Source organism: Carboxylicivirga mesophila (assembly GCF_018271975.1).
Taxonomy (GTDB): domain Bacteria; phylum Bacteroidota; class Bacteroidia; order Bacteroidales; family Marinilabiliaceae; genus Carboxylicivirga; species Carboxylicivirga mesophila.
On the sequence record NZ_JAGUCN010000009.1, the window covers coordinates 115,344 to 173,014 of the forward strand.

General features: G+C 41.4%; 49 protein-coding genes (2 of these 49 cut by a window edge). 18 read left to right on the forward strand and 31 right to left on the reverse strand.

Annotated elements, in window-relative coordinates:
* The 9 genes from KEM09_RS09575 to KEM09_RS09615 form a co-directional block, all read left to right on the forward strand.
* On the forward strand, positions 1 to 539 hold the 3' portion of the coding sequence (locus tag KEM09_RS09575; protein WP_212227883.1) for a CHAD domain-containing protein. It extends 361 nt beyond the left edge of the window; 539 of the gene's 900 nt are visible here — the last part of the coding sequence; its start codon lies beyond the left edge, outside the window; it ends in the stop codon at positions 537 to 539.
* A 148-nt stretch (positions 540 to 687) separates the two neighbouring features.
* Positions 688 to 1,071, forward strand: coding sequence for a hypothetical protein (locus KEM09_RS09580; RefSeq protein WP_212227884.1), 384 nt, complete (start codon positions 688 to 690; stop codon positions 1,069 to 1,071).
* A 75-nt stretch (positions 1,072 to 1,146) separates the two neighbouring features.
* On the forward strand, positions 1,147 to 2,082 hold the full coding sequence (locus KEM09_RS09585) for an ABC transporter ATP-binding protein (RefSeq protein ID WP_212227886.1): 936 nt from the start codon (positions 1,147 to 1,149) through the stop codon (positions 2,080 to 2,082).
* Between the two features lie 6 nt (positions 2,083 to 2,088).
* Positions 2,089 to 3,435 (forward strand): ABC transporter permease, encoded by a 1,347-nt coding sequence (locus KEM09_RS09590; protein ID WP_212227888.1) that lies wholly within the window; start codon positions 2,089 to 2,091, stop codon positions 3,433 to 3,435.
* Positions 3,436 to 3,548: 113 nt separating this feature from the next.
* The gene (locus KEM09_RS09595; RefSeq protein ID WP_212227890.1) at positions 3,549 to 4,478 is read left to right on the forward strand and encodes a Ppx/GppA phosphatase family protein; all 930 of its coding nucleotides are present in this window, start codon (positions 3,549 to 3,551) and stop codon (positions 4,476 to 4,478) included.
* Positions 4,479 to 4,489: 11 nt separating this feature from the next.
* Positions 4,490 to 5,653 (forward strand): sigma-54-dependent transcriptional regulator, encoded by a 1,164-nt coding sequence (locus KEM09_RS09600; RefSeq protein ID WP_212227892.1) that lies wholly within the window; start codon positions 4,490 to 4,492, stop codon positions 5,651 to 5,653.
* 4 nt (positions 5,654 to 5,657) lie between these two features.
* A complete protein-coding gene (locus KEM09_RS09605) occupies positions 5,658 to 7,100 on the forward strand; it encodes a lyase family protein (protein WP_212227894.1) in 1,443 nt (480 codons plus the stop codon).
* 106 nt (positions 7,101 to 7,206) lie between these two features.
* A complete protein-coding gene (locus tag KEM09_RS09610; protein ID WP_212227896.1) occupies positions 7,207 to 7,806 on the forward strand; it encodes a hypothetical protein in 600 nt (199 codons plus the stop codon).
* A 93-nt stretch (positions 7,807 to 7,899) separates the two neighbouring features.
* On the forward strand, positions 7,900 to 9,441 hold the full coding sequence (locus tag KEM09_RS09615) for a PAS domain S-box protein (protein ID WP_212227898.1): 1,542 nt from the start codon (positions 7,900 to 7,902) through the stop codon (positions 9,439 to 9,441).
* Here KEM09_RS09615 and KEM09_RS09620 read toward each other — a convergent pair.
* From KEM09_RS09620 to KEM09_RS09670, 11 genes are all read right to left on the reverse strand, one after another.
* Positions 9,438 to 11,912: an AMP-binding protein gene (locus KEM09_RS09620; protein WP_212227899.1), complete on the reverse strand. Its 2,475-nt coding sequence runs from the start codon at positions 11,910 to 11,912 to the stop codon at positions 9,438 to 9,440. The genes KEM09_RS09615 and KEM09_RS09620 overlap by 4 nt on opposite strands.
* A gap of 99 nt (positions 11,913 to 12,011) precedes the next feature.
* On the reverse strand, positions 12,012 to 13,235 hold the full coding sequence (gene hydF / locus KEM09_RS09625; protein ID WP_212227900.1) for a [FeFe] hydrogenase H-cluster maturation GTPase HydF: 1,224 nt from the start codon (positions 13,233 to 13,235) through the stop codon (positions 12,012 to 12,014).
* Between the two features lie 383 nt (positions 13,236 to 13,618).
* Positions 13,619 to 13,966 carry a hypothetical protein gene (locus KEM09_RS09630; protein WP_212227901.1) on the reverse strand — a complete coding sequence of 116 codons (348 nt, stop codon included), beginning with the start codon at positions 13,964 to 13,966 and terminating at the stop codon, positions 13,619 to 13,621.
* A 137-nt stretch (positions 13,967 to 14,103) separates the two neighbouring features.
* Positions 14,104 to 17,307, reverse strand: coding sequence for a two-component regulator propeller domain-containing protein (locus KEM09_RS09635; protein ID WP_212227902.1), 3,204 nt, complete (start codon positions 17,305 to 17,307; stop codon positions 14,104 to 14,106).
* 86 nt (positions 17,308 to 17,393) lie between these two features.
* Positions 17,394 to 18,362, reverse strand: coding sequence for a hypothetical protein (locus KEM09_RS09640; RefSeq protein ID WP_212227903.1), 969 nt, complete (start codon positions 18,360 to 18,362; stop codon positions 17,394 to 17,396).
* A 2-nt stretch (positions 18,363 to 18,364) separates the two neighbouring features.
* Entirely contained in the window at positions 18,365 to 19,768 is a 1,404-nt protein-coding gene (locus KEM09_RS09645; RefSeq protein ID WP_212227904.1) for a PKD domain-containing protein, read from the reverse strand.
* 9 nt (positions 19,769 to 19,777) lie between these two features.
* Positions 19,778 to 20,713, reverse strand: coding sequence for a PorP/SprF family type IX secretion system membrane protein (locus KEM09_RS09650; protein WP_212227905.1), 936 nt, complete (start codon positions 20,711 to 20,713; stop codon positions 19,778 to 19,780).
* Positions 20,710 to 22,446 carry a T9SS type B sorting domain-containing protein gene (locus KEM09_RS09655; protein ID WP_212227906.1) on the reverse strand — a complete coding sequence of 579 codons (1,737 nt, stop codon included), beginning with the start codon at positions 22,444 to 22,446 and terminating at the stop codon, positions 20,710 to 20,712. Before KEM09_RS09655 ends, KEM09_RS09650 begins: the two co-directional genes overlap by 4 nt.
* Before the next feature lie 362 nt (positions 22,447 to 22,808).
* Entirely contained in the window at positions 22,809 to 23,207 is a 399-nt protein-coding gene (locus KEM09_RS09660) for an HIT family protein (RefSeq protein ID WP_212227907.1), read from the reverse strand.
* Between the two features lie 11 nt (positions 23,208 to 23,218).
* On the reverse strand, positions 23,219 to 23,683 hold the full coding sequence (greA, locus tag KEM09_RS09665) for a transcription elongation factor GreA (RefSeq protein WP_212191615.1): 465 nt from the start codon (positions 23,681 to 23,683) through the stop codon (positions 23,219 to 23,221).
* 317 nt (positions 23,684 to 24,000) lie between these two features.
* Positions 24,001 to 24,411, reverse strand: coding sequence for a hypothetical protein (locus KEM09_RS09670; protein WP_212227908.1), 411 nt, complete (start codon positions 24,409 to 24,411; stop codon positions 24,001 to 24,003).
* A 176-nt stretch (positions 24,412 to 24,587) separates the two neighbouring features.
* Between KEM09_RS09670 and KEM09_RS09675 the strand changes: the two genes are divergently transcribed.
* Positions 24,588 to 25,019 (forward strand): Rieske (2Fe-2S) protein, encoded by a 432-nt coding sequence (locus KEM09_RS09675; protein ID WP_212227909.1) that lies wholly within the window; start codon positions 24,588 to 24,590, stop codon positions 25,017 to 25,019.
* Positions 25,020 to 25,153: 134 nt separating this feature from the next.
* Here the strand turns inward: KEM09_RS09675 and KEM09_RS09680 are convergent, their stop codons facing one another.
* The 18 genes from KEM09_RS09680 to argR all read right to left on the reverse strand — a co-directional run bounded on the left by KEM09_RS09680 (position 25,154) and on the right by argR (position 44,638).
* The gene (locus KEM09_RS09680; RefSeq protein WP_212227910.1) at positions 25,154 to 26,098 is read right to left on the reverse strand and encodes a pyridoxal-phosphate dependent enzyme; all 945 of its coding nucleotides are present in this window, start codon (positions 26,096 to 26,098) and stop codon (positions 25,154 to 25,156) included.
* 3 nt (positions 26,099 to 26,101) lie between these two features.
* Positions 26,102 to 26,332, reverse strand: a complete 231-nt coding sequence (locus tag KEM09_RS09685) for a putative signal transducing protein (RefSeq protein WP_212227911.1) — start codon at positions 26,330 to 26,332, stop codon at positions 26,102 to 26,104.
* Positions 26,333 to 26,786: 454 nt separating this feature from the next.
* Entirely contained in the window at positions 26,787 to 28,700 is a 1,914-nt protein-coding gene (locus KEM09_RS09690) for a TonB family protein (RefSeq protein WP_212227912.1), read from the reverse strand.
* Positions 28,701 to 28,781: 81 nt separating this feature from the next.
* The gene (gene carA / locus KEM09_RS09695) at positions 28,782 to 29,861 is read right to left on the reverse strand and encodes a glutamine-hydrolyzing carbamoyl-phosphate synthase small subunit (RefSeq protein ID WP_212227913.1); all 1,080 of its coding nucleotides are present in this window, start codon (positions 29,859 to 29,861) and stop codon (positions 28,782 to 28,784) included.
* A gap of 258 nt (positions 29,862 to 30,119) precedes the next feature.
* Positions 30,120 to 31,460: a citrate/2-methylcitrate synthase gene (locus tag KEM09_RS09700; RefSeq protein WP_212227914.1), complete on the reverse strand. Its 1,341-nt coding sequence runs from the start codon at positions 31,458 to 31,460 to the stop codon at positions 30,120 to 30,122.
* Positions 31,461 to 31,468: 8 nt separating this feature from the next.
* On the reverse strand, positions 31,469 to 32,800 hold the full coding sequence (gene argH / locus KEM09_RS09705) for an argininosuccinate lyase (protein WP_212227915.1): 1,332 nt from the start codon (positions 32,798 to 32,800) through the stop codon (positions 31,469 to 31,471).
* Positions 32,801 to 32,958: 158 nt separating this feature from the next.
* Positions 32,959 to 34,053 (reverse strand): M20 family metallo-hydrolase, encoded by a 1,095-nt coding sequence (locus tag KEM09_RS09710; RefSeq protein ID WP_212227916.1) that lies wholly within the window; start codon positions 34,051 to 34,053, stop codon positions 32,959 to 32,961.
* A 1-nt stretch (position 34,054) separates the two neighbouring features.
* The gene (gene argB / locus KEM09_RS09715; protein ID WP_212227917.1) at positions 34,055 to 34,840 is read right to left on the reverse strand and encodes an acetylglutamate kinase; all 786 of its coding nucleotides are present in this window, start codon (positions 34,838 to 34,840) and stop codon (positions 34,055 to 34,057) included.
* A gap of 4 nt (positions 34,841 to 34,844) precedes the next feature.
* Positions 34,845 to 35,795 (reverse strand): N-acetylornithine carbamoyltransferase, encoded by a 951-nt coding sequence (locus KEM09_RS09720; RefSeq protein WP_212227918.1) that lies wholly within the window; start codon positions 35,793 to 35,795, stop codon positions 34,845 to 34,847.
* 180 nt (positions 35,796 to 35,975) lie between these two features.
* Complete coding sequence (locus KEM09_RS09725) at positions 35,976 to 37,223, reverse strand: glutamate-5-semialdehyde dehydrogenase (RefSeq protein ID WP_212227919.1); 1,248 nt, start codon at positions 37,221 to 37,223, stop codon at positions 35,976 to 35,978.
* A gap of 18 nt (positions 37,224 to 37,241) precedes the next feature.
* Positions 37,242 to 38,330 (reverse strand): glutamate 5-kinase, encoded by a 1,089-nt coding sequence (proB, locus tag KEM09_RS09730; protein ID WP_212227920.1) that lies wholly within the window; start codon positions 38,328 to 38,330, stop codon positions 37,242 to 37,244.
* Positions 38,331 to 38,333: 3 nt separating this feature from the next.
* Positions 38,334 to 39,134, reverse strand: coding sequence for a pyrroline-5-carboxylate reductase (gene proC / locus KEM09_RS09735; protein WP_212227921.1), 801 nt, complete (start codon positions 39,132 to 39,134; stop codon positions 38,334 to 38,336).
* A gap of 98 nt (positions 39,135 to 39,232) precedes the next feature.
* Positions 39,233 to 39,823, reverse strand: a complete 591-nt coding sequence (locus tag KEM09_RS09740) for an NUMOD4 domain-containing protein (protein ID WP_212227922.1) — start codon at positions 39,821 to 39,823, stop codon at positions 39,233 to 39,235.
* Between the two features lie 11 nt (positions 39,824 to 39,834).
* The gene (locus KEM09_RS09745) at positions 39,835 to 40,965 is read right to left on the reverse strand and encodes an aspartate aminotransferase family protein (protein WP_212227923.1); all 1,131 of its coding nucleotides are present in this window, start codon (positions 40,963 to 40,965) and stop codon (positions 39,835 to 39,837) included.
* 173 nt (positions 40,966 to 41,138) lie between these two features.
* On the reverse strand, positions 41,139 to 42,101 hold the full coding sequence (argC, locus tag KEM09_RS09750) for an N-acetyl-gamma-glutamyl-phosphate reductase (RefSeq protein WP_212227924.1): 963 nt from the start codon (positions 42,099 to 42,101) through the stop codon (positions 41,139 to 41,141).
* A complete protein-coding gene (locus KEM09_RS09755; protein WP_244824938.1) occupies positions 42,094 to 43,314 on the reverse strand; it encodes an argininosuccinate synthase in 1,221 nt (406 codons plus the stop codon). Before KEM09_RS09755 ends, argC begins: the two co-directional genes overlap by 8 nt.
* 29 nt (positions 43,315 to 43,343) lie before the next feature.
* Positions 43,344 to 43,991 carry a GNAT family N-acetyltransferase gene (locus tag KEM09_RS09760; RefSeq protein WP_212227925.1) on the reverse strand — a complete coding sequence of 216 codons (648 nt, stop codon included), beginning with the start codon at positions 43,989 to 43,991 and terminating at the stop codon, positions 43,344 to 43,346.
* Between the two features lie 167 nt (positions 43,992 to 44,158).
* Positions 44,159 to 44,638 (reverse strand): arginine repressor, encoded by a 480-nt coding sequence (gene argR / locus KEM09_RS09765; protein ID WP_212191596.1) that lies wholly within the window; start codon positions 44,636 to 44,638, stop codon positions 44,159 to 44,161.
* Positions 44,639 to 45,120: 482 nt separating this feature from the next.
* On the opposite strand from argR, the gene carB reads away from it, so the two are divergent.
* On the forward strand, positions 45,121 to 48,336 hold the full coding sequence (gene carB / locus KEM09_RS09770; RefSeq protein WP_212227927.1) for a carbamoyl-phosphate synthase (glutamine-hydrolyzing) large subunit: 3,216 nt from the start codon (positions 45,121 to 45,123) through the stop codon (positions 48,334 to 48,336).
* A gap of 484 nt (positions 48,337 to 48,820) precedes the next feature.
* Here carB and KEM09_RS09775 read toward each other — a convergent pair whose 3' ends face one another.
* On the reverse strand, positions 48,821 to 50,689 hold the full coding sequence (locus KEM09_RS09775) for a glycoside hydrolase family 13 protein (protein ID WP_212227929.1): 1,869 nt from the start codon (positions 50,687 to 50,689) through the stop codon (positions 48,821 to 48,823).
* A gap of 318 nt (positions 50,690 to 51,007) precedes the next feature.
* Between KEM09_RS09775 and KEM09_RS09780 the strand changes: the two genes are divergently transcribed.
* Positions 51,008 to 52,078, forward strand: coding sequence for a sensor histidine kinase (locus KEM09_RS09780; RefSeq protein ID WP_212227930.1), 1,071 nt, complete (start codon positions 51,008 to 51,010; stop codon positions 52,076 to 52,078).
* Positions 52,075 to 52,800, forward strand: coding sequence for a LytR/AlgR family response regulator transcription factor (locus tag KEM09_RS09785; protein ID WP_212227931.1), 726 nt, complete (start codon positions 52,075 to 52,077; stop codon positions 52,798 to 52,800). The genes KEM09_RS09780 and KEM09_RS09785 overlap by 4 nt, the downstream gene beginning before the upstream one ends.
* Before the next feature lie 10 nt (positions 52,801 to 52,810).
* On the opposite strand, the gene KEM09_RS09790 is transcribed toward KEM09_RS09785, so the two are convergent.
* A complete protein-coding gene (locus KEM09_RS09790) occupies positions 52,811 to 53,380 on the reverse strand; it encodes a FecR family protein (RefSeq protein WP_212227932.1) in 570 nt (189 codons plus the stop codon).
* A 187-nt stretch (positions 53,381 to 53,567) separates the two neighbouring features.
* On the opposite strand from KEM09_RS09790, the gene KEM09_RS09795 reads away from it, so the two are divergent.
* The 5 genes from KEM09_RS09795 to KEM09_RS09815 form a co-directional block, all read left to right on the forward strand.
* A complete protein-coding gene (locus KEM09_RS09795) occupies positions 53,568 to 54,566 on the forward strand; it encodes a bifunctional heptose 7-phosphate kinase/heptose 1-phosphate adenyltransferase (protein ID WP_212227933.1) in 999 nt (332 codons plus the stop codon).
* A 135-nt stretch (positions 54,567 to 54,701) separates the two neighbouring features.
* Positions 54,702 to 55,481, forward strand: a complete 780-nt coding sequence (locus KEM09_RS09800; protein WP_212227934.1) for a ParA family protein — start codon at positions 54,702 to 54,704, stop codon at positions 55,479 to 55,481.
* 50 nt (positions 55,482 to 55,531) lie between these two features.
* Entirely contained in the window at positions 55,532 to 56,416 is an 885-nt protein-coding gene (locus KEM09_RS09805) for a ParB/RepB/Spo0J family partition protein (RefSeq protein WP_212227936.1), read from the forward strand.
* 28 nt (positions 56,417 to 56,444) lie between these two features.
* Positions 56,445 to 57,101, forward strand: a complete 657-nt coding sequence (locus tag KEM09_RS09810) for a DUF5683 domain-containing protein (RefSeq protein WP_212227938.1) — start codon at positions 56,445 to 56,447, stop codon at positions 57,099 to 57,101.
* A gap of 7 nt (positions 57,102 to 57,108) precedes the next feature.
* Positions 57,109 to 57,671, forward strand: partial view of a lytic transglycosylase domain-containing protein gene (locus KEM09_RS09815; protein WP_212227940.1) — the 5' portion only. 982 nt of this gene lie beyond the right edge of the window; the window shows 563 of its 1,545 coding nt (coding positions 1-563); the start codon lies at positions 57,109 to 57,111; the stop codon falls past the right edge of the window.

The window sequence follows — 57,671 nt, forward strand, 5'->3', positions numbered from 1 at the left end:
AAGAAACGGAGCTAAGGCATATCATCGAGAAGCAGACATTAGAAACTATTAAAGAACACATGGCCATTGCCAAAGAGGAATTATCCGGTTACCCCTTTGACTTTTTAGGACCAAACACTATACGCCAGGGAGTTACAAACACCTATAGTCAGTGCCTTGATAAGATAGCTGAATCACAATTGAAACTAGAAGACTTACCACTGCACGAACTGCGCAAACGCGTTAAATACCTGCTTAACCAGATGAGTCTTATCCAGGAAGTGTGGCCCGACTTCTTCAAGCACTATGCTACATCATTAAAGCGGGCATCTGACCTACTGGGCGATGATCACAATATTGCTGAAACAGTTACAATGGTAAATAAACTGTCTGAAGCTATTCTCTCAGTTTCTGACAGAGCGAGTTTGATTAAATCGATGGAGGCCGAACGGGAACATATACATCGTGAGGTTTGGCCGCTACTGGGTAAGCTCTTCACCGAAGATGCCGACACCTTTGTGAAACGCATAACCTCCTACTGGCTCATTAGTCGGGAGTAAAAACAACCAAGCATTTCTTTTGCATAAGAAGCTGATAGTCTATCCGAACAAATGGTGCTGTACTATGTTTATCTACTAAAAAAATAAACATATGTACAACGGATTATTACACGCACACAGTGGCATAAGGTATATTGCTCTAGTTTTAATGCTTATTGTAATTTTACAAGGACTGATTGGCTGGCTGACCAACAAACAGTTTGGCAAGGTCCATAAACGAATCATTAATCTCAATATGGGCGTTTTCATTACCCAACTGATCATTGGGATCACTCTTTATATAATTAGTAGTAAAGTCCTGTTCGATCCTGCCATGTTAAAAAGCACACTGCTTCGGTTCTACACGCTTGAGCACCCGCTACTTATGCTAATAGCCAGCTTAATAGTCATACATTACTCATGCAAAACCAAAGTAAACAGCAGCTACCACACTCATAAAAAGCTATTTATCTCGCATACCATCGCTTTAATTATAATTGTTGCCTCCATTCCCTGGCCATTCAGAGAGCAACTGGGAGCAGGCTGGTTTTAAGCATTTTAACCGGCACTTTTAAAGTCGCTTCAAAAAGCTTATCTTCACTGCTCAAATAAAAACAACAACTAACCTATGATGTTTCTTGAAGCAAAGCGTGTGGTGAAGAAATACGCTAACCACCTGGCATTAAACGAAGTTGACTTACAAGTGCCGGCCAACAGTATTTACGGTCTTCTAGGACCAAATGGCGCAGGGAAAACAACCCTAATTCGAATTATCAACCAGATTACAGGCCCTGATTCAGGCGAAATTATTTTCAACGGCCGAACATTACAATCCAATGACGTACAGCGTATAGGCTACCTGCCCGAAGAACGTGGATTGTATAAGAAGATGAAAGTGGGCGAACAAGCTATTTACCTTGCCCGCATGAAAGGCCTGTCACGCCACGATGCCATTAAAAAGCTAAAGTACTGGTTCGAAAAATTCGAAATACAACCCTGGTGGGATAAAAAAGTTGAAGAGCTCTCTAAAGGGATGCAGCAGAAGATTCAGTTTGTTGTGACGGTTTTACATGAACCCGAACTACTCATTTTTGATGAACCCTTCAGTGGCTTTGACCCCATAAATGCCAATTTATTAAAACAGGAAATCTTGCAACTCAAAGAGAATGGGGCCACCATCTTATTCTCAACACATAACATGGGCTCAGTGGAGGAATTGTGCGACCACATTACCCTCATTAATCAGTCCAAAACCATTCTAAACGGACAGATAGACCAAATCAGGCAAAACTATAAGGACAACCTTATTAAACTTGATTTCATTGGCGATGCTAATGTTATTTCTGCAAAGCTAAAGGATAACTTCGCAATTGAGAACTTCGAAAAGGTGAACGGCCACCAAACAGCTTTTGTGAAGATGCTTCACGATTCAACCATCAACTCCTTAATAAACGAGGTTATTAATGACATTGAGATAGTTGGCTTGCAAGAAGTGCTACCAACAATGAATGACATTTTTATTAAAGTAGTTGAGCAAAGTAACCTTTCTAAAACCCAAAAATAATTGGCCATGAGTAAAATTTCATTGATAATACAACGTGAATACATCACCCGTGTAAAGAAGAAGAGCTTTATTGTAATGACCATTATCGGGCCCATACTTTTTGCGGCTATGATGGTATTGCCAGGTTGGTTTGCTTCCATGGAAGATACCGAATCAAAGAACATTGCTGTGATTGACCAAACCGGCAAATATAACAAGCGCATTAAAGATACTGAGTACTTAAAGTTTTCGTGGCTAAATCAGCAGGATGCCGGAACCATTGCACAGGACTACCAGGACAAAGGCTACACAGCCTATCTGGTCATTGAAGATGATTTACTGCAAAAACCAGATGCTGCCAAAATTTATTCGGAATCCCAAATAACCATTGATGTCAAAGACCACATTGCCAGAAACCTGGAAAAATACCTGGAAAATGAGAAGCTCAACAGCTATCAGATCGATGGCTTAGATGCCATAATAAAAGACATTCACAGTGTAGACATCAAGCTCAAAACCATCAAACTATCTGAGGATGGTTCCGAGAAAGAAAGCTCTACTGAACTGGTTATGATAGCCGCTATCATTTTTGCCATGATGATTTACATGTTTGTACTGATCTATGGCATGCAGGTAATGCGCGGTATTATGGAAGAAAAAGTCAGCCGCATTGTAGAAGTCATTGTCTCGTCAGTTAAGCCTTTCCAGCTTATGATGGGTAAAATAATTGGTATTGCCCTGGTAGCACTTACTCAGTTTATGCTTTGGGTGATATTAACTGTATCTATTGTAAGCGTATTGCACGCAGTATTTGCCAGTGATGCATCAACATTTACCGCCAACAATCAGGTTGAAATGTTAGGAGCTACAGGCGGACAACCAACAGATGCACAAGTGAGCGAATTTGCAGCAGGCTTCAATAACATCATTGATAAGGTGCTGTCTTTAGACCTCATTGGAAGCCTTGTTTTGTTCGTCTTTTACTTCCTGGGTGGTTATCTTTTGTACGCCAGTTTGTTTGCTGCCATCGGGGCTGCACTGGATAATGAAGCAGATAGCCAGCAGTTTGTGATGCCCGTCATGATGCCGCTGATACTTTCAATATATGTAGCCATGGCAGCTTTTCGAAATCCAACAGGCGACATTGCCGTTTGGTTTTCAATGATACCTTTCACCTCACCGGTTGTAATGATGGCACGTATCCCATTCCAGCCACCAATTTGGCAGATCATCGTTTCCATGCTGCTATTGATAGGCACTTTTATCTTAACCACATGGTTTGCAGGCCGTATTTATCGTACAGGCATTCTAATGTATGGCAAAAAAGTTTCCTACAAAGAGCTATGGAAATGGTTTAAGTACTCAGGCCGATAAATTAGATAACAAAAAAAATAGCTATATGAGGTTGTTTCAGGCATTTTGAAACAGCCTCTTTTCTTTTCTACAGCCTAATTATGTATTTTAGTCGGTCCAATTTATAGCATCGTATGAGAATAGCAATTATAGACCTGGGAACCAACACCTTTAACTTATTAATAGCTGAACAAACCGAAGACAGCTACTCGATACTGTTGGAAAAGAAGTATCCGGCCAAGCTTGGAAAAGGAGGCATCAACGATAAACGCATCCTGCCTGATGCTATGGAAAGAGGGATAGCAGCTCTCCAATCGCATCTAAGCACAATGGAACCATTTAAAGTTGATAAGGTGGTATGCATGGCTACTGCCGCTATTCGAAGTGCAGCCAATGGTCAGGATTTTGTAGACCGGGTTAAAAAAGAACTTGGCCTTACCATTCATGTTATTGACGGCCAAAAAGAGGCAGAATTAATATTCGACGGTGTGAAGCAGGTAGTGCCAATTGGCGATGAACGTGTCATGATATTAGATATTGGCGGAGGTTCCAATGAGTTCATTATTGCCAACAAAGATGGTGTTGTATGGAAGCACAGTTTTGATTTAGGTATAGCTCGCCTGCTGGACCGCTTTGCCCCTTCTGATCCAATTACTGATGCAGAAATTACAGCAGTGGAGGAGTTTATTGGAAAAGAACTGGAACTCCTCTATAAAGCAATGGAACAATTCCCTACTTCCACATTAATTGGTTCTTCGGGTTCGTTCGACACGATTGCCGGTATGCTGGCAGCTATTCATCATCCGCATTTAGATATGAGCAAAACGATGACTTACCAAATACCATTACCTCATGCCCACCAGTTACACGAGCTTTTCTTAAAGTCGACAGCAGAAGAACGTAAAAACATGAAGCGCATGGACTTACACCGTGTTGAAATGATTGTTTTGGCCAGTATTTTTATTAACTTCATCGTTAAAGAATTTGATATAAAAGAGATGTGGCAATGTGGCTTTGCTTTAAAAGAGGGCACCATTTTTCAACTAATAAACAATCAACTATAACTCCATAAAATATGGCAAAAATACTAGTAATAGACGATCAACGCAGCATTAGAAATACACTTAAAGATATACTTGAATACGAAAGTCACTCGGTAGATTTGGCTGAAGATGGAGAACAAGGACTCGAGCAGTTCAAGGCCGAAAAATACGACGTAGTGCTTTGCGATATTAAAATGCCGAATATGGATGGCATGGAGGCACTCGACAAACTACATGAATTAAACCCTGACACACCGGTTATTATGATTTCGGGGCATGGTAATATTGATACAGCCGTGGAAGCCATTAAAAAAGGTGCATACGACTTTATTGAAAAGCCCCTTGACCTTAATCGCATGCTGGTGACCATTCGCAACGCCATTGAAAAGAAAGACCTGGTGACCGAAACAAAGGTATTGAAGCGTAAAGTAAGCAAGACCTATGACATGATAGGGGAATCGGAGCCTATTGCCCGCGTTAAAGAAATGATTGATAAAGTAGCTCCTACAGATGCCCGCGTGCTGATTACAGGAGAAAACGGAACCGGTAAAGAGCTGGTAGCACGCTGGCTGCACGAGAAGAGCAACCGTGCAGGTCAACCATTTATCGAGGTCAACTGTGCTGCTATTCCATCTGAACTTATCGAGAGTGAATTGTTTGGTCACGAGAAAGGGGCGTTTACTTCAGCGCATAAGCAACGTAAAGGTAAATTTGAGCAAGCCAACGGTGGCACCATCTTTCTGGATGAGATTGGCGACATGAGCCTGCCAGCTCAAGCTAAGGTACTTAGAGCATTGCAGGAGAACATTGTAAGCCGGGTAGGTAGTGATAAAGACATTAAAGTAGATGTACGTGTTTTAGCCGCCACCAATAAAAACCTGAAGGATGAAATAGCCAACAGCAACTTCAGAGAAGATTTATACCACCGCTTGAGTGTAATACTGATTCACGTGCCGGCACTCAACGACCGCAAGGATGATATTCCACTCCTCACTGAGCACTTTAAAGACATCATCTGTGATGAGTTGGGCATGCCTAAAAAAGAATTTACTGACGATGCCATTGAGGAGTTAAAAGCAATTAACTGGACTGGTAACATACGCGAGTTCAGAAACGTTATTGAACGCTTAATAATTTTGGGCCAGGCAACTATCACCAAAGAAGATGTGATGGCATATGCCCGCCCTATGAACTAAGCCAATGAGGACAGAGAAGGATTTTTTAGGCGAATTGCAGCTTCCGAATGATGCCTTGTATGGCATTCACTCGGCACGAGCAGTTGAAAACTTTATGGACCAAACACCATTTTCATATGAATGGTATAAAGCTGTTGGCATTGTCAAACTCGCTTGCTACCAAACATATCAAAAGTTTAAGTCTGCAGCTAAAGATAAATTCGAAGAAGAAATTCTTCCCATCCGCTTTTTTGATGATAAGATAATTGATGCACTTTCCACAAGTGCCTCAGAATTAAGCAATGGAAATTATTTTAATCATTTCATTGTTCCTGCTATTCAAGGTGGTGCAGGCACCTCTATTAACATGAACGTTAATGAGATAATTGCCAATGCCGCCTTGCAACAGCTTAACCAGCCAATCGGCAACTATTCTGTTATTGATCCCTTTGAGCAAGCCAATGTCTTTCAGTCTACCAACGATGTGATACCAACGGCATTGACAGTAGCTGCCATGCACCTTTTAAACACCCTTGAAGATGCAATTAATAAGCTCAGGCAGAAGGTAGAACAACAGGAAAGCCGATTCAGAAATGTTTTACGTCAAGGCTACACACAAATGCAGGCTGCCGTTCCAAGTACCTATGATAAATTATTTAGCTCCTACAACAATGCGCTATCGCGCGACTGGTGGCGTGTTTCAAAATGTTTGGAACGCATCAAAGAAGTCAACCTGGGAGGTGGTGCCATAGGCACTGGCATCAGCATTCCCCGCTTTTTTATTATGCAGGTTGTTAGTGAATTACAGCATCTGACAGGTTTGCCACTTACGCGTAGTGAAAACCTGAACGATGCCACAGCCAACCTCGACAGATTTGTGGAGGTGCACGCCACAATGAAAGCTCATGCTGTTAACCTCGAAAAGATGGTAAATGACTTGCGACTAATGAGCTCCGACCTCTTTACCACTCGCGAGTTAAGCATTCCGCAACGCCAGTTGGGCAGCTCAATAATGCCTGGTAAAGTCAATCCCGTAATACCTGAATTTGTAATAAGTGCTGTGCATAAAGTATATGCCAATGATCAAATGATAGCTGCTTTGTGCGGGCAAGGATGTCTGGAACTCAACGCTTATTTGCCAAGCATTGGACATGCATTGCTGGAATCACTCAAACTTCTTATCAACTGTAATACAACTCTCCGGAAGCACCTGTTTGATAACCTGAGTATTGTATCTGCCAATGACAAAAACCACCCTTGCTATCTCAATCCTGCTATCACCACTGCATTAACACCTTATGTAGGCTATCATCAGGCAGCTCAATTAGCCAAACTGATGAAAGATGAACAGATTAGCATATTTGAAGCAAACCTGTTGATGAAGCTCATTAGCAGCAATAAGCTTGATGAACTAATGAAACCTGAATCATTAATACGCCAGGGCTACAGTCTTAATGATTTGAAATAACTTGCTGAAAGCCAAAAAAAGGTACTTTCTTGCTTTAATCTCAAAGTTCTTTCATATATTTAGCAACAAAATATCACTAAACCAACTCTTTAACACCCAATAAAGCGTGGACCGCAACACAAATGAGTACAATAATGCATCTATTATTAATAACTCAGGAATGAAGCAACCTTTTCATTTCACATATAATCTCACAGGTGTTGGTCAGGTTGAGGGACTTGTTCAAGCAAATAATCAATCAGTAGATTTCAAGCTAACCAATAGCAGCAATCCTCTAAATGATCTGCTGAAAGGCATGATCAAGTTAATCTTTGAACCTTCTCATATATGGGGAGAAGACAATATTAGCTGGGTTGACTGGTATGAAGAAAACGGCGGCCTTAAATGGGTGTTATCAACTGAAGACGGTCATGTAGTTCATGTCAAGATAATTCGCTATGAGGATTTCTTTGATGAATCAACAGGGAAAGTTGTTTTAGATACCGCTCTGAGCTTACTGGATTTTTACTACGCCGTTATCCAACGACTTGATATACTGCTAAAGAAAGTAGGATTACTAAACTACGAACAAAAATGGCAGAAAGATGAATTTCCATTTACCTACTTTTTACTTCTGAAAAAATTCCTCATTGAAAAGGGGCATTGGATTCCCACTAAAGAACGGCTCGGCACCTTGAGTGACGAAATAGATTTCCTGCTAACGTAGTTTATCACATCAATTGATGCATCTATCAATATATCTTAATTAATTCGATCATTTTTTGCTACCTTGATTGAACCAAATATAAGTTCAATTGCCATGCATAATGCCCCCTCATACGACGATCTCCTCAAACGTATTAAAGAGCTTGAGAACATCATTACCAATCATGCATTTAAGGAATACAACCAAGCCATAAAAGATAGTGAGGAACGCTTCAGAGCCTTATCAGAAGCAGCTACTGAAGGCATTTTCATAACAGAAAACGGCTACTGTCTGGAAGCCAATAAAAGTGGCTGTGAGCTATTTGGTTATGAGCATGATGAACTGGTAGGCATGCTGGCCACAGAAGTATTTGACAAAGACTCGAGGCAATTAGTAATAGACCACATCAAAGAAGAGTACGAGGATAAATACGAAGCTATTGGTCTCAGAAAGGACGGTAGTAAGTTCCTGGCTGAGATACATGGGCAGAACTATATCTACAGAGGCAAAAATGTCAGAATCACTTCTATAAGAGATGTAACCGAACACCGCCATGCACAAAGGGCGCTCACCGAAAGTGAAGAGAAGTATCGTGAAGTGGTGGAAAATGCCGGTGATGGTATTTTACTGGGTAATTTAAAGGGCGAAATCATTGAGGTTAACAAAGCCTTTTTAAAAATGACGGGTTACAGCAGGCAAGACTTACTCAATAAGCACATAAAAAATCTATTTAAACCCGACGTGCTGAATGAGAAACCTCTGCGTTTTGACTTACTGAATAAAGGTCAGTCAGTACTGATTGAAAGGGAGATAATTGGTAAAGATGGCACAATAATTCCTGTGGAAATGAACTCTAAAAGGCCGCACAACCAATATTACCTGGCCATTATACGCGACCTGCGAGAACGAAAAAAAGCCGAAAAGCACCTCAAGCAAACCAATGAACAGCTGCGCATAGCTAAAGAAAAAGCGGAAGAAAGTGACCGACTTAAATCTGCCTTCCTGGCCAACATGAGTCACGAGATTAGAACCCCAATGAATGGTATTATCGGTTTTGCAGAACTCTTAAAATCAGATGTTGGGAGGTATGGCAAGCAAGCCGATTATGTGGATATCATTATCAAAAGTGGTAATCAACTGCTTAATATCATTAACGATGTGTTGGAAATATCCCGCATTGAAACCGGCCAGATTCAACTAAACTACAGTCAATTTAGCATCGGGCTGCTCATTAATGAGCTCAGAGCCTTTTTTGAGCCAATTGCCCATAAACAGCATAACATAATTCAAACTCAGTTGCCACAGAAAGAACTATTTATCAACTGCGATGAAAGCAAAGTCAAGCAGATACTTACCAACCTCATCTCTAATGCCAATAAGTTTACCCAAAACGGCATAATTATCATAAGCACTCATGAAGCCGATGAGCACATTCTAGTCTCAGTCAAAGACACCGGAATTGGGATTCCCACTGAATACCTGGACAAGATATTTGAACGCTTTCTGCAGGCAGAAAACAAAAACATCATGCATAATGGTACCGGTTTAGGCTTGTCGATATGCAGAAAGTACCTGGAGTTAATGCAAGGTAAAATTTGGGTTGAGTCAACCTTGGGTGTTGGCTCAACCTTTACCTTTTCGCTACCAAAAACTTAACCATTAGCTAGTTGCTGATTAACTGAAATACTATTGTATACCAGCTCAGACAATCGTTCGTATGATTCGTCGCTTGGATATACAGGCTTTAAAAATTCTACACTGACCTTTTTAAACGGACGAGGAAATTTAGATCCTCGCGGTAAAGCATTCACAGCACCCTTAATAGACACAGGAACGATTGGCACATTCAACTCTCGACTTAGAATTGCAAATGTTTTCTTGAATTCACCCAATGAACCATCAAACGATCGTGTACCCTCAGGGAAAATGATAAGGTTCTTCTTTTTCTTTAAAGCTTCGCCCATCTTCTGAATCGATTCTTTAAGATCTTTATTCAGATCCATGATGATGATATGGTGACGGTTGGCAAAGAACTTAAGGAAACGTGATTTAATATGCTTCTCCTTGGCATAAAAGTAGGTGTTACGTATGCTTTTATTCTTTAACCACGAAGCAACAAACAAGCCGTCAAAATAGCTCTGATGATTTGGCGCTATAATACATGGTCCTTCTGGTATATTGGCCGTTCCCTTGCCTCTGAATCGAAAGTAAAGGTGGAAAAAATACTTGGAAGCCTTTAAAAACAATGCACCTGTAAACCAGGTACGTGGCAACTGCAGATGCACCTTCTCTTTCAATATCTTCGACCAGTTAATCTTTTCAACAGCTAACTTTGTTCGCTTCTCAGCTATATATTCACTCAACTCCAATACCGAACCAAAACTCACCAACTGCTCTACTTCCATCTCAATACCAAAGGTAGATTGTATGAACACCAATAAACCAACTTTATCGAGCGAATCAAGAGCCAAGTCATATTCGATATGATCGCCTGGTCTTACATTACAATTCTTCTCGCTACTTATAAAATCAACCAGTACTTTATATTCTTCCAGGGTAATTTTCTCTATAATGGCTGGCTCGACCTCTTTATCGACCTTAGCCAACTCAGCTAATTTGAAGCGCTGCAGTTTACCCAATCGTGTTCGAGGCAAGTCATCATCACTAACTGAGAAATCCATGATCTTTTTATAGGGTGATACAGACTTATTGTAAGCATCAATCACCTCCCATTTCAGCTTATCCTCCACTTGCTCATTGCTAAGTCCTTTCAGATCCGCCCTGTTAGGAACAATAATGGCTTTTAACTGATCCAGATCGGCATAAACCCCTATCTCTGCAACACAGGCAGCCATATTTTCAATCTTGGTCTCTACCTCAGATGGATTGATATTCTTCCCATTGGATAATACAATAATTTCTTTCTTACGACCCGTAATATACAGGTAGCCTTCCTCATCCATTCGGCCCAAATCACCGGTATACAACCAGCCATCTTTTAAAACCTCGGCCGTTTCCTCAGGGCGGTTAAAGTAGCCCTGCATCACATTTGGCCCCTTTACCACAACTTCACCATCACGTATCTCAATCTGAGCTCCAGGCAAAGCCTCACCTGGGCTTCCAATACGCACTCTGCCAGGCCTGGTGAAGGTAATCATTGGCGCAGCTTCGGTCATCCCAAATCCTTCCAACACTTCAAATCCAAGGGTCTTAAAATCATCACCCACTTCAGGATCAAGTGCGGCACCACCACTCACCATAAACTTTACCGCTCCACCAAACTTTTGATGAGCTGATTTAAAAACCTTCCTGGAGAAACTCTTTGAGTTAAGCGACTTGGCCAGACTAAACAAAACCCTGGCAATGGGGCTGCTATCAATCTTTGTTCGGATGCCTTTTCGAATAGCCGAATACAAACGAGGCACACCAATAATAATTGACACCTTATTATCTTGAAGCGTTTTCATAATATCTTCAGATGCCATAGATGGTGAAACTGCTATTGTGCCACCTACAAAAAGTGGCGCTATCATTGTCCCCATAAGCGGAAAAATATGATGCATCGGCAAAAGCATCATTACCACCTCATCTTTGGTGTAAATATTTATCTGGTTCGAAACAGCATCAACATTGGCCATCAGATTAGTGTAAGAAAGCATCACCCCTTTGGGACTCCCGGTTGTTCCTGAGGTATAAATGATTACAGCTGTTTTATCGTCAGATGTATCTATAATTCCTAATGAGTTAACATCAGCAAGTGGTAAATCATTACACTCCTCTATTACAAAAATACGAGTAGTAATACCGGCTTTTTCAATAGCTTTCTCAAGGTGAGCTTTTTTATCAATTGAGGTAAAAACGACCTCTGGAAAGCAATCTTTCAGAATGTACGCTACTTCGTCTTCTGATGACATAAAGTCAATAGGTACAATTGTGGCATTATTATACCAACCGGCATAAAAGGAATAAATCCAACCAACCTGATTTTCAGAAAAAACAGCAACTCTGTTTAAAGGTATATCCTTTAAAAGCTGAGCAAATGTGGCTATCTTAACCTTTAAATCATTGTAGCTGATCTTTGTATCACCACATGACACTGCTGTTTTATTACCTGCATTATAAATCATATTCAATTTCCTTTCCGTTGTTTTCAACCCAACAAACCTACTTCAATATTCTGACATTTAATAAAGTAATTAGAATACAAATGGTTCATCGATGCCCGATTATAAATAATCGGGCGTTATCATATCTTTAGTTTTCACAAAGGGACTAATTGCCCTGTTATAAATTCCCTGCACATAAGCAATTGCCATGCCATAGTTGGTGATTGCTATATCATTGGCTTTGGCCGGACCAAGACGATTATGAAGCTGCTTGCGGGTTATCATGCACCCCCCACATTGGATAACCAAGGCATAATCATCAATCGGGCGCCCAACGTTATTGAGGCCCGCTACCACATCAAATTCGAGCTGACGGCCTGTATAAGCAGCTATCCACCTGGGTATTTTCACCCTGCCAATATCATCGCAGGCCACATGATGCGAACACGATTCTAGCATCAGCACCCGATCGCCGTCTTTGAGTTCATCAATTTTTGGTGTGCCTTTAAGGTAATTACTGAAATCACCCTTAAAGTGAGCCAGAAGTATACTAAAACTGGTCAATGGTATATCCTTAGGAATAGAAGCATCTGCCTTTAAGAAAATCTGGCTATCGGTTATTGCTAAAGAAGGTTTGATGTTTGTTTTGCGCAGGAAGGCGTCAACCTCCCGCTCTTTCAGTACAACACAAATAGCATCATTATCAAGAATATCACGAATAGCCTGTACCTGTGGCAATATTAACCGGCCTTCCGGTGCTTCAATATCAATAGGTGTTATTAACAAAACAATATCGCCATAACTAACCAAATCGCCCACTAGTGAAGGCACTGAATAAGCCGACTCAGGAATAGCTTCTTTTATCGCTTTGATTAAAGGCTCTGCATCTCCATTAAGGGCATTAAAAGGAACCACTGATAAACATCCCAGCTCATGACACTTATGGCTAAAAACAGCAGTAGATTCAACCAAATCACATTTATTGTGGACAACAATAAAGGGTGTATCCTGATCATTAAATTTCTCCACAAGAGACATCTCTTCATCGGACCACTCGTTATTTGTAACCACCAATATAGCCAAGTCAACGAGCTTAATGGCTCCAATGGTTTTCTTGATTCGCTGTTGTCCTAAATCACCAACATCATCAATACCTGCCGTGTCAATGAGCACCACTGGACCAAACCCAGAGATTTCAAACGACTTTTTAACCGGATCGGTGGTTGTACCTGCATGGTCTGATACTATTGCAATATCTTGATTAGCTATTCTGTTAATGATGGAGCTCTTCCCGTTATTACGACGGCCAAAAAGTCCAATATGAGGTGTTCTTTCTCTACCCATCCCGATTAGTTGCGATTGTATGCAAATTTAAAAATAATAATTTCAATTTAATACACACTTAAACAACTACCATTGTGCTGCTTACAACTCAGAGTGAAAAACAACAATAAAAAAAATGATAATAATGTCACCCCTTTTATTAAATGGAGTGTCTATATAACTGAATGCGAAAGCGTATTAAGCTATTGGCGTAAGTGAATAGTTTCTCATGGGTTTAGAAGGGCTGTGGATTTTTCATTCTTTTTAATACACTAAAGGTTTAAGCAAATACTAGGATATTCCACAGCCCGCTTTTTTTGTAGCATATTTAAAGATGGAATGGGCAACATTTTATCCCTTAAACAATTAACCTCAAGAGGGGATTACTAAGTAATCCTCTTTTTTTAGCTCACAAATCCCATCATATTCTGATTCATAAAAATACGATAAGTCAGGCTGTCGATTTGCTTGAAAGGCAGCACTGCCATATGATCAAATTTAAGATGGTGCTCAAATGGTAATAGAATCTCATCGATATTTTTGGCGTATGCAGGATACAACTCTTTTAGTCTTTTACAGGTTTGTCGAACGATTTCCACTTTTACATCATTTTCCTCATGTGGCGTGGCTATGGCAGCCAGTCGATCTTTGACGGTATTTAAAACATGAATTTTTGTTGCTTTCTCCGATTCGATGTCACTCCATATGGTTGCCGCCTTCTGGACGAGCTTATTTAAAATGATATTTTTCATTGTTATGCCTGGTTTTGTGTTTCTTTACTTATTAATAGCAAAAAACACAAAACGTAACACTTTTTAGTAAATTTTGGACGCAAAAAAAGCTGCATCACACTGAGCAGCTTTACTTTAGCTTTTTTATCATATTATATCTATAGCTTCACACCTATAAACAGTACATCATCAATTTGTTCCAGTTCCCCTTTCCAGTTCTCAAAGTTTTCTTTAACAGTTGTAAACTGCTCCTCGCCAGATTGTTGATACATATTATGAATCAGGTTTTGAACACCTACCTTCATAAACTTCTTACCCAATGGGCCACCAAACTGGTCGGGATAACCATCAGAAAACATATAAATCTGATCACCTCGTTTGCAATTATACTCCACATTCATGTATGGACTCAGTTGCGCATCGTAACTATCTCCAATACTTCTCCGGCTTCCTTTATAAATTGTCAGTTCATCATCAATTATAAGATAAACAGGACGTTTAGCCGATGCCAACCTCACACGTCTGGTGGGTATGTGCACCTCTAACACAGAAATATCCATACCGTCCATACTTTCATTACCCTGGTTTTTCTGAAGCAACTTCTTAACCTCTTCATCTAGCTTTTCAAGTATAGCAGCAGGTGAATCAATGGATGGTAAGCGGTATATATCATTTAAGATAGTTGTTCCGATCATTGACATAAATGCACCAGGAACTCCATGACCTGTACAATCCGCACAACAAGCTATGAAGTAGTCTTTAGAGCGATTAAACCAATAAAAATCACCACTTACGATGTCGCGAGGAAGGAAATAAACAAAAGATTCGGGAAACACGTTCATCAAATCATCCATAGAAGGTAAGATGGATGATTGAATCTTTTTTGCATAATTGATACTGTCGGTTATATCCCGGTTCTTTCTTTCAATTTCAGCCTTTTGCTCTCTTAACACAACTGTTTGAGAAGCCACCTCCTGTTGTAACAATAGCTTTTGACGAATTAAAGCTTTCTCCCGAAATTTCATCAATCCATAAATGGCTAATACTATAAGACAGCCTGCTAAAATTAGAAACCAGGTGGTAAACCAGAATGGTGGCGCTACCTCAGCGGTAATAACCCGCGACAAACTGCTCTCCTGTCCATCTGCATTGAAAGCTCTCAATCGTATTTTATAACTACCTGGCCTCAGATAATCAATCTCCTTACTATTTACTTCATTCAGCTTCGACCATTTCACAGACTCACCATCCTCACCTTCTTCTTCGATCTTGATTTCGTAGCCGACTTCCTCAGGGTTTTTAAAGCTGATTGCTCTAAACTCTAATCTGAGTTTATAATACCCTTTTCCATATGGGTATTTCAACTTCAGTCGATTGGTCAATGGTATTGATTCATCATTCAAATACAAAGCCGTTAAATTGAGAATAGGAGCCACTGTATTTGGCCGATCATTCTCAGGTAAGTAATTTACCACGCCTTCATTTGATGTTAGCCAAATGGTGCCCTCATCATCCTGACGTACCTGATAAAAAACGCTGCCTAAGTCATCATTATGCCCATAGGTTGAAATAGTATGCCTTTTATCATTTACTGGTTCTATTCTTGAAAGCCCGCCATCATGGATAATCCATAAACGCTTTTTAATATCCCGCTGTATCCCATAGCAAAAGTCTTTTTTAAGTCCATCGGCAGTTGTAATCTGTTGCTTAACACTTCCATTAACATAGCAAATGACACCTTCACCTTTTGTGCTAATCCAAAGCTTACCTTCATCGTCCTCAGCCATGCCAGTTACATCCATAGCCACTTCATCCTTCACCGGGTGACGTTCAATCCTGTCTAATGCTGTATTAATTTTACAAAGCCCTCCGTCTTTGGGTCCAACCCAAATATTTTTTTGCGAATCGACGTAAACAAAATTGATGTTATTATGCGACAAGCCATCTTTAATTTCGTAGTTCTTTACCTGGTTGGATTGTAAATCGATAATAAACAAGCCTCGCTGTGTTGCCAATAAAAGCTGGTTTTCATAACCAGCTATATCATTGATTCGCAATGCCAGCTGATCATTAAAGTAATTACGCTTTTTAAAGCGTTCAGAATTTTCCTCTTTGTAATACAATCCCTGGCTAGCAGTAGCCACCCATAATGTCCCGTCACTACTCTTGTAAAAATCAACTATCGCATCATTTGGTATACCGCCATATTGCGCATCATAATACCTGACATCAAAACACATTGGATCTGTTAGCACAAGGCCGCGTTCCAATCCAATCCATAAATTCTTACCTTCCTTAAATACGGACTGTGATTTGTAGTGAAATCCAATATCATGCATTTTATAGAATACAAAATACTGGTTGACCAGCAAAGATACGCCACTGCCTTTTGTTCCGAACCAGTAATTGCCTTCGCGATCGCATAATATATCGGTAACGTCGTTATTGCTTAATCCATTATTACTGGAGTATTTGAATGAATCAGAAAACTCACCGGTCACCGGATCAAAAAACAGACGAATCACCCCATTTCCAATAGTTGAAATAAGTATATGACCTTCAGCTTCCTCATAAATATCCGTTACTTCCTCTGATTGTATATTAAACTTTGTACAAAGGTTGTTGTCTGTAATATGCCTGACTCCTCCAGCTTGCTGACCTTCGCTATAGGAGTAAAAACCTTTTCCGCGTGTACCGATCCAATACTTATTGGTATTCTTACTCTTAACAATTGTATTGATCCATGTACTTGGAATGTCTGTGACTTTATCTATTTCAACCTCGTCAAAATTGGTGTCGAAATTAAATACAAATAAGCCTTTACGGGCGGTTCCAACTAATAATTGAGTAGGTGACAAGGCTTTTACAGTCGTATAATTCTTCCTGCCGAACTTCTTACGATCAAAAAACGTCTTAATTTCTCCTGATTGATCAATCCGAATTAAACCCTGTTTCTGGTCAACGGCCCAAATAGCTCCCTGTCCATCTCCCGTTATCCCAGATATTAGTTGGGATGCTCCTTCAATATCAAGCGTGGTAAATCGACCGTCTTCATAATACGATATCAAACCATTCTTATGCCCAATCCATAACCTGCCATTATGATCGAAATGCAGGCAATTGATATAATTATGCGCCAAGGAATCGGCAGTTGTATAGACATTGTAATCAATACCATCAAAACGAATAAGCCCTTCATCAGTACCCATCCACACATAGTCATTCTTATCCTGGGTCAAAGTAATAATGTCATTGTCAGCTAAGCCTTCTGATGTATTATATATTTTAAAATCAAACGATTGAGAAAACGCAATTAATGGCATCAAAAACCCTAGCATTAACAACCATATTATTTGTTTCATGAGCATTAATCTTATCATTAAATTTTAAAATTCACTATTTGACCAATTACCGGTTGACATGAGTCCTGAATACCTGAACAATAATATTACAATTCTTCAGCAGTTGGTTTACCCTTATACTTAGGTACACCACCAATTGGCACACTGTATGATTTGAGTAACTCACCATACTGGTTTTCGAAGTAGATAACTACGTTGTTGTTGCGAATATTTCCTGAAGGATGCTTTTTCATCTGAATATCTAACGAAGTATTGTACTCCTCCGGCTTTATTTGATAAACACTGGATATCCATTCATCATCGCCAGATATCTTCATCATATTACCCGCTGTAGCCACTGAACGAACAATGATCCAACCATCTCTGTCCCAGTCAAAATTCGTTTGTTTGATAGATACTATACTTGAATCATTGATATATGGGTAAATGTGAGATAATTCTTTGGGATTATCGTGCAAGCGAATGGTGTACTTATAATAGAAGGCATAACCACCTTCCACTTCAACTCGTTGTTGTTCTGATTTGCTCATAAACAGCTGATACATATTGCCATCGTCACCAGTAACGCCTTCCACAATTACCTTAAACACATGTCCTCCTTCTTCAGGCAGGTATTCGCCTTCGGATGGATTAATGGGTCCAAAGGTATACCATTTACCATCGTATTCAGGCTCATTCCCAAATGTTTTGGAAGCCAGTAGTGTCCCTTCGTCGTAGTTACCATCAAGGTTTAAAGTTTGGGCATCTTTGCTCGAACAACTACCTTTTCCTCCATAAATGCTAAAAGAGGTTTCAGTATCCCACTCACCTTGTATCTCGTCATTTTCACCTCCACAATCAGGATCATATACCTGAATATAAACAGGCGCAGTATGATTCTTTGGCACGGTGAAAAAGATAATCTGACAAAAATTGGCATCTCCCCACGAAGTCTCAGCATCGGCACCAAAAGTAATTAAGTTTGGGATGTTCTCATCGGCACCAGGCACAGGTTGCGCATTAGCCAATGTCACTGTCAATAAAAATATGAATGCTAGTTTGAGTAGTTTGGACATAATTATTCAATTACATTAATTTCTTTATAGGTACACATCTTCAAATTCGGATCATCTTTACTAATTGTACCGCATCTCACAATCTGCTTTCCTTTTGTTCGAAAAACATACTGAATAGTTACACCTTTTTGCCTGGTTCCATCTGGCAACTCCCAATAAAAGCCATTGGGTTCAAAGTCACCCAGATTCGATTCCAATGCATCAAGTGTTTGTGGCTCACCTACTCGCACATTATCAGGAGAGGTAATATATACTTGTACTTTCTTTTTAACTTCCTGATAAAAATCATTCAAAACGAATAGTTCTACATTCTCAATTGTATCTACCAGAAGCGACTGAACATGGTAGTTGCCGGGCTGTTTATACTGATGAATGACAGTATCTCCTTCGGCAGTTTGTCCATCGCCAAAATTCCAAACATATTTCAATGGTCCATCGCCCTTACCTCCCATTGTGTCATAAAACCGATAAGTAAACGTGTTTTCCTTCTGTTTGGTAGCTTGTCCGAACACAGGGAACAGTGTAATAAACTCATACAAATCATCATCACCAGCCCTGTCTGAAGCAAAGTAACCACTCTGCCCATCAGCACTAATATAGCAGCTAAATTCATTGGCAGCCGTATTAATACTATTACCCAGGTTAACAGGAGTTGACCAGCCTTCGTCCGTGCGAACGGTGTAAAATATATCCAGACCTCCTTCGCCTGCATGACCATTGGACGCAAAATACAATTTGCCACTTTGATGGTAAAAAGGAAAAACTTCGCCTCCTTCTGTATTTATGGCTGGACCCATATTCATGGCTGGACCCCAGCTATCACCATCTCTTTCTGATACGTAAATATCCGTTTGCCCATAACCACCCTCCTGATCTGAGACAAAAAACAGGTACTGACCATCGGAAGAAAGAGTGGGGTGAGCAGTATTATAACTGCGTCGAGAATTAAAAGGCAGGCTCTGCGCCCTGCTCATTCCCTTATTATCCATATTAGCAACAAATACCCCATGCAGGTTATCGCTATTCTTCGCCAGTCGCTGCTTGTTCTTGTATTGCGTTTCTGTAAAAAAAACTTCATTAAACTCAGGATAAAAGGCAATTGTAGAGGTGTGGTATGGTGAAAAATACTCCTGCTCATACTGCCTTTCATCCATCCATGACGAATCGCTTGCCTGCTGGATGGTAAAAAGGTTGTAAAAATTATTATTATCCTGATCAATTGGCTTATTCAGCCATTTGACATTTTTGTCTGAACTAAAATAGAGCAAAGAGTCATACACCATTGGGGCAATTTCACTTTGATTCTTTTTACAAAATGGCAGCCTTTTAACACTCACTCCCTGAGCTTCTGCTATCTGAAAAGTAAGTGTAAGCAATACGCCTAATAGAAATATTTTCTGATGCATAGATTCGGTTTAGAAGAATTTAGGATTTGGTGTTTTTACTTTATATCCGAAATCGTATTGAATAGCAATTTCGTGTGTTCCATTATTGAATGAGCTTATCTCTCCTGTGGTATAGTCCAAACTGTAGGAGAACCTCAGCTGTGGTGTTACCTGATAAGCAAGCATGGCCACTATATCCTTGGTCGTTCGGTAGGCCGCACCTACCCATATCATATTGTCATAGATAACAGAGGCATTCAAATCAAGGGAAGAACCGAACTCAGGATTAATCCGTGCCATAAAACTGGGTTGAAGATGCCACCTGTCAGCCATTTCGAACAGATACCCGGCGGTTGCCAGATAATCGGCCTTATTCAACGCAAAGCTATTAGACCCACCTTCAATGTAGGGGTCGTAGTAAAAGAAATTGGGAATTGAGAAACCTGCAAAAAAGCGGTTGGAATACCAGGCTGCACCAAATCCAATCATTGGCGCAAAGTTTGACTCGTTGTTAGCAAAAACATTATCCAACTGTCCCGATGCACCTCCTAACGTGGCCACATCTGTCCAATTGGCATTATAAAAACCACCTCCACCATTAATACTAAAAGCCAGTTTTTGATGATTGGCCAGTTTTATCCGGTAGGTATACGAAAATGTAAAGCCCGTTTCCTTATTAACACCATACTGTTGGTTATACACCTCGAAGCCAAGTGCCACATTCTCATTCTTCAGGGCCGAATGCATACTGAATAGCATGGTACCAGGGGCGCCTTCAAAACCAGCCCATTTCTTACGATAACCACCATATAACGATAAGACCTCCCTGTTACCAGCAAAGGCTGTATTCAGTGCATAACGGTTATGCATATACTGACTCATCACAATATCCTTCTGAGCCATGATAGGCGCAACTGTAAGGAGCATAAGTACCAGTAGTGTTAGATTTATGGTTAGTTTTCTCATTTTGTGCTCCCTTTTATGATTAGGTAATTCTTTATTGGCTCAATACCATTGCCGGTAAATATGTAGTAATAGGTACCATCCTTTCGCTCTCCGTTATTCTGGTAGCCATCCCAGCCTTCAAGCGTGGCAGCATTTCTCATAAACTCCTTGGCTTCATACACCACCTTACCGGTCACATCAAACACTACCAGTTTATTATTCTCCACATTTGCTGCCCCACCAATCATGAAAGTTTCATTAGTATTATCTCCATTCGGAGAAAAACCCGTTGTTTGATAGATCTCATTCACACGTATCAGCTTTTCTGCTATTACGGTAGGACAAACACCATTCTCTATAGTGCAAATAACCTGGTTATCACCTAGCGACAGATTTTCTATGGTTACCATCACTGGCACACTAGATTCATCAACAGAAACATCCTCTTGCCTGTTCCAGCTATATGGCATGCCTTCCAACCCGGTTGTGGCAAACGTTAATTCTTTATCAAGATAAACAGTGGTGTCGTTGCCTAATGAAACATTCTTTGGCATCTTATTAAACTCAACGGTGACAAAACTCTCGCCTTTGCATGTTGGATTATCAGTTACATATTCTCTAAACCTAAGATCATAACTTTCGTAGGCCCACTGAACCGCCTCATTCACTCTTACTTTAGTGGTTGTACTATTAATATCATCAAAATTAATTCCGCTACCATCACTGCTGCCTAATGATGACCATTCGAATGAATTACCACTGTCGAACGATTGTACAACTAAGGTAGTGTCGGAACCACATTTTACCTCATCAATAAACTCAATAATTGGCTGTGGCTGACGATCAACCGCTAATACCAGGGCTTCATTAATCACTGCATCACACCCTTCACTATCAATAAGGGTTTGCATGGTATAGGTCAATTCACCAGCTCCTGATGGTAAAAGCTCAATATTCTGATTTGATGATGCTAAGACTTCAGAGTAGTCATTTGTTCCGTCTGTATAGTAAAGTGTTAAATCATACCTGTTATTTGGGTTACCATTCACCTGCAAAACACCATTCTCGTTACTACAAATTCTGTCGTTGACAAACTTAAAGGTGGCACTTGGCATAGCAACGTCAGTTACCGGTATTGTTTTATTATACCTTGCCACACATTCTCCATTCGTCACCTCATAAGTGATGGTATAATCGCCAACAACATCGGCATCAAATATGGCTTCGGTACCTGATTTGGATAGAAATGTACCAACACCAGTATGGTACCAATCAATGCTGGTGTAATCACCTCCCGGATCGGCAGTTAAGCTTGTTTCTTTACGGCAGGTTTTAGTTATATCGTCAATAATCGGTACGGGAAGTGCGTCGATTGTTATTTCTTGATAGGTATTTTCAATGTTTTCGATTTCAGTTCCATTGTCTTTTACGTATAATAGTTGAAAATAACCATTCGTGTAAAATGATAGTGGGATATCTACAACTGTCTCTCCACCAGGGTTACCTATTACATCAATATCGCGACTCTCTTGAGGTATTCCAGTCCCAAAGGCATCAAACTCATATCTATAGCTATAAGTCCCTGAACCACCTAATGTAAGTTTTACATTCACCTTAACAGCTCCAGCACCATCTTTCTCATCTTCACAAAAAGCAGTCTGACTATATTCAACTATAGCTGTCGATTGCGCATAAGCTTTTCCTGCTCCTACACTGAGTAGAAGCACAATAAGCACTAGTAGATTATTTTTCATCCCATTAGTATTGTTAGCAAACGTACATCCCCAAAACTGCTCAACAATGATAATCTTATACGCTTGATAATTAATAATGTTCCATCACTTACAAACATAATTAAAAAAAGGCGAAATGAGATGATTTTAGCCACTCACAGGAGCTACTTTACCCATACAATTGATGTATTCGTCAAAAAAAGGCCTTGACATCCGAAAGTACGCATAACATCTAACGCTTGAGGCGATCAGCAGAGACCGACCTAATGAGGGGATTTACGGCTGCACTATGACTCAAACGCCCATATGCTAACGAACTAATTAAAGAACATAAAAAAGGCTGCTCAGGGCAGCCTAGTAATTTCTATGATTGTTTTTTTTTATTATAAGTTAACTTGCTCACGAATAGCTTTCGCTATCGCCTCAAATTCATCTGCAGACAGCTTAAGCTTTGGATTTCTAAAGTTAATGTCAGCTTCACTATTCATCGGAATCAAATGGATGTGCGCATGAGGCACCTCAAGCCCTAAAACAGCCACACCAACACGTTTGCAGTCAATCACCTGCTTCTGAGCAATGGCAACCTTTTTGGCAAACACATTCATGTCAGCCAAAAGATTATCATCCAAATCAAACAAATAATCAGTCTCTTGCTTTGGCACTACCAAGGTGTGTCCTTTAGCCAGCGGATTGATATCCAGGAATGCAAAAAAGCGGTCGTCTTCAGCGATTTTGTAACATGGAATATCGCCATTAATTATTTTCGAGAAAATGGTTGACATGGCTCTTTGTGTTAAATTGATATTTCGATCACTTCAAAAGTCATCATACCAGAAGGCACCTGAATTTCCACCTGATCACCAACTTTTTTGCCTAATAATCCTTTTGCAATTGGAGTTGAAATAGAGATCTTACCTTCCTTCAGATTTGCCTCACTTTCAGGCACCAGCGTATAGGTCATCGTAGCCTTATTCTTCAGATTTTTGATTTTCACCTTATTCAACAACTGCACCTTTGAGGTATCAATGCGCGATTCATCAATGATACGACTGTTTGCGATGGTATCTTTTAATTTAGCTATACGCATTTCCAACAATCCCTGTGCTTCTTTTGCTGCATCATATTCTGCATTTTCAGATAAATCACCTTTATCACGAGCTTCAGCAATTTGTCTTGAAATCGAAGGTCGCTCATAAGTTTCCAATTGATGTAACTCGTCTTTAAGCTTCTTTAAGCCTCCTTCTGTTATATATTTCATCTCTTTAAATTTTAGTTATTATATCCATAAATACCTTGCCTGTATTGTCATCCTTCTATCTGAGAATTTCTTACCATGGCATGTTTCATGGCTTTAGTTTGTTTATGTCATAAGCAACATACAAATATTGCCCAGCGCTTAACTGAACAAGTTTTGCATTTCACTAAATCTTCGTGTAAAAATTTAATACGATTATAAAAAAATAAAAGAATTCTGATTTCCCAGAACTCTTTGATACAAATATATGAAAGTTAAAATGAAATTCAAAAAAGACCTATTCATCAATAAATCTTATTAAATATCAGCCAACTATCCTTCTACTCGTATGGTCGCTTCAGTATTTCTGAATAAATAACAGCTTGCCTTAAATCAATTTGTTCCTTATCAAAGAATGAGGCTTCATCAGATTCATCAACTTCCAGAACTATCGGAGCTGATGCCGGAACTGGCGCAGCCTTTTTTACATCTTTATTGAGTGTTCGAAACGGAGTTGTATGACTTTTTACCGGTGATTTTACAGCAGCTGGCTTTGGCTTTTCAACTTTTGGCTTCTGAAAGAGTTCTTTTAACTCGCCCATAATATCTTCTTCATCCATTGGATGATAGGTCGGTGCCTGTTCATCTGGTGCAGGCATTTGCTTTTTAGCCTGTTTTTGCTTTTTAAAGGCACTAAAAACTAAGGCAGCCAGCATTGCTAATATATACAGTATATTCCCTATATCATCCATAATCTTCGGTTTGAATATTGAGCCAAATTACCAATTTTAAGCGAACAATAACAAAAATAACACCTGATATCTTTAAGCGTACTGGCTTTTAGTATAAAAAAACACGCAAATGTTATAGTGCTAATTAGCCAACAATATTACATTCGCACCTACGTTTTAATGACAAATAATTGATGATGAAAAAGCTATTAACACTACTTTCAATATGCATATTGGCCCTTAGCTGTCAAAAAGATTCTGTTGAAATCATTCCTAATGTGCGATTCACAGCCGAAATCGATTTGGATAATCCACAATACACAGGCTATTCTTTTAAAGCAATTCGAGACGTGAAAGGTCGGAGAATAGGTATTAATGGCGTTGTCATATGCAAGCTAACACAGACTGAAATTTATGCATTTGACCTGATGTGTACACACCAACACGAAAAAACGGGTTATTTCTATGTTGATGTCGAACCCGGTAATGACATAGTAACCTGCCCGGAATGCAATTCTGAATTTATTATTTCATCTAAATACGGAGCTGTGATAAAAGGCCCCGCCAAATGGCCACTAAAAGTCTACCAGACATCGGTTAGCAATAATATCCTGCGCATTTGGAACTAACAGCGTATATATGGCATAGTATTTGCGTTAATCTGAATCTTGTCAGTAATTCAACATACTGAAGTAGCACACTTGTTACATTCCCCCTAAATGCCCCGGCTTTGTCGGGGCATTTTTAATAATCTGAATCTGGTTTAAAAAGGCAGGTTTTCCAGATCAACATTGCCTCCAGAAATTATGAGACCTACCTTTTGATTGGCAAAAACCTCTCTATTCTCAAGTATGGCGGCCAAAGGCACTGCCGACGATGGCTCAATAATAATCTTCATACGCTCCCACACCATACGCATGGCTATACGGATGCTTTCTTCATCAACCACCAGTATATCATCCACTTTATTCTTTATTATCTCAAAAGTCAAAGTCCCTAGTGATGTTCTTAAGCCATCCGCTATGGTATTAGGATTGTTAACAGGGAGAAACTTACCTGCTTTAAAGGAGCGATAGGCATCATCGGCCATTTTAGGCTCGCCAGCCATGACCTTAACTTCAGGAAATCGTTCTTTCACATAGGTTGCTGTACCACTTAGCAGGCCACCTCCGCCTACCGGCGTAATGATGGTATTTAAATCACCTTGCTGACTGAGTAATTCCATGGCTGCAGTTCCCTGCCCGCAAATAACCTCCCACTGGTTATATGGATGCACCATTGTAGCACCGGTATCACGAACCACCTGTTCTAATGTCGATTCTCTTGCCTCAAGCGTTGGCTTGCAAAATGTTATTTGAGCACCGTAGCCCGCTACAGCTTTCTTCTTAATTTCAGGCGCATTTTCGGGCATCACAATATAAGCCTTTGCACCATTCTCCCGCGCCGCCAAAGCTAATGCGGCTGCATGATTGCCTGACGAATGAGTTGCCACACCTTTTGCTTTATGAGCATCTGTTAATGACAATACTGCATTACATGCTCCACGGTATTTAAATGCGCCAACTTTTTGCAGGTTTTCGCACTTAAAAAACAATTCGCAACCAACAATCTGATTAATACTCTTGCTTGTAAAAACAGGCGTCTGATGAATATGACTTTTTATACGGTCGTAAGCAGCAATAACATCTGCAGCCAAAGGCAAATTCATAATCTATCGCTTTAACTCATTGACAAATTGCTCAACAATCTCGCGCGCCCTAAGCTCATCTTTAGCCATTACATACAAATCAACGGATGTTACTGTACCGGCTACAAATCCGGCTGAAACACCAGACTCAAAATCATTCTTAATCATTGACTCGATACCTTTGTCTGCTAATACGTTTTTAAGATGCGACACTGTTAATTCAGTATCTGAATAAATATTTACAATATCCGTCATAACGTTGAATTTATTAGTTGATAGCGTGCAATACGCACCCAATAAAGATATCATAATTAAGATAGTTAGTTCGAATAATTTGTTAGAAAGTTGATCTTATCTATGAACTGTCTGAAGCGGCTCAAAGCTAAAGCGCCAACACTTTTTAACGTTATCTCACTCTAATAATGCCACTTACGCCGAATACATGGCACGCATTTTGATTTACAATGAGCGAACCAACAAAGTTATGGCTATGACACGAGTAGAAAAAACAGCTTATTATCGCACGTTAATTTTGGGACTGGTAACAATTGCTTTACAGGCCCTATTGATGGCAGTATTTATATAGGCCTTGAAACAATGCAAGGCCTTAATATCGATTCATCCAAGTAGGTTAACGGAAGGCAGACAATACATGTAAGTATTTCGCTGGTACGCTATTTATATTCGCTCTGCACCTTCATCATAGCTATTATAGACTGTTAACATACTCAAAACGGTAATCATCCAACATATTCGAGTATGCTGAACTGTTAATCTTCGGGTCCAGATCAAGTTTGGAAGATTTAAGAATTTCACCCGGAATTAGAAAGTTAACTTTTATTTCAGGGGCATTAAGAGTCATCGACTTGCCGTTTTCAGAATATTCTCCTGAAATATAATTCCCTTTTTTATACTTCTCCACCAGACTAATATTGTTGGATAAAGTCAGTCCCCACTCACCTTCACGAAGTTTATTCTGCTGTTCGCCATAAATGGTGACAGTATCGGCATGGTTATACACAGGCACCTTAAATTGCCAGGTTCCGTTACCATCTTTCAACACCTGCTGCCTTGCACTATCGAATGAGCTTAAAACCTCAAATGACTGTCCACTAACATTTAGGAGATGCTGAGAACTTCCATCTTCATAATAAAACTTCCAGAGTCCCAATGGCATATCATTCTCAAACAGATACTCACTCTTGAGTTGTCCGTTAGGGTAGTAAAACTGAAAGACACCATCTTTATTTCCATAATTTAAGTGCCCGGTAGCGTAGAGTGTTCCATCCATACGATAATCCTGATATGCTCCTTCAATCCTTAAACTATTCGCAATCTTGGCCAAACGGTAATAACTGGCGTATGCAGGAATGGTAAGTTCCCATTCGTTATTATAAAAGAGTTTTGCACATTTGCTATAGCTTATAATTTCAGGATGAAGGTACGTTGATGACGACCTGATTTGCTTGTAAATGCCCGCATAATCCTTTTCATCCGTATGCCCAAGTAATTTAAGGGCATTTTGTCGCTGTTGATAAGCTTCAATGGCAAACGGATTACGTACCAGGTATTCAGAACTTACCCGAAAAGCTTCATTGGCATCCATTGCTGCAATCTCTTCATATTCTTCAAGCAATTGACATTCTGAGAAATTCAATTGTTCAATTCTGAAACTGATGGGCAATATGTGCGACGAATGGATAGGCTTCCCATTCACTTTTGCAGGTTCCACCCACTTTTCTTTTGTCAGTTCAATCAGCCTTAAAGCTTCTTGATCCAACTCGTCCGAAACCGAGTGCAGAACCTTAATATTCTGCATCTTTGCATCAGAAGTAATATCGAATTGCAGAAGCACCATTCCTTCCTCCTGCCTAAATAAGGCAGCATCCGGATAATTCAATTCGAGGCTAATGAAATTTACTAAGCTTGAATCATTTCCCACATTACAAACAGGCATCACAACATTTTCAACAGGAAAAACCGGATGATTAATTGGTCTTAAATCCTCATTATTACATTTGTAGAAAAAATAATTCTGACAGGATTTATTATGCTCCCTGGCATATAGCCAATCCAAACAGGCTTCCCGCTTCATCTTAAGATTGAACTTAGCTGCACCCCGACTAAAATAAAGGTTATACTTTTCGGGTTCGCGAGCCAATACGAAGTTATAATCTTTAATAGCACTTTTAAAATGCTGTGATTCAAGATGAATATTCCCGCGATAGTTACGATAGCGGGAATTATTGGGCTCCATACTAATAAGCAGATCAAAATAAAAAAGCGCATTATCCATCGCACCGCTTTTATCAAGAAACTGACCTTTCATATAGAAATACTGTGAATCAATAGGCTTATATACATATGCCTGCTCAAGTTCGGCGAGTGCCTGTTGATGATTCTTCAGATGATAGTTGATATAACTTTTCCTAACATAGGTATTACCATAATAAGGATTGTCTCTTTCGACTTCATCAAAATAATTGAGTGCTTCTGCATATTGCTTTGACTGATACATTTCCTCAGCCTTATTCCACACCTCCCAGTTTATCTGGGAAACAGCTGAATCAACACAGCAAAAAACAAAAAATGAAAGTAATAGAGGTAGGCGATAATTTTTCATAGGTGATTTAATTTCTCACCTAAAAATAATAAAAAAGAGCAACCAACAGCTGCTCTTTTTATCCCATATAAAATATTATTCTTATTTGCTTGCTTCAATATTCTTGATCAACTCATCAAACAGAAACTCAGTATCTGTTGGTCCGCTTGATGCTTCGGGGTGGAATTGTGTTGAAAAGAAAGGTTTTGTTTTATGCTTAATCCCTTCGTTTGTTTTATCATTAATGTTTACAAACAATGGCTCCCACTCATCACTCAAAGTATCATTATCGATGGCAAAACCATGGTTTTGACTGGTAATATAGCACGTATCTGTACCCACTTTTATAACCGGGTGATTATGTGCACGGTGACCATACTTCAACTTATAAGTGGAAGCTCCTGAGGCAATGCCCAACAGCTGATTACCTAAACAAATACCAAATATCGGCTTACCAATTTCAATCGCTTTCTGGATATGCTTGATAGTTACTTCGCACATTTGCGGATCACCAGGCCCGTTTGACAGCATAATACCATCATAGTCTTCCTGTGTAAAATCATAATCCCAAGGCACACGAATAACGGTTGTATCACGTTTCAATAAACAGCGAAGAATGTTGTTTTTAGCACCGGTATCAACCAGCACTACTTTGTGCTTACCGTTACCATACAATTTCTTCTCCTTCACGCTAACTTTAGCTACCAGGTTTTCTTTGTTAGGATCAACAAAATCAATTTCTTCTCCTTCCACCTCAATCTTACCAAGCATTGAACCCTTTTCTCGCAAAATCATGGTTAGGGCTCTTGTGTCGATACCAAAAATACCAGGTACTTTATTTTGAATCAACCATTCACGAAGGCTGTTCTCAGCATTCCAGTGACTATACTCAAAAGAATAATCTGAAATTACAAGTCCTGAAATATGAATGCGATCTGATTCATGAAACTTAGGAATCCCATTCTCTGTATCATTCTTAGGCACACCATAGTTTCCAATTAGTGGATAAGTTGAAACAAGGATTTGCCCTTCATACGACGGGTCGGTCAAACTCTCGGGATAACCTGTCATGGCGGTATTAAACACAACTTCACCAGCCACCGACTTATGGTATCCAAACGATTTTCCTTCGAAGACAGTTCCGTCTTCCAACACTAGCTTAATCTTTTGTACTTCAGGCATACCTTCTGATACTTAAATCTTTTACAATAAATTCTACACAAAAAATGCATTTATCCGTCCATTGGAATAAATGCATGCATAGGGCTTCCCTTATGCGGCACAAATGTAATAATTATTTACATTACCTCCGAATTTTTAAGCCTTGTTTGCATATTTATTACATATATTTTCACGTTACGCATAAGTATACAAAAAGAGGGACCCTGCAAATCTCCCCCATGCAAAGGTCCCTCATACCCAATCAACAAAAATTCTTCTTTATCTATTGTCTAATTCGATGTAATCAATCCTGTCGCATACATTTTTATAGGCCGGACGAATAATGCGTTTACTTGAGAAAGTCACTTCCTCTATTCGGTGAGCACACCATCCTGCTATGCGCGAAACCGCAAAAATTGGTGTATAAATTTCCTTTGGTATCTGTAAACAATCGTATACAAACCCACTGTAGAAATCGACATTGGCACAAATCACTTTTGCATTAGCTCCTTTAAAATCATAGAACACCTGTGGCGCCAGTCTTTCAATGGCAGCATATAAGTGAAACTCATCTAACCTGCCCTTTTCAATGGCCAGTGCTTCGGCCTTCTCTTTGAGCAGTACTGCACGCGGGTCTGAATTAGTATAGATGGCATGTCCAATACCGTATATTTTTCCGGTATTATCAAATGCTTCTTTCTTTAGTATCTTTAAAAGGTAAGCCTTAATCTCATTTTCATCGCGCCAGTTCTGAACATTGGCTTTAATGTTCTCCATCATGTCCATCACCTTTAGGTTAGCCCCTCCATGTAAGCCACCTTTTAGTGAGCCTAAAGCTGCTGCAATGGCCGAATAAGTATCGGTTTGTGCCGAACTGACCACTCGCGTCGTAAAAGACGAGTTATTACCTCCACCGTGTTCGGCATGTATTACCAGGGAAAGATCAAGTAAATCAGCTTCCAGCTTCGAATAGTTATCTCCCTTCAGCATATACAGAAAATTCTCTGCCGTACTCAATCCCGGTTGTGGATGACGTATGACCAGTGATTTTTTCTGAAAAGAATGGCGCATACCAAAATACGAGTAGGCCACAATGACAGGAAATTTGGCAATTAGACTAACTGCTTGTTTAACCAGATTTTCAGGTGACAGATCCTCAGCATTATCATCGGCTGTGTAAAGCCCAAGTACCGAGCGAGCCAGCATGTTCATGATATCTCTGCCACGCAGGGAGAGAATCATGTTCTTTGAAAAGAATGGTGGCAAATGCCTCTCCTCTTCCAACTCTGCTGTAAAAGCTTTTAATTCTTCAGAATTGGGTAAACTTCCTGATAATAACAGGTAAGCCGTTTCTTCAAAACCATGTCTTTTTTGCGACTGAAAACCTTTGGCGAGATCCTTAAGTTCTACACCCCGATAGAATAGTTTACCATCCTTTGGTACCAGTTTTCCATCAGCTTTATCGTAGCCCTCAACATCTCCAATAGTTGTTAATCCAACCAATACGCCTGAGAAATCGGCATTTCGCAAACCTCTTTTAACACTGAAATTATCAAATAATGACTTATCAATATCACTTGATGCAACCGCATCCTTCGCCAATTTCTCATACAATGTCATACGCAATATTATTTTAAAAGGCTTTTTAAAGCTTTATCAACTTTATCAAAACCAAATTCCTTAATTATCTTATCTTTTTTAAGTTCAACTCTATCGTTACAAAGGTTCCCTATTGAGCCCTCATGGCTATGATTAACTTTACCGTCTGTATCAAACTGGCCGGCTTCTATTGCCAAACCAACTTGTTTATAAGCATCCCTGAATGGAACACCACTCAATACCAACTTATTCACCTCTTCAACACTAAAAGCCAGCTTATACTTCTCATCCTGCATCACATCAGTCTTTACCTCAATATTCTCGATAGCAAAAGTGGCCACATCCAAACAGTCCAATAGCTCATCAAAAGCAGGCATAAACACTTCTTTAATCAACTGCAAATCTCTGAAATAACCTGTTGGCAAGTTGGCAGTTATCATACCAATTGTCTCAGGCAAAGCCTGCAGCTTGTTACAATGCGCCCTTAACAATTCAAACACATCAGGATTCTTCTTATGTGGCATAATACTTGAACCTGTTGTCAGTTCATCTGGCAACTTCAGAAATCCGAAATTCTGACTGGTAAACAAACAGCCGTCAACCGCTAACTTGCCCAACGTTTGAGCAACAGAAGACAGGGCATAGGCCACCGTTCGTTCCATCTTCCCCCTTGCCATTTGCGCATAGCCCACATTATAGTTCAAATCCTCAAATCCTAACAATTCGGTTGTCTGAGTCCGGTTCAAAGGAAATGAGGAGCCATAACCAGCAGCTGTGCCAAGTGGATTTTGATTAGCTGTTCGCCAGGCAGCCTGCATTAACAGCAGATCATCGGCCAAACTTTCGGCAAATGCGCCAAACCATACACCAAATGATGATGGCATAGCCACCTGAAGGTGCGTATAGCCCGGAATCAGCACATCTTTATGCTCATTACTCTTATGCTGAAGTATTTTAAACAGTCTGTCCACAGCATTTACCACATCTTCAATACGACTACGTGTATATAGCTTTAAATCGACCAACACCTGATCATTGCGTGAGCGGCCACTATGAACCTTCTTACCAACATCACCCAGTTGACGAGTCAGCATCAGTTCAACCTGAGAATGCACATCTTCAATGCCCTCTTCAATTACAAACTGGCCATCAACTGCTTGCTGATAAATAGCTCTAAGTGCCTTCAACAGCTCATTCAGCTCATCTTTAGACAACAAACCAACGCCTTCAAGCATGGTAATATGCGCCATGGTTCCCAAAATGTCGAAAGGCGCCAGAAATACATCCAGCTCACGGTCGCGTCCAACCGTAAATTCCTCAATTCGTTTATTCACAGAGGTTCCTTTATCCCAAAGCTTCATAACTTATCCTTTTATGTTGATTGAATAACTACCACTCCAAAAGAAAGTTACTATTCGTTAGCATCAAGCACCTCTATCTTTCGAATTGGCAAATATATTTACTTTTTATTTATAATTAAATATTTTTTGAGCAATTTATATGACTTTTGTCACTATTTTTACTTCTTATAAACAACATCCTGGTCAATAAGACACAAACCATTAAGTAGTTTGTAGTATATCTCAACGCCTTCCTTTATTTCGGAGAGATAAATATATTCGTCGGGCGTATGTGATCGAGCCGAGTCTCCACAACCAATTTTAACGGTTGTAAAATTCATTACGGCCTGATCGGATGTGGTTGGCGAGCCATAATATGACAGCCCCAAATCAATACCCCGTTTGACCAGTGGATGGTTCAAAGCAATAGCCGAGCTGTTCAACCTGTACGAACGTGGCTTCACATCACATTCCACCTGGCTACTAATAAATTGATGCAGTTCAACATTACTATAACATTCATTGAACCTTACATCAACCACAAAACGGCATGAATCGGGTACAACATTATGCTGACTTCCAGCTTCAATTTGCGTGACAGTCATCTTAACCGGTCCCAAATGAGGCGATACTTTCTCAAACTTGTATGTCCTGAACCACTCAATATCTTTAAGCGCTTTATACAATGCATTATCGCCCTCTTCACGAGCGGCATGTCCGGTTCTTCCGTGTGCTTCACAATCAAGCACCATCAGGCCTTTTTCTGCAACAGCCATTTGCATTTGCGTGGGCTCACCAACAATACCTAAATCTATTTTGCCCAGCTCAGGCAATATTGATGCCACTCCATTAGCCCCTGATATTTCTTCTTCGGCAGTGGCTGCAAATACCAGATTATAATCCAATGCCTCATCTTTCAGGCAAAGAAATGCTGCCATAAGCGCTACCAGCGGACCGCCTGCATCATTACTTCCCAGACCGGTTAGCTTGTCGCCCTCGAGTGTGGCCCGAACCGGTTGATAGGTCCATTTTGACGATGGCTTTACGGTATCAAGGTGCGAATTCAATAAAACAGTAGGCTTTGTGGCATCTTTTGCCTTAGCCCAGCACCACACATTATTTCCCTGTCGATTCACCTGCAAGCCTTTCTGCTTAAGAAAATCGTACATAATGGTGGCCACTTCATCCTCTTCACGACTAAATGACCGGGTTGAAATCAACACCTTTAGTAACTCAATTGCTTCACTGGAATATAGTTCTAATTTATCTGTCATACTAATCATTAAAGGATAGCCGTGTTCCGGTTGAAAAACCAGTTTTTAAACCATCTGTATTGGTAATAAACACCTCAGAAACGCCGTACTTAATCGCTGAAAAGCCATTATCCAATTTAGGAATCATGCCTTCATTAATCACCCCACTTTGCTTATGCTGCTCAAACTGGCCATGGCTAAGGTGAGCAATAACCGAGTTATCATTAGAAGGATCTTCCAGCACCCCTTTCTTTTCGAAGCAATAGACCAGTTGAACCCGGTAGATTCTAGCAAAAGCCTTGGCTAATTCGGCCGCCATCGTATCAGCATTGGTATTTAGCAGCTGCCCTTGGCCATCATGGGTCAGAGGGGCTACCACAGGCACAACACCATTGGCAATCAACTCCTCTATATGCTCAGTATTTACGGCAGTGACGTCACCTGCGTAGCCATAATCAATATCCTTAACCGGGCGTTTCACGGCTCGTACCAAATCTAAATCGGCACCAGTCAGCCCCACAGCCTGCTTATTGAGCGCCTGCAATTGTGCCACCACATTTTTATTTACTAAACCACCATACACCATCACTACCACATCAAGCATGGACTTATCGGTGATACGCCGGCCATCGACCATCCTGGTCTCTATACCGAGTTGAGCAGCAATTGTTGTGGCCGATCGTCCACCTCCGTGAACCAAAATTTTTTTACCCGCTATACTGGCAAAATCCTTTATGAACAAACTTAAAGCGTCCGGTTCTTCAACAACCTTACCTCCAACTTTTACAATGGTTAATCTATCGTGCATACGCTTATTTTAATGCTTCTAACATCCGTTTAATAACCACCTGAGCAGAAACAACACGATTGGCTGCTTCGTCAATCACAATACTGTTCTCACTATCAATAACTCCATCTGTCACAATCATATTACGACGTACAGGCAAACAGTGCATAAACCTGGCATCATTGGTTAATGACATCTTTTCTTCATCAACCGTCCAACTTTTATCCTGACTTAAGAGCTGTCCATACTGCTCATATGAAGCCCAGTTTTTAGCATAGATAAAGTCGGCATCCTCAAACGCCTTCTTCTGATCATATTCTACAGTCACACCATCGGTAAATTCAGGAGACAACTCATAACCTTTGGGATGTGTCACCACCAAATCAACGTCAGCCACCTTCATCCACTCAACAAAGGAATTAGGCACGGCCTGAGGCAGAGCCCTTGGGTGTGGTGCCCATGTAAGCACAACTTTAGGTCTTTCTTTATTCTTAAATTCTTCAATGGTGAATAAATCGGCAAAAGCCTGCAGAGGATGTCGCGTGGCTGATTCCATACTAATAATTGGCACACCTGCAAAATTGATAAACTGATTCAGGATTTCCTCTTCATAATCGGCCTTTTTATCTTCAAAAGAGGCAAATGAACGCACGCCAATGATATCGCAATAACGACCAATAACAGGCACTGCCTCACGTAAATGCTCGGGCTTATCGCCATCCATCACCACGCCAAATTCAGTTTCCAGCTGCCAGCCATCTTTATTAACATCAAGCACAATCACATTCATACCCAAATTCATTGCGGCCTTTTGCGTGCTAAGACGAGTTCGCAGACTTGAGTTAAAAAATATCAGGGTAATGGTTTTGTTCTTACCAAGAGTATCCCATGCATAGGGTGTTTTTTTAACTTCAGCAGCTTCTTTTAGAGCTTGCCCCAAATCACCTATATCATCAACCGTTAAAAATCTTTTCATATGTCTATTTTTTCATTTTTTATAATATCAACAGAACCCTGAGACTTCGACACCAATATGACAAACCAGATGCCAGCTTGATAGTCATTCTCACCATTATATCCTACCATTTAACACCATGCCGCATGTTAGTGCACTATAAGCTACGAAGCACCATTTGTCAATCGCACCAAGACCATTCTAAGCAGGTCGTACTTGCCCTTCACCTAATACTATCCATTTATAAGAAGTTAGTTCTTGTAATCCCATGGGTCCGCGAGCATGCAGTTTTTGCGTACTTATTCCTATTTCAGCTCCCAAACCAAACTGAGCTCCATCCGTAAAAGCGGTACTGGCATTTACATACACCGCTGCGGCATCCACTTCATTCAGGTAGCGTTCAATCACATCCTGATCCTCAGCAATGATAGCTTCACTATGCTTTGAGCTGTATTTATAAATATGATCCAGTGCTTCATCAAAAGACTCTACTGTTTTAATAGCGAGCTTATGCGACAGGAACTCAGTACCAAAATCATCTGCAGCGGCCTTTTTCAAAAGCGCATCAGGATATACATTCTGCAGATGTTCATAAGCTTCTTCATCGGCATAAATGACCACATGTTTTTCAGCCATTGGTTTCACCAGTACAGGTAAATCATTCAAACGGCTTTTGTGCAGCACTAAGCAATCCAAAGCATTACAAACACTCACACGGCGTGTTTTAGCATTGAACACCACCTTTTGCCCCAGTTCCATATTACCGGAGGCATCAAAATAGGTATGAACAATGCCGGCACCTGTTTCAATAACCGGCAATTTGGCATTATCGCGAACTGAATTAATTAAGCCTTGTGAGCCTCTCGGAATCAGTACATCAACATAACCAACGGCCGCCATTAGGGCATCAGTAGCCTTTCGATCAGCCGGCAGCAATTGCACAATATCAGGGTTAATTTGCATCTGTTTCAAAACCGAATGAATAATATTCACCAATACTTCATTGCTGTATTCAGCATCACTCCCTCCTTTCAGCACACAGGCATTACCTGAACGCAAACACAAGGCGAACACATCAATAGTTACATTCGGCCGTGCCTCATAGATAACACCTACAACACCCAGCGCCACTCTTATTTTCTTAAGTTCAAGTCCGTTATCAAGCTTACGTTCTTCGAGTATATCGCCAACAGGACAAGGTAAATTTGCCACATTAAGTAAAGCGTCTGCTATGCCCTCAATACGCTCAGCTGTTAACTTCAAACGGTCATACTTCGGATCAGCTTCATCCATCCGGTCTAAATCCTTTTGATTAGCAGTCAATATATCAGCTACTGAATTTTTCAGCATATGGCTGAGCTCTTCCAATACGGCAGCAGTCTTATCTGCACTTAAGCGGGTGAGTTCCCTTGAGGCTTGTTTTACTTTTTCGAAATATGCTTGATACATGGTTGTAGGTTTGATGATTCAACTTAAGAATTCAGGAAAAACATAGAGGTAATCGTAATGCACCAGTGGTTTATACTTACTATCCTGTCTGTGTTTGTTTGCTTTATCTATACTATATGAAGCCTTCCCAATACCAATGGTCTGCTTCTGTTCATTCACTATTTTTATCAGATCGCCTTTTTCAAAATCACCATAAAACTCAACCACTCCAGCCAATAACAGGCTGGTAGCTTTAGATGAGCACAAGGCTTCGATGGCTCCCTGATTAATACACACCTCTGCTTTTGCAAAACCTTCGGAGTATGCAATCCACTGCTTAACGGCCGGATAGCCCTCTCCAGCAGTAAAATGTGTATGCCTTATTGCTTTACAATCGGTGAATAAATCGGTAAGAATACCGTCTTGCTGACCATTGGCAATGTGTACATGAATACCCGACATGGCAGACTTTTGAGCAACACGGCACTTGGTCAGCATCCCCCCTCGTCCAAAATCAGATTTGGCAGCTGAAATGTATTTCGATAAATCTTTTTCATCGGCCTGGATAACAGGAATCACATTGGCATCCTCATCATCCGGATGTCCATTATAAATACCATCTACATTTGAAAGGATGATTAATCCGTCACACTGCATCATCGAAGCCATCATTCCGCTCAGCTCATCATTATCAGTAAACATGAGGGCTGTAACAGACACCGCATCATTCTCATTAACAACCGGTAAAACGCCACTTTCCCATAAAGCCTCCACGCAGTTTTTCATATTGAGGTAATGCTCCCGTGTACTAAAATCCTGCTTAGTCACTAACACCTGGGCGATTGGAATATCATGCAAATCGAACAGCTGCGCGTATAGGTTCATCAACTTCACTTGCCCAACTGATGACAATAGCTGACGCTGCGACACCCGATCCATCTTTTTATCAACAGCCACAGAGTTGCGGGCAGCAGCAACAGCACCGGATGACACCAACACCAGTTTTTTGCCTGCTTTATGCAAACGGGCGATCTGCATCACTAATTCATTGATACGACTCTTATTCAAGCCGCCCTCAGAATTAGCCAACACATTAGACCCAATCTTTATACAAACCTTCTCGTACATGCGCTACTTTCCGTTTTCAATTTTATTAAACGACGTTAATAAGCCTTTGATTAATGAAGAGCTAAAGCCCTGGTGTTCCATCTCGTTAAGACCCGATATGGTTACACCACGTGGTGTTGTTACCTTATCAATTTCATCCTCAGGGTGAGTCCCCTTTTGAATAAGCAGATCGGCTGCTCCTTTAATGGTTTGGGCAGAAATTTGCAAGGCCAGCTTCGAACCAAAACCTATTTCGATACCGCCTTGTGTTGCTGCTCTAATAAAGCGCATGGCATAAGCTATACCACAAGCAGCCAATACGGTAGATGCAGCCATTAGTTCCTCCGGGATAATCAAGGCCTGTCCCATCTGAGAAAATAACTCAAGTACCTGATCTTCCTGCTCCTGGTTGGCATTATAGGCCGACACACAAGTCATTGACTCGCCAATCTCAATAGCCGTATTGGGCATAGCACGGAATATTGGCAGCTTCACTGGGCAAAAACTCTGAATACTTTCGGAGGAAATACCAGTTGCCAGGGATATTAGAATGGTATTGGGGTTTAACTCAGGACCAATCTCTTTAACAACCTGCTCAAGCTGATACGGTTTAACACCAAGGAGGATAACATCGGCACCTGACGCTGCCAGCCGGTTATCATTTGAAACATTAACACCTTTTTCCAGAAACTCATTCAGCAAGGCAGTACGACGCCTGGTAATGTATATCTGTGAGGCTTCTAAAAGACCGTTTGCTAAAAGGCCTTTGGCAATGGCGGTACCCAGATTACCGCCACCAATAATAGCAAGCTTATTAACTTTCATGCTGTAGATTTTTGAGTTATTCTTACGTCAACCTATAAGAAAAACACTGTTTGAACTTATAAATTTAGGTAAAAACCATCAAAAACCCGACTTAAAGTCTAATCTCGTTCCTGTTCAGGCACCTCAACATTTACGTGCGCCCAGTTTTCACCCGATTTAATTCTGTATAGTTGCATCTCACTAATGCCAAACTCCCTGGCTATTAACTTTAAGCGTGTTTTGCGATTCGGATCGTTAATCTTCTTCTTCAATCGCATAACCTGCGTGGCACTTAGCTTATGACCTTGTTGTGTCTTCCGTCCTTTTTGCTTCTCTCGAGCTTCTAGAACAGATGGATTACCTTGCTGATGAGCAAACATCTCTGATTTGCTTGCCCACTTTAGATTCTTAGCGTAATTGTTTGATTTGTTATAATCCAGGTGGATTACAAATTTTTGATCCTCGGAGGCTTTAGGTAAAAATAATTCAGCTACCAACTTGTGAATATAGAACGTTTTTGACTTACCATTGGGCCTTAAAGGCAATGTTGGATATCCCCTTAACTTTCCACCCCTTATGTAATCGCCGTCCTCGATTTTGTTGGTGTAACTAATAATCCTTCCGTAGTTTGAAATAGCATACCTCTTTTGCAATGCTCCTTCTTCAAACTCAACCTCTTTCCATTCTTCGTTCCAATACGATTTTACCATTGTATCATTTATTATCCACTATCCAAAGCCTCTTCAAGGCCGGATATAAATTCCCCAATATGACTCCCTTTAAGAGTCATTGGAGGTAATAACCTCAATGTGTATGTGCCGGAAACGCCGGTAAAAATATGTTTTTTTATTAATAAGTCCTTTCTTAAACTTGATATTTTTTCATGCCCATCAACAGCAATCATCAGGCCAGCACCCCTAACTGACTTAAAATGACTAAATCGTTTAAGTTCCTGCATCAAAGTTTCGCCTTGCTGGCAGGCATTTTCAATGAGCTTTTCTTCATCCATAATCTCAATTACAGCTAACGCAGCTGCGCATGCCAGATAATTCCCGCCGAAAGTTGTGCCCAACATACCCGGCTGTGCCTTTATGTGGGATGCAATCAACACTCCTCCTATTGGAAAACCATTACCCATTCCTTTGGCCACGGTGACTATATCCGGTTGAATACCGGCATACTGAAAAGCAAAAAACTTACCGCTTCGTCCATATCCTGATTGAATTTCATCCAGGATTAATAACGTTGAGTATTTATGACAGACCGTATGTAACTGCTTCAGAAAATCGGCTGAGGGCATATGAATTCCTCCAATACCCTGAATGCCTTCAATGATAACAGCAGCCACATCGTTGCCCGAAAGCGCCTTTTCGACAGCCGCGATATCCTCCCAGGCCACAATCTCAATTTGATGGCGGCTGTTAAATGGCGCAATAATCTTCGGATTGTCTGTTGCAGCAACAGCTCCGGAGGTTCTACCATGAAACCCTCTTTCGAAGGCCACAATTTTACTCCGCCCCGTGTGAAATGATGCCAGCTTCAGTGCGTTTTCGTTGGCTTCAGCACCCGAATTACACAGAAACAGCTGATAATCTTCCATATCACTTAAAACCCCAAGCTTCTGAGCTAACTCTTGCTGCATAGGGTTTTGAACCGAATTACTGTAAAAGCCTATCTGCTTTAACTGCGAAGTCAACCTGTCGACATAATGCGGATGGCTGTGTCCCACAGAAATAACGGCGTGACCTCCATATAAATCGAGGTACCTGTTGCCCTTATCGTCCCACACATAACAGTCTTCTCCCCTCACTGGGGTTATATCAAATAATGAGTATACCTCAAATAAGTTCATAGCAATGGCTCCTTATTACTAATCGATAAAATCTAATTGTATAACTTTGCTTAGGATGAAGTACCGCAGGCACAGGGCCCACGGCACTCAAAGCAGTTGGTCTTCATACAAAGAAGAATGAACACCTAAAATTTAAACCAAATAACCTGTAACAAGTAAGTTCTTTAACCCACTTAAAACGCTACAGGTTTTAAACGAAGACCTTCTGCTTCATCCAAACCAAATAAAAGATTCATATTTTGCACAGCCTGACCTGATGCCCCCTTCAGCAGGTTATCAATCACGCTGATAATATGTAGTTTCGTTCCGTGTTTTTTCACACTTACCAATGCCTTGTTGGTATTTACCACTTGCTTTACATCCGGACTACTATGTACAACGTGCGTAAATGGATGCTCTGCATAATATTGTTCATACAGCTCTTGTGCAGCTTTGTCATCAAGCTCGTTCTCCAGATACACCGAAGCCAGAATACCTCGCGGATAATTCCCACGCATGGGTACAAAGTTCACTGCTTCGGCAAATGCCGGCTGCAATTGCACCAAGGACTCACCAATCTCACCCAAGTGCTGATGAGAAAATGATTTATATACCGAGGCATTGTTATTACGCCAGCTAAAATGTGTCGTAGCCGAACACGCCTGACCGGCCCCAGTTGAACCGGTGATAGCATGCACATGCACTTCATTTAGCTTGCCGGCTTCAGCCAAAGGCAAAAGAGCAACCTGAATGGCTGTTGCAAAACAACCAGGGTTGGCAATTTTATCAGCCTTTTGAATACGCTTCTTATTCAGCTCTGGCAGGCCATACACAAATCCATCAGCTGTTTCCTTCAGGCGATAATCATTGCTCAGATCAATAATTTTTCCTTTAAAATCAGCCGGAATAGCTTTAACAAAACTGCGCGAACGCCCATGCCCCATGCATAAAAACAAGACATCAACCGCATAATCAGGTTCAGCCACAAACGACAGCTCCGTTTCGCCAACCAAATCAGTATGAATGCTAGTAACCGGCAAACCAGCCTGACTTGTACTCTGAGCATAAGTAATATCGGCTTTGGGGTGATTCAGCAATATCCGAATCAACTCACCCGCCGTGTAACCGGCTCCACCTATGATGCCTACCTTAATCATCGCTATCGTTTAGTTCTAACTGGCCCTTATTGACCGCATTAAATATTTTCATTGGTGTGGCCATAATGGTGGTGAAACCTTCCACATCCTGAGCTGTCCAGGCTTTATTCATCTCGCCATACTCGCCAAACACATCGCTCATTAAATCGTGATCAGATTCAATACCTACCACCTCGAAACGATAAGGCTTGAGCTTGACAATAACCTTTCCCGTTACATTGCTCTGCGAACTCTCCAGGAACTTCTCAATATCTCTCATTACCGGCTCCAGGTATTGCGATTCGTGCAGAAACATGCCATACCAGTTAGCTAACTGTTCTTTCCAGTGCATCTGCCATTTGGTGAGCACATGCTTCTCCAGCACACGGTGAGCATTGATAATCAACAGTGGAGCAGCCGCTTCAAAGCCTACACGTCCTTTGATACCAATAATGGTATCACCCACATGCATATCACGACCAATGGCATAGGCAGCACCCAGGCTTTCTATTTTCTTAATGGCTTCAATCGGGTCGTCGTACACCTCGTTATTCACTGTGGCCAATTCACCTTTCACAAAGCCCAATTCCATGGTCTCTTCACCATCTTTCTCCAATTGACTTGGATAAGCTTCTTCTGGCAAGGTCTGATTGGACGTTAAGGTTTCCTTACCACCCACACTTGTTCCCCACAATCCTTTATTAATGGAGTATTCCATCTTGGTCCAGTCGCGCACCACGCCACGTTCCTTCAAGTAATTAATCTCCTCATCGCGCGACAGCTTTAAATCACGAATGGGTGCAATCACCTTAATATCCGGAGCTAAGACCTGAAACGTCAGGTCAAAACGTATCTGATCATTTCCCGCACCTGTACTACCATGGGCGATGTATTTAGCCCCGATTGAACGAGCGTAATCAACAATGGCTAAGGCCTGAAAGATACGCTCTGAGCTTACCGACAAAGGGTAAGTATTATTTTTCAGCACATTCCCATAAATCATATAACGGATGCAGCGTCGGTAGTAGCGCTTAGTTACATCAAGCGTTGCATGCTTTGCTACGCCCAGTTCATATGCTTTTGTCTCGATGTCGTTTAGCTCACTTTCGCTAAATCCACCCGTGTTGGCAATGGCCGAGTAAATCTCCAGATTTTTCTCTTCAGCCAGATACTTTACACAAAACGAAGTATCTAAACCTCCACTGTACGCTAATACTACCTTTTCCTTCATCATTATATAATTATCAAATGTCTGTTACCCTATCAGAATAATGCTGTTAAGCTTTTTAAAGTCTTGCCAATCTTTCCATCGCTTTTGCGAACGGCGTCGCGCAAACGCGACAACATGTTTAATGTTTTTTTACCATTGGCTTGTGTGGCCTTCATCGGATCAAAGAGCATACCCGTGCACAGACAGTGTTTTCGTTCAGTCCGTACCAGTATATCATAGTTAACACAACTCTGACAGCCTTTCCAAAATTGCTCATCATCAGTCAATTCCGAGAATGTAACGGGCCGGTAGCCCAGGTCAGAGTTAATTTTCATCACAGCCAATCCGGTGGTTAAACCAAATATTTTGGCTTGAGGATAGCGCTCTCGTGATAGCTCAAAAGCCTTTGATTTGATAGCCTTAGCCAGCCCGTTGGCCCTGAATTTATCTACCACAATTAACCCTGAGTTAGCTACAAATTTGTCATGCCCCCAGGTTTCGATATAACAGAAACCGGCAAACTCCCCCTTATGCAAAGCCAAAATAGCCTTTCGCTCCTCCATCTTCTTTTGGATATACTCAGGGCTACGCTTGGCAATTCCTGTCCCACGCACTTTAGCTGCTTCAGCTATGGCATTCAGCACCACATCTACATACTCAAGATGTTCTTCTGTTGCGACAAATATGTTAAACTTACTCATGATAATCTAGTCTCTAGTTCATTAGGCAGAAGGCAGTAGTGATTTTCATCCTGCATTCAACACCTAAATCTATTTTAAACGCTTGTCAGACTTATACCGTTGGCAAAAGAAATTTTTATTGAAACATCAGCAATTTCTGCCTTCTGCCTAAAAACTAACCAGCTATTTTATAATGTCTTTTCTTTCAGACCCGGCATAAACAAGGATAAAGCATTGATGACATCCGATTTGGATACCCCTTCGCGGCTAATCAGCAAAATACTGTCGTCGCCCGCAATGGTCCCCAATATTTCGTAAGGGCCGTGACTGTCAATTACCGAAGCAATGCCATTGGCAAAGCCTGGTCGCGTTTTCATGATGGCCAAATGCCCTGAAAACTCAATTGACTCTACACCACTTACCGGAAACTCTTCCTGCTTAACCTGTTCTTCCTGCTTTTGTGCCGACTCCGGCACCACGTATTTATAGCCGGTTTCAGCATCAGGCACCTTGGCCACTTTCAGGTACTTTAAGTCTCGCGACAAAGTTGCCTGTGTTATTTTATATCCTTCTGCTTCGAGCAATACCACCAGCTCTTCCTGCGAACTCACTTTTCGCGAACTGATAATTTGCTTGATAGCCATTAATCGTTGTGCTTTAATTTTCATTTGGTTCTTCTTCTTTGTTGATTGTATATTTATACATCGACGATGCAAATTTATTCAATAATTATAAATTTCAAAGCTGTTTTTTGCAAAAAATATGTATTTTTGCACGACAATAATTTCAAAAACGCATAAAACAACAGTTGCGAGTGACATTATTTAGTGTAAACATACGCTTATCAGACCACACTCATCAAGGGTTAGCACTTCTGTTTCTCATTCCTTTTTCATTTTTTCAATCGCTATTGGTTTTAATCAAAACCAGGCAATCAGCATGTATAAAAATGAAAAACAACAACACAGCAAACAGCACAAGTGCTTATTTAAACCTCAAAAACTGTATAATTATAGACAAAAGATGTTAAAATTCAGTCGTAAAATAGCGTCTTTGCATTTGCTTATTGTCGATGATGTTTTGAACTTGCTATTTATAAAGGCAGGTTTTATTGTATCGGAAAATAGAAAACAATAATAATAGAAATAAGATGAAGAAGAACGTCAAAAAGGTAGTAGTTCTGGGCTCTGGTGCGCTCAAGATTGGAGAAGCCGGCGAATTTGATTACTCAGGTTCACAGGCACTCAAAGCACTCAAGGAGGAAGGCATCGAAACGGTTTTAATTAACCCTAACATTGCCACTGTCCAAACTTCTGAAGGCATCGCAGATAAAATTTATTATCTGCCTGTAACACCATACTTTGTTGAGCAGGTTATTAAGAAAGAAAGTCCCGAAGGTATTCTTTTGGCGTTTGGAGGACAGACAGCACTAAACTGTGGTACGGCGCTTTACGAGGCCGGCACACTTGCTAAGTACAATGTGGAGGTGCTGGGTACGCCTGTTCAGGCCATCATCAACACCGAAGACCGTGAGATTTTTGCCAACCAGCTGAAGCAAATTAACGTTAAAACACCGGTTAGTATTGCAGTAACCTCAGTAGAAGAAGCGGTTGAAGCATCTAAAAAAATTGGCTTCCCTATTATTGTACGTGCGGCCTATACTCTTGGTGGAATGGGTTCGGGCTTCTGTCACTCAACTGAAGAATTGATTGAGCGTGCTGAAAATGCCTTCTCTTATTCGAACCAGATATTGGTTGAAGAATCGCTGAAAGGCTGGAAAGAGGTGGAGTACGAAGTGGTGCGTGATGCTTACAACAACTGTATCACCGTTTGTAACATGGAAAACTTCGACCCGCTGGGTATCCACACTGGTGAGTCGATTGTGGTAGCGCCATCTCAAACCCTTTCTAATGCCGAATACCACAAGCTGCGTGAGCTGGCCATCAAGATTATCCGCCACATTGGTATTGTGGGTGAATGTAACGTACAGTATGCGCTGGACCCTTACTCGGAAGATTACCGGGTTATTGAGGTAAATGCGCGTCTGTCACGCTCATCGGCCCTGGCCTCAAAGGCAACCGGTTATCCGCTGGCATTTATTGCTGCAAAGCTGGGACTGGGTTACAGCCTGCACGAACTGAAGAACTCAGTTACCAAAACCACAACCGCCTTCTTTGAGCCTGCACTGGACTATATCGTATGTAAGATTCCTCGTTGGGACTTAGGTAAGTTTACAGGCGTATCAAAAGAGATTGGCTCAAGCATGAAGTCGGTGGGTGAAATCATGGCCATCGGTCGCAACTTTGAAGAAGCTATCCAGAAAGGATTACGTATGGTTGGACAAGGCATGCACGGCTTTGTGGGTAACCAGCCATTTTCGAAGGATATCAAGAAAGAACTGGAAGAACCAACTGATCAGCGTGTATTTGCCATTGCCGAAGCCTTACAGAATGGCGCAACAGTAGATGAGATACACGAACTGACACGCATTGATAAATGGTTCCTTGAAAAACTGAAGAACATATCGGACCATGCCAATGTACTTGAAAAGCACGATGCTTTAGACAAATTACCTGAGGATGCCCTGCTGGATGCCAAAAAGATGGGATTCTCCGATTTCCAGGTGGCGCGCTTAGTGCTTAAGTCAGAAAACATGGAAGAGGGTCTGCTAAAAGTTCGTGACTTCCGTAAAGCCAATGGCATATTGCCTGTGGTGAAGCAGATTGATACCATGGCTGGTGAGTTCCCGGCAAAAATCAACTATTTATACCTGACATATAGTGGTGCAACACACGATATCGACTACGAAAAAGATGGTCAATCAGTAGTGGTATTAGGTTCAGGCGCCTATCGCATTGGTTCATCGGTAGAATTTGACTGGTGTAGTGTAAATGCACTGAATACCATTAACAAGCAAGAGAATCATCGCTCGGTGATGATCAACTATAACCCTGAGACAGTGAGTACCGACTATGATATGTGCGATCGTCTGTACTTTGATGAGTTAACTCAGGAGCGCGTACTCGATATCATCGACCTGGAAACACCTAAGGGAGTAATTGTTTCGGTAGGTGGTCAGATACCTAACAATCTGGCCATGAAACTACATCGTCAGCAAGTACCAATTTTAGGAACATCGCCAGAAGATATTGACCGTGCCGAAAACCGTCAGAAATTCTCAAGCCTGTTGGACGAGCTTGGGGTTGACCAGCCACGCTGGAGCGAGCTGACATCCATTGAGGACATTTTCACCTTTGTGGATGAAGTAGGCTTCCCGGTATTGGTGCGTCCTTCATACGTGCTTTCGGGTGCAGCCATGAACGTGGTATCGAACAAAGACGAATTGGAGCATTTCTTAACACTGGCCGCCAACGTTTCGAAAGAGTTCCCGGTAGTAGTTTCGGAATTCATCGAGCAAGCCAAGGAGATTGAAGTAGATGCTGTAGCCAACAACGGCGAAGTAGTTGGATATGCCATCAGTGAGCACATTGAGTTTGCCGGTGTGCACTCGGGCGATGCCACCATCGTATTCCCGCCACAGAAACTGTATGTGGAAACTATCCGTCGTGTGAAGAAGATTGCCCGACAGATTGCCAAAGGTCTGAACATCACAGGTCCTTTCAACATGCAGCTACTGGCCAAGGATAACGATATTAAAGTGATTGAGTGTAACCTGCGTGCATCACGTAGTTTCCCATTCGTATCAAAAGTACTGAAGGTGAACCTGATTGACCTGGCTACACGTGCCATGTTAGGCCTGCCGGTTGAGAAGCTTACAAAGAGTTCGTTTGAACTGGATTATGTGGGTATCAAAGCGCCTCAGTTCTCATTTGCCCGTTTGGCCAAAGCCGACCCGGTATTAGGCGTTGACATGTCATCAACCGGTGAGGTGGGCTGTATTGGCGAGAGCTATTACGATGCGGTTCTGCAGTCGATGCTGGCAGTAGGTTACCGCATCCCTGAGAAGAATATCCTAATATCATCGGGGCCTGCCCGCTCAAAACTGGAATTGCTGCAAAGTGCCCGTATGCTGAAAGAGCGTGGCTACAACCTGTTTGCTACCGGTGGAACGCATAAGTTCTTCGCTGAGAATGGCGTGGAAACAACCTTACTTCACTGGCCAAGTGAGAATAAACAGCCAAACACGGTGGATTACATCCGTGAGAAGAAGATTGATTTTGTGATTAACATTCCGAAGAACCTAAGTAAGGATGAGTTAAAGAATGGCTACTCTATTCGACGCGATGCCATTGACTTTAACATTCCGTTGATTACCAATGCCCGCCTGGCAAGTGCCTTTATTTATTCATTCTGTAAGCTGGATATGGATAAAATAAGCATTAAGCACTGGGGAGAGTATAAATAAAAATAGGCAGAAGTTAACAGGCAGTAGTCAGTAGTGACTGGCAGCTTGCTTACAATAGACTTATAGAACTTAGACGCTTAGATAATAGCCCTGCATCGGTGGATGTGGGGCTTTTTAAATCTTAACACAGAGGCACGGACGCGCAGAGTTTTTTTATATAACGTTAATCAATGCTTCCCTGGGGAAGCTGTCTGAAAGACTGAAGAGGAGCTTTAAGGCCAAAGTAATTTGTCCGTAGCCCGTTAAATCCCCCATCGCCTGCGGCACTTCCCCAAGGGGAAGATGGGCCCGTTATCGTTTCCCGGCGAGCATTTTGGCAAAAAATGTGCATCTGACTTCTCTCAGAGTCCAAGCTGGCACGAAAATGTACGCCTGACGCGGTCGGCTAGCCATTTTGGCAAACAAAACCCCAACACCATCAAATAGCAATGGCATTGGGGCTTAATATCAAATGCGTTATCCGCATTTCGACAGTCAAATAGCTTTACTTCTTAATCTCCACCAATAAAAATGAACGGGGACCTACATTAACCGTCTCACCAGCCAGCGACACCTTGTTGCCACTGATTACATCCGTTCCTTGTGTTGCTGCACCAATCACCTCATCTTTAAAAGGTACAATGTTCACATCTTTGGCCTCAGGGTTCTTATTCATCACCAACATTACCACCGATTCATCATCGTAGCGGAACAAAGTATATAGCCCGTTAGCATGTGTGGGTGCAAAATGCTTTAAGCATCCATTATGTACTGCACTGGAAGTTTTTCGCCAGTTAAACAATACTTTAGTAAACTGTTGTGCTTCTTTCTGGTCAGCCGTCAGCCCTTCACCTGTAAAAGCATTGGCAGTATGGTCAGCCCATCCGCCCGGATACTCAGCACGAATTTCACCATGTGAATCGGAGTTAGGATTGGTCATGAGAATCTCAGTACCATAATATATTTGCGGGATACCTCTTGTAACCGCAATATAGGCCATACCCATTTTGAATAGGTCGAAGTCCTCATTGATTTGGGTATAGAAACGGCTCATATCATGGTTATCGGGGAATATCACCAACTGCGACGGGTCGGCATACAGATGGTCATTGGCCAGCATGCCATATAGCTTCGGCAGTCCCTGTCCCCACTGGCTATCATCCTCATTCAAGGCCTTCACCAAAGCATCCTGTAACGGAAAATCGAACACACCCGGCATGTATGACACATAGCCATCAGGATTGTGCTTGCCCTTTTGCCAATACGAAACAATGGCCGGATTAGAACTCCACTCCTCACCCACAATGTTAAAGTTTGGATATTCAGTCATCACACGTCGGGTCCATTCGCTCATAAAATCTTTATCCGGATAGGGGTAGGTATCCATGCGGATGCCATCCAAATCGGCATACTCAATCCACCAGATGGTGTTGTAGATAAGGTAATCAGCCATTAGAGGATTACGCTGATTGAGGTCGGGCATCGACTCCACAAACCAGCCATCGGCATGGTTGCGCTTATCGTAATCCGACGCGTACGGGTCCATATTGGTTTCGCGCAGGTGAGTGGTTACTTGCCAGCCATCCTGGAAATTCAACCAGTCGTCGGTAGGCAGGTCCTTCATCCACCAGTGCTCCGAACCACAGTGGTTCATAATCATGTCAATCACCAGTTTCATATCGCGCTTCTTCAGCTCTTCTGATAATTTCAAATAATCTTCATTACTACCATGTCGTGCATCGGTCTCATAAAAATCGGTTATGGCATAGCCGTGGTAAGAACCCTCTGGCATATCGTTCTCCATCACCGGGTTCAGCCACAAAGCAGTATAGCCCATGTCTTCGATATAGTCGAGATGATTGATAATCCCGGCCAAATCGCCACCATGACGACCAAAATCATCTGAACGATCCAAACCTTCTTTCATCTCGGCCACTTCATCGTTGGATGGATCGCCATTTACAAAGCGATCTGGCGTAATCAGGTACATCACATCCGAGGTTGTGTAGCCCTGTCGCATGGCCGAACCATCGCGGCGCTGCTTCAGTTCATAGCGATAGCTTAGCTGTGTCTTGTTCTTCTTTTTGAAGGCAATATCAAAGGCGCCCGGCTGAACACTTTTATCAATTTTCAGGTAGAGGAACAGGTAGTTGGGCGATTTCACCTGCACGGTGCGCTCCAAACTCACGCCTTCGTAATCAATACTTGGTCGCAGCTCCGAAATATTTTCGCCATACACCAATAGCTGTAGGTTTTCATCTTCCATACCGGCCCACCAGAAGGCAGGTTCGAGGCGATCAATTTTATAGGCTGCTGAACTGGCAATGCCAACGAACAGCAGCATTGCAAATGATAAAATAAGATGTTTCTTCATGTTTAATGTTGTTTTAACGAGCATGTATTAAGATGCAAATTTCTTCATGAAATAACGCAATGTCAAATGAATAGAATCCCATTACAACAATCAACTTTTAAGGACAAACGACATCAGCTTAGGGACAAAAGACGATGAGAAAGTTAGAATTTGGTGGATGAATAATGACAGATGGCTTGAGGGTTTCATCAGATGTTAGAATTGTATAACCTGATAAATACCAAACTCGACTTCCGTCCTTCTAAACATGCTTTTTGTCCATAATTGGGGGAGCCGCATCTAATAAATATGTAATTTGCCGTCAATTATAATAATACCATGCAGATACTCGCCAATAGTTCAACACTAATAGCCAGGATAATCAACAATCGTTGGTTCCAGCACATCGGCTACTGGGTGGTGTTTGTGCTGTTCTTTGCCTTTGCCTGGGGAACACACGACGACAACTACCTTAAAACGCTGTGTGTTGAGCTCATCAACCTGCCCATTAAAATGGCTTTGGTTTATACGGTTATATACTACCTCTTCCCGCGCTTTCTGTTCAAAGGAAAAGTATGGTCGTTCATCACCCTGTTTCTATTGACTCTGCTGTTGGCATCCATCTTTCAGCGCGTCAACGACAACCTGATAATTGTGGACACTTTCTTTCCCGAATGGACCAAAGAGCCTACGCTAAACATTGTGCAACTGGTGCGTGGGGCCATCAACATTAGCTCTGTGCTGGCCATTCCCATGACGGTGAAAATAATGGAATACCTCTCAAATGTGCAACAGAGGGAGCAGAATCTGGCCAAAGATAAGCTGGAGGCCGAACTGGTATTTCTGAAAAACCAGGTACAACCTCACTTTCTGTTTAATACGCTTAACAGCTTGTATTCACTTATCCTCAAGAAGTCCGATCAATCACTGGAAGTTTTGCTAAAGCTATCGGAGCTCTTGCGCTACATGTTGTATGAAACAAATGTTCCGCAGGTGGAGCTTCAAAAAGAAATTGACTGCGTAAAAAGTTATATCGAACTGGAAAAAATACGCTATGGCAACCGGGTAGATTTCAGTTTGAATATCTGGGGCGAGGTAGGCGGATACACCATTGCCCCTATGTTGATTATCCCCTTTCTGGAAAACAGTTTTAAGCACAGTACGCGTGGTTTCAACGGACAAGCCTTGATAACTGTTGAAATGGGCTGCTCCAATGGCATGATGACCTTAAAAGTGGAGAACAGCATTCCTGCTATTACAACCCCATCTCCAGCTGCCAGTGGTATTGGCCTCAATAACGTTCAACGCCGCCTGAACCTATTGTATGACGATAGGCACGAACTGAAAATCAATTCATCGGAAGATGCCTATCTTGTAGTACTCAAACTTAAACTCAGCAAGCGACTATGAATAAAGTAAGGTGTTTGATTGTGGACGACGAAGAACTGGCAGTTGATATTATTGCCGAATACATCAGTCGTATTGATAAGCTGGAGATTGCCGGCACATGCAGTAATGCCATAGAAGCCTTGCAGCTTATAAACGAGCATCCGATCGACCTGCTGTTTCTGGATATCCAGATGCCAGGATTAACCGGTCTGGAACTCACCAAAAGCATGAGCACCAGACCGGAGATTATCTTCACAACAGCCTACACCCAATATGCGCTGGAGGGCTTTGAGCTGGAGGCGCTGGATTACCTGTTGAAGCCCATCTCCTTTGAGCGTTTTATAAAAGCTGTTAACCGATACTTTAAGCTACATCAGCAACAAGAGCTACCTAGCCACACCGACAACAACGATTTCCGACACTCATTTATCTTTATCAAATCGGATAAGATGATGGTAAAAGTGATGTTACATGAAATCAACTACATCGAGAGCGTGCGCAACTATGTATCCATATTTTTAATTGATGGGCGTGAAGTCAAAACCCTGAACACCATCAGCAACATTGAAGAAAAGCTGCCGGCCTCTCACTTTATGCGCATCCATCGCTCATTTATAGTATCGCTTGATAAAATAGACAGCTATATGGGCGGCAGTGTGAAAGTGGCCAGACAGACTATTCCTATCGGCCGCCATTATAAAGAGGCTTTCCGCCAGTTAATGGCAGACAGAAGCATCGACTAGAAACAAAGCCCTAAATCTTAATTTTCAAATCGTTACCAACTTGTTTAATTTTCTTCCCAAGCTGCTTACCCCCTTTTTCAATCTCTTTACCTAATCCGCGCATATCCTTCTTAAACTCGTCTGTCCAGATGTGATGCTTAAACTCAGCCTTACCACGTTCAAATAACTGTTTGGCATCATTGTAAAAAACACGCTCCTGAGTGCGAACTGTTTGATTCCCAGCAGTGGTTTCAACAGCCACTTCGCCTTCATCTACTTCCACTTCCAAACCTTCATCTGAGGACTCAACGGCAAATTCGGTTCCCAGCACCATTATATCGCCATGCGGTGTATGAACCTCAAATGGAATATTGGATTTAACCACCTTAAAAAAGGCTCCTCCATCAAGATGTACCTCACGCGTATCCTCATCTATAACATACGTCATTGTTGAATTTTGATTAAGTACAACCTTACTGCCATCGGGCAACTCATAAAACTCAGGTTCATTACCTGTACTAACTGATTGATGTGCACAAGCTATGCACACCAGCAACATACAGCTACTTATACAGCTGATTACAATTCGACTTTTTAACATGTGTAGTGAATTTTAGTTTGGGTATAAATCACAATCAGAAAGTGTACGCATATGACCTGGTTTTGTTATAGAAAGATGAGAATATACCACTTACTGTGCAGGCCGATTGGTTTTAATTTAACATCAACCAGCCGCTTTTTTAGCAACAATACCGTTTTTGTTATCTTTGCAGCAAAATAGTATAGGCATGACACGAAAGGAGCTGACTCAGGTATTTGATGCATTTGATAAGATGCATATCTTAATTATAGGTGATGTAATGGTTGATTCCTATTTATGGGGCGATGTAAACCGCATCTCACCGGAAGCTCCTGTACCCATTATTGCCACTACTGGACGCGAAAACCGACTGGGTGGAGCCGCCAACGTGGCACTTAACATTCAGTCGCTGGGAGCTACTCCTATTATGTGCTCGGTGATAGCCAACGACGAAGCCGGCGATATTTTTATGCAATTATTAAAAGGCAACCAGCTGCCGGCAAATGGCATCATCTCATCAGGCAAACGCAAAACCACCGTTAAAACCCGTATCATCAGCCAGAATCAACACCTGCTTAGAATTGATGAGGAAGAGAACCACCCCCTGGAAGCATCGCTGGAGAAAAAACTCCAGGCACACATTGAAGACCTCTTGAACACCTATAAAATTGATGCCATCATATTTGAAGATTATGACAAGGGCGTGCTGACACCAGCCACTATTGAAGCAACTATTAAGCTGGCTCAAAGTAAAGGTATACCTACACTTGTCGATCCAAAAAAACGTAACTTCAACGAGTATAAAGGCGTCACGTTTTTCAAGCCCAACCTCAAGGAATTTAAAGAAGGCGCCAAAGTGGATGTTAGCAGTCATGATAAGAAAGCATTGCTGCAGGCGGCCACCACGTTTATTAAAGAACAAAATATCCGGAATTTTATGGTGACCATGGCCGAAAAAGGCGTGATGATTGTCAACCAGAACAAGCACCATTTTATCCCGGCAGAGGTGCGCGACATAGCCGATGTGTCAGGTGCCGGGGATACGGTGATAAGCGTAAGTGCCCTTTGTGTTTCGGCAGGCCTTGAAGAACAACTAGTGGCCGGCATTGCGAATATGGCAGGCGGCCTGGTTTGCGAACACCCGGGCGTTGTTCCTATTGACAAACAGGAACTTCTGGAAGAATGTTTTGAGAAGCTGGCAGAGTAAACATGAAAAAAATTGAAACATCATGTATTTTTCATCGTAGCGAGGCTATATATTTGAGAAAATTTTAACTTTGGCTTTTCAGAATAAAATAACCATTTTGTAGCCCTTAACTTCAACATTAAAAAACACCTTAATATGGCGAAAATCATAGCTCTGGCTAACCAAAAAGGAGGAGTTGGAAAAACAACAACAGCAATTAACCTGGCTGCAAGTCTGGCTGTTTTAGAATACAATGTATTGATTGTTGATGCCGATCCGCAGGCCAATGCCACTTCCGGTCTTGGTTTTGATTTGAGAGAGATTGAAAACAGTATTTACGAGTGTATTGTTGATGGCACAAACCCCAAAGAAGCTACACTGCAAACCGAAATAGAACACCTGCACGTATTACCTTCGCACATTGATTTAGTGGGTGCTGAGATTGAAATGCTTAACTTGCCCGAAAGAGAAAGGGTGCTGAGCAAAGTACTGGAGCAGGTGCGCGATCAGTATGATTTCATTCTGATTGATTGTTCGCCGTCGCTAGGTTTGATTACGGTGAATGCACTAACAGCGGCCGACTCGGTGATCATTCCGGTGCAATGCGAGTATTTCGCACTGGAAGGATTGGGCAAACTACTGAATACCATCAAAATCATTCAGAGCCGCCTAAACCCGGAACTGGAAATAGAAGGTTTCCTTCTAACCATGTTTGATTCGCGCTTAAACCTATCAAACCAGGTGGTTGAAGAAGTGCAACGCCATTTCCAGGATATGGTGTTTGAAACGCTGGTATCACGTAATATCAAATTAAGTGAAGCACCTAGTTATGGTAAAGCAGTGGTGATGTACGATGCTACATCAAAAGGAGCTGTTAATTACCTGAACCTGGCACGCGAATTATTGAAGAAAAACAACCTGGCTGAAAAGAAGTAAACGCTTTTCGGACGCATATAAGATTGACAGAACATAACGATAGATAAAAGATGGCAAGAAAGAACGCTTTAGGACGTGGATTGGGCGCATTAATTGAGAACGCTGATGAAGTCACTCAAAAAAGAGAGACTAAACCTGCTGCATCAATTAACGAAATAGATATTGATAAGATTGAAGTGAATCCCTGGCAGCCACGTACCAAATTTGACCAAGAGCGTTTAAATGAGCTGTCAGAATCCATCAAGCAGATTGGCATTGTACAGCCACTTACCTTGCGTAAGATTGGCCCGGACAAATACCAGCTAATAGCCGGTGAACGCCGTTTCAGAGCTTCTAAGCTGGCTGGTTTGACCAAGGTGCCGGCCTACATACGTACAGCTGATGACGATACTATGCTGGAGATGGCGCTGGTAGAGAATATTCAGCGTGAAGACCTGGATCCAATAGAAGTGGCTATCAGTTATCAGCGACTGATTGAAGAATGCAACCTGACGCAGGAAAGCATGTCAGAACGTGTGGGTAAAAAGCGTTCCACCATCGCCAACTACCTGCGCTTGTTGAAATTACCGGCTGAAGTTCAGCTTGGATTGGTTGAAAAACAAATAGGCATGGGGCATGCACGTGCCATCATTAGTGTAGAAGACCCAAGGGCACAGTTGATGATTTTTGATGAAACCGTCAAGAATGATCTGTCGGTGCGTAAAGTTGAACAAATGGTGCGCGACCTGAATAATGGCACCGAAAATAAAAAACCTTCCAAAGCGAAAAAAAATCTACCTGAAGAGTACGAGGCATTGAAGTCTCAGTTGTCTACGTTTTTTAGAACAAACATCCAATTCTCACGCGCAGATGACGGTAAAGGGAAAATTGTGATTCCATTTACATCTGACGATGAACTGGAAAAAATTATTAGCATTCTGGACAAAGCAAAATAATTGCATTTTTGCCTGAAATTGATTTAAGGTGACCACAACAACAAAACATTATAGATGGGTGTGGTGTCTGTTAGTATTTATCAGTTTAACACTGACGCTGCAGGCCCAAAAGACAGAGGCATATGTTTCACAGGGTGACTCCGTCATGCTTCAGGGAACAGTTGTTGAAACACCTGTTATCGAGAAAAAACATTCGCCACATAAAGCCTCTTTTTACGCCGCTATTCTGCCTGGTTTAGGACAGGCTTACAATAAAAAATACTGGAAAATACCAATTTTGTATGCCGGTATAGGTGGGGTTGGTTATGCCATCCATTTCAACAGTAAATACTACAAGAAATATAAAGCTGCCTATCGCGACTTTATCATTCGCGACCCGGGCAACAAAAGCTATTTGGAATTTCTGCCTCCATCTATGACTGAGGATCAGATATATGGAGAATACGAACAGTGGTTTGAGGAGGCACTTAATAGCAAAAAACAATACTATCGTCGTTATCGTGATTTGAGTTATATTGGCATGGTTGGTATCTACGTTCTTCAAATAGTAGATGCAGCAGTAGATGCCCATTTCTACAATTTCGATATAAGCGATGATTTATCCATGCAGGTTCAACCGTCTATGATGGCTCCAATACCCGGAGACTTTGCCGGCGTTGGATTGCAAGTGAAATTTAAATTTTAAAGATCTTATGCAAAAGGTGAAAGAATTGGTCGTGCTGACCAGTATGGTGATAGCAGGATTTGTGGCAAGCGCACAAGATAAAATTGATTCAATTAACTTATTAGAAGAAACGCCTCCATTTCTGGAGGAATGTCTGGATAGCCTGGTTAACCAATGGTACATCAGTAAGGCAACCGACAATTTGGTGCTGGATTCAATCGACATTAATGCGCCCATAGGACAGCTACCCGACTCAGTGTATATCAAACGTATCGCAGCCATCAGCTCGCCAATGCCATACACCTACAATTCAATCGTTAAGAGCCACATCGAATTGTATACGTTGCGCCGTCGTGAGTTAGTTCAGAACATGTTAGGCCTATCGGAGTATTACTTCCCCATGTTTGAGCAGGAACTGGATGCACGACAGATGCCGTTGGAGTTAAAATACCTTCCGATCATTGAGTCGGCTCTGAACCCGCGAGCCTATTCAAGAGCAGGAGCCGCCGGCTTATGGCAGTTTATGTACTACACCGGCAAACAATATGGTCTAACGATCAATTCATACGTTGATGAACGTCGCGATCCCTA

Excerpts from the sequence above, each read along its gene's own strand:
- proB (WP_212227920.1), bottom strand. The coding sequence starts at position 38,330 with ATGTACGAGAAGGTTTGTATAAAGATTGGGTCTAATGTGTTGGCTAAT.
- KEM09_RS09620 (WP_212227899.1), bottom strand. The coding sequence starts at position 11,912 with ATGATTTATAATGCAGGTAATAAAACAGCAGTGTCATGTGGTGATACA.
- carA (WP_212227913.1), bottom strand. The coding sequence starts at position 29,861 with ATGCCTGAAGTACAAAAGATTAAGCTAGTGTTGGAAGACGGAACTGTC.
- KEM09_RS09650 (WP_212227905.1), bottom strand. The coding sequence starts at position 20,713 with ATGAGAAAACTAACCATAAATCTAACACTACTGGTACTTATGCTCCTT.
- KEM09_RS09805 (WP_212227936.1), top strand. The coding sequence starts at position 55,532 with ATGGCAAGAAAGAACGCTTTAGGACGTGGATTGGGCGCATTAATTGAG.
- KEM09_RS09645 (WP_212227904.1), bottom strand. The coding sequence starts at position 19,768 with ATGCATCAGAAAATATTTCTATTAGGCGTATTGCTTACACTTACTTTT.
- hydF (WP_212227900.1), bottom strand. The coding sequence starts at position 13,235 with ATGGGTAGAGAAAGAACACCTCATATTGGACTTTTTGGCCGTCGTAAT.
- KEM09_RS09780 (WP_212227930.1), top strand. The coding sequence starts at position 51,008 with ATGCAGATACTCGCCAATAGTTCAACACTAATAGCCAGGATAATCAAC.
- KEM09_RS09740 (WP_212227922.1), bottom strand. The coding sequence starts at position 39,823 with ATGGTAAAATCGTATTGGAACGAAGAATGGAAAGAGGTTGAGTTTGAA.
- KEM09_RS09800 (WP_212227934.1), top strand. The coding sequence starts at position 54,702 with ATGGCGAAAATCATAGCTCTGGCTAACCAAAAAGGAGGAGTTGGAAAA.
- KEM09_RS09675 (WP_212227909.1), top strand. The coding sequence starts at position 24,588 with ATGAAAAAGCTATTAACACTACTTTCAATATGCATATTGGCCCTTAGC.
- argR (WP_212191596.1), bottom strand. The coding sequence starts at position 44,638 with ATGAAAATTAAAGCACAACGATTAATGGCTATCAAGCAAATTATCAGT.
- KEM09_RS09685 (WP_212227911.1), bottom strand. The coding sequence starts at position 26,332 with ATGACGGATATTGTAAATATTTATTCAGATACTGAATTAACAGTGTCG.
- KEM09_RS09580 (WP_212227884.1), top strand. The coding sequence starts at position 688 with ATGCTTATTGTAATTTTACAAGGACTGATTGGCTGGCTGACCAACAAA.
- KEM09_RS09760 (WP_212227925.1), bottom strand. The coding sequence starts at position 43,991 with ATGAGTAAGTTTAACATATTTGTCGCAACAGAAGAACATCTTGAGTAT.
- KEM09_RS09680 (WP_212227910.1), bottom strand. The coding sequence starts at position 26,098 with ATGAATTTGCCTTTGGCTGCAGATGTTATTGCTGCTTACGACCGTATA.
- KEM09_RS09605 (WP_212227894.1), top strand. The coding sequence starts at position 5,658 with ATGAGGACAGAGAAGGATTTTTTAGGCGAATTGCAGCTTCCGAATGAT.
- KEM09_RS09640 (WP_212227903.1), bottom strand. The coding sequence starts at position 18,362 with ATGTCCAAACTACTCAAACTAGCATTCATATTTTTATTGACAGTGACA.
- KEM09_RS09710 (WP_212227916.1), bottom strand. The coding sequence starts at position 34,053 with ATGACAGATAAATTAGAACTATATTCCAGTGAAGCAATTGAGTTACTA.
- KEM09_RS09615 (WP_212227898.1), top strand. The coding sequence starts at position 7,900 with ATGCATAATGCCCCCTCATACGACGATCTCCTCAAACGTATTAAAGAG.
- KEM09_RS09700 (WP_212227914.1), bottom strand. The coding sequence starts at position 31,460 with ATGACATTGTATGAGAAATTGGCGAAGGATGCGGTTGCATCAAGTGAT.
- KEM09_RS09785 (WP_212227931.1), top strand. The coding sequence starts at position 52,075 with ATGAATAAAGTAAGGTGTTTGATTGTGGACGACGAAGAACTGGCAGTT.
- KEM09_RS09600 (WP_212227892.1), top strand. The coding sequence starts at position 4,490 with ATGGCAAAAATACTAGTAATAGACGATCAACGCAGCATTAGAAATACA.
- KEM09_RS09795 (WP_212227933.1), top strand. The coding sequence starts at position 53,568 with ATGACACGAAAGGAGCTGACTCAGGTATTTGATGCATTTGATAAGATG.
- KEM09_RS09745 (WP_212227923.1), bottom strand. The coding sequence starts at position 40,965 with ATGAACTTATTTGAGGTATACTCATTATTTGATATAACCCCAGTGAGG.
- argH (WP_212227915.1), bottom strand. The coding sequence starts at position 32,800 with ATGAAGCTTTGGGATAAAGGAACCTCTGTGAATAAACGAATTGAGGAA.
- carB (WP_212227927.1), top strand. The coding sequence starts at position 45,121 with ATGAAGAAGAACGTCAAAAAGGTAGTAGTTCTGGGCTCTGGTGCGCTC.
- KEM09_RS09590 (WP_212227888.1), top strand. The coding sequence starts at position 2,089 with ATGAGTAAAATTTCATTGATAATACAACGTGAATACATCACCCGTGTA.
- KEM09_RS09655 (WP_212227906.1), bottom strand. The coding sequence starts at position 22,446 with ATGAAAAATAATCTACTAGTGCTTATTGTGCTTCTACTCAGTGTAGGA.
- proC (WP_212227921.1), bottom strand. The coding sequence starts at position 39,134 with ATGAAAGTTAATAAGCTTGCTATTATTGGTGGCGGTAATCTGGGTACC.
- KEM09_RS09630 (WP_212227901.1), bottom strand. The coding sequence starts at position 13,966 with ATGAAAAATATCATTTTAAATAAGCTCGTCCAGAAGGCGGCAACCATA.
- KEM09_RS09775 (WP_212227929.1), bottom strand. The coding sequence starts at position 50,689 with ATGAAGAAACATCTTATTTTATCATTTGCAATGCTGCTGTTCGTTGGC.
- greA (WP_212191615.1), bottom strand. The coding sequence starts at position 23,683 with ATGAAATATATAACAGAAGGAGGCTTAAAGAAGCTTAAAGACGAGTTA.
- argB (WP_212227917.1), bottom strand. The coding sequence starts at position 34,840 with ATGCACGATAGATTAACCATTGTAAAAGTTGGAGGTAAGGTTGTTGAA.
- KEM09_RS09720 (WP_212227918.1), bottom strand. The coding sequence starts at position 35,795 with ATGAAAAGATTTTTAACGGTTGATGATATAGGTGATTTGGGGCAAGCT.
- KEM09_RS09690 (WP_212227912.1), bottom strand. The coding sequence starts at position 28,700 with ATGAAAAATTATCGCCTACCTCTATTACTTTCATTTTTTGTTTTTTGC.
- KEM09_RS09585 (WP_212227886.1), top strand. The coding sequence starts at position 1,147 with ATGATGTTTCTTGAAGCAAAGCGTGTGGTGAAGAAATACGCTAACCAC.
- KEM09_RS09595 (WP_212227890.1), top strand. The coding sequence starts at position 3,549 with ATGAGAATAGCAATTATAGACCTGGGAACCAACACCTTTAACTTATTA.
- KEM09_RS09660 (WP_212227907.1), bottom strand. The coding sequence starts at position 23,207 with ATGTCAACCATTTTCTCGAAAATAATTAATGGCGATATTCCATGTTAC.
- argC (WP_212227924.1), bottom strand. The coding sequence starts at position 42,101 with ATGATTAAGGTAGGCATCATAGGTGGAGCCGGTTACACGGCGGGTGAG.
- KEM09_RS09635 (WP_212227902.1), bottom strand. The coding sequence starts at position 17,307 with ATGAAACAAATAATATGGTTGTTAATGCTAGGGTTTTTGATGCCATTA.
- KEM09_RS09755 (WP_244824938.1), bottom strand. The coding sequence starts at position 43,314 with ATGATGAAGGAAAAGGTAGTATTAGCGTACAGTGGAGGTTTAGATACT.
- KEM09_RS09725 (WP_212227919.1), bottom strand. The coding sequence starts at position 37,223 with ATGTATCAAGCATATTTCGAAAAAGTAAAACAAGCCTCAAGGGAACTC.
- KEM09_RS09790 (WP_212227932.1), bottom strand. The coding sequence starts at position 53,380 with ATGTTAAAAAGTCGAATTGTAATCAGCTGTATAAGTAGCTGTATGTTG.
- KEM09_RS09670 (WP_212227908.1), bottom strand. The coding sequence starts at position 24,411 with ATGGATGATATAGGGAATATACTGTATATATTAGCAATGCTGGCTGCC.